A 56,981-nucleotide genomic window follows, 5' to 3' on the forward strand; every position below is an offset into this window, starting at 1 on the left:
ATTGCAAAAACGGTTTTTGCCAAATCAATGCCAATCGTCGTAATCTTCATGTTGGGCGCCCTCCTCGATTAAGTGGTAGCTTCGACACTTCCACTTTGGCACACCGATGCCGTTTCGGGTGGGGGCGTCCATTCCATTAGTTCGGCGCCCGTCCCCGCCCGGACCAGGTAGCACCGGTAGCAGGATCGCGATATTTCGCAGGCAGTGGACCGTGCGCGACCCTTGGTCTGCCGCGTCGGCTCCCGAAGATATCCCGCTCGGTATATCCGAACTCCGCGACCTTCGCACGTATATCGGCAAGCACCGTGTCGAACTCCTGCTGCCGCATAGCGGCCGCCTGACTCTTGAGTTCGTCAAGTTGTGCTTTCAGTTCCTTGTACGTTGCCACGGACTTCCCCCATATGGACACCTCGCGGTCATGATAGTGACTTTCTCACGGCATTGATCCGAATCGGGACGGCTGATCGACGAGTCTGGCATTGGGTCCGTGGCCGCGAATTCGCAAATCACGAGCAATATTCGGCGGCCGTTTCACGACGAGCGTTCATACTCTTTTGCAAGGAGAGGCTGACGCCCGGCCAGTTCGGTCTAGCGCTTTTTACGAGGGTCGGCGGACACGACGGACCCTTGAAGCGGCGCATTATGCAGTTTTGAACACCGCGCACACCTGGTCGACCACGCGAGCAATGAACAGGACAAGGCGGCGCTGGCGGCGCATTGCGTTATCCTGAAGCGTCCGCTCAAAGGGAACGCGCATGAAGCTTTCGAAATACCTGTTACTGATGGCAGTGTCGCTGTCCGCTGCCGCCTGCGCACAAACCTCGCAGACGTTTCACTTCGGCGAAGGCCAGGACACGCCGCAACATGGACGTACCAGTTCTCCTGCGCCACTGCCCGCAGGCCGGACTACAGAGCCGCTACCCCAGGGCGAGCCGCATCCGCACATGAAGCCGACGTCCGAGTCCCAATCAAAGGCAAAATCGAAGTCAAAGCACCGGCAGCACCATCGGCACCATCCAACCCACCCGTCATCACTTCAGAATCCGTACTCACATCCTTGAGCTGCTCAGCATACAAATCGCGCGTCAGCCATCCAGCAAGTGACTGAACTATCTGGCACTCGCCGGCTGCCGGGCAATTAATTAGGTATATGAATTGATATGGCAGTTACTTGGTGACGTACCACAGAGCGCTTGTTCCGGGGGAGGCTGCTTGTGGCCTGGGGGCCGGCGTCTGGCTGACGTCTGTCTTCTGTGCCGCTCGCGGTGCGGTAGCAGGCAAAGCCTGAGGCGTCCCCACGGTGTCCTGCAACGCAGGCAAAGTCGCAGAAGTTGCTTTGCCTGTGGACGAAGTTGCGACGTACCAGAGGGCGTCCGTCGATACGCCGGATGCCTCGCGCGTCGCATCGGGCTTCGAAGCCGCGACCGCCCCGGCTACCGGTGTTGCCGTGGCCGGCGTCTGCGCAGTCGCCGTTCTACCTGCTGCGCCAACCGCTGTTTGTTGTGCCATCGCTTCAGCTGAGCCGATCTGGAAGATCAACCTGCGCTCCGGCGACGAAATGACCGCATAGGGCGGTTGCGCTTCCCAACGCAGCACGACGCGACCGCGTGGCGTATCCGCGAAGATCGCCGGCACGCGTTTCAAATCGCCAAACTGGACGTAGACTTTTGCCCCGTCGTCGAACACCTGCACGGGTTTAGCCGCGTCCGCTCCCGTTATGGCCCAACTGAAGTTATAGGAGCCGGCTGTAGCCGAAGAATTGGCAGACGCCGCGGATGCCGAAGCGGGCGCGGCGGGTGCCCCATGCGTGGCGCTCATCTTGACCTGATTGACCTGCAGGGTTGCGAACGGGTTATAGGTCCCTGGCGGGATATACGACGGCGGCAGGATGGGCATGGGCGAGTCCGGCGAACTGGCGATGGATTGCGCGGTGGCGTACACCTTTCGGGCATAGGCGAGCCGCTTCTCGGGTGATGATGCGTTATAGGCACCGATCGCGCTCCACGTAGGGCCGTACTGCCGGATATTCTCCGAAAGTATCCATGCGCCGACATAGGCATTCGTACACGGATCGAACAGGCTCTGCTCCGAAATGCCTTCGCGAGCGAGCCGCGGCAGCCACGAACTGTTGATCTGCATGAGGCCGATATCGACCGTGCCATCGTTGTTACGGTTAATAACGTGGGTTTGCGTACCCGATTCGACCTGCGCAATGGCACGCATGAGACCCACGTTCACATGCTGAAACGACGCCGCATCGTCTATGCAGTCGGCATAGGAAATGGCAGGTATCGCAGACAACATCGCGATCTGTATCAGACGTAAGCGCAGATATTGGTTGTGTAAGGCAGATTTTTGACGCTGCATGATTTTATTGGTCGACGCCCATCCGGCAGTCCGCGATAATCGCGGCATGCGACCCATCGAAAAGCCAAGGTCTCGTGACATCTTCAATAGTTGACGCTCGCATGCGATTCCCGGACACGGATTTTATCGAAGAACGAAGGCACTGAACCACTCAGAGCAATAGAGATTGTTAAATGGTGGAGCATGATCCATGCATATCCCGCGTTCAGGCTGGATTATCTGCAAGCGCATTGCTGAGCCGGCTGATCACATTAATCGAAACCCGTAGATACAATGTTGCCGTCCTTTCCGTTCCGGTATTCCCCATGACAAAGCGGCGGCCGCAGAAGCCCCGGCGATCGATGACTCGCGAGATGCTATTGCCCATCGCGCCATCGCTGGCGCGGCGCAGATCAATAGAACATCACATGGCTTGCCATCAGATCGCAAGCGCAAATGGCAGCCCAACGGGTTTTGCGCAGCTGTTCGAGGCAATCTATTGCGCATATTTCGTGCACTTCGCGACCAAAGGCCGCCGCGAACTCGAAACGTTCCGGGAAGCCGAAAGGGAGCTGGGCGAATGCTACGCGCGAGCGAAGGCAGAAGGCAGATCGCGTTTCCGGTCCCGCTTATACCAATGCGGGTAGCTATCCATGCAGGTGGATTATTTATAACGTCCAATCCACCTGAAATAGCCGGATGCCGACGACAAGACGCAAAATGGACACGTCGATATCCTGGTTCGCACGGGCCGGTTAGACTCGAACCAAATGCGTCATGCATCAATCGGATGCGCCCATGACGTAACTGTTAAAAATCACCATTACATACAGTCATGTGGCAGTCGTTTTGGTATTATCTCCGCGCTATCGGGCAGGATTTTTAGCTCTTTACCTTATTTACCGGCTGACAGACTTTTCGGTCAAATTTTCCTGTCTCGCCGACTAAAATACGCGGTTCCGGCTATTGGGTTTTGCTGCGACCGGGCACGTGATTCAAGCATGAACGAGGTAACGCATGACTTCCCGGGCACTGGACAAGGCGCTGAACGCCGGCTACGCGCAAGCCGATCGTCTCGCCAAGCCCGACAGGCCAGTTGGCGAGGACTGGCTGCCGTTGCGGCGACCCAGTCCAGCCGAAGCGATCAGCGCGCAGACCATTGCAAGCGCAAGTGTGCAACCGAAGAAGATGGAAAAAGCATGGACATGACCGACCTGGCTGACGCGATCCGTGGCGGCCTGATCCAGCAGGACCGCCTGATCAAGACGGATATTCCCGCGTTACCGGACAATGCGCTTGTGCCTCGCCGGGCGGTGACGTATTCCGGGCTGGGCCGGGACTTCCACGTCACGCTCGATATGGTATCCACGGCCAGCGACATCGAGCTCAAGAAGCTCATCGCGCAGCCGATGACGCTGTGGATTCAGCAGGCGGACAAGTCTTACCTTCCGGTCAATGGATTCATCCATACAGCGCGGCGGCTTGGCGGAGACGGTAGCCTGTCCAGTTACCAGTTGATTTATGCGTCATGGATGCACTTCCTGCGATTCCGCAGCGACATGCGGTACTGGCAGGATCAAACTCCGGACGCCATCATTACCGACGTCTTCAACCAGCATCCGCAGGCCCGGGGGCAATTCCAGTTTGCCCTCTCGAAGCCCTTGCCCCAACGCTCGTATTGCCGCCAAAGTGAGACAGACTGGAATTTTGTCCATCGGCTGATGGAGGAGGAAGGCCTGTTCGGCTTCTGGCGGCAGACCGAAGACGGTAAATCGCACACGCTGGTCGTCACCGACGACATTTACTCGCTCGACGAGGTGTCGCCGAATCCTGTGAAGTTTTACCGGGCAGGCACAGGCAGTGAAACGGATGCATTTACGCAATGGTCTGGTGCCCGTTCGCTTCAGAGTACGTCGTATGCGACGCGTACGTTCGACTACAAGGCGCCCTCCTCTGCCGTCAATCCCAAAGGCACATCGCTGCCGACGATGGCGGGTCAGGGTGGCTTGCCCGAACAGACCGAAGTCTATGAATATACCGGTGCGTATACGTACCTGAGCCAGGACCGCGGCGAGCATCTGTCGAAGATTCACCTCGAAGAGTGGGAGTCGCGCGCAAAGCGGTTCTTCGCAGTCGGCGGCGTTCGTGGAATCGATGCCGGACGCCGCTTCAAACTGAGCGGCCATCCGGAGCACGACCTCGATCAGGCCAGCCAGCGCGAATTCGCGGTTATCGAGGCGCGCCGCTACATCGAGAACAACCTGCCGGTGTCGGACCAGCAAGCGCGTTTTCCGCATAGCCTGCAGGGCGAACTGGCCCAGGCGAAAACCGGGAACACGGGGGAAGCCGTCAGTCATGCGGACGGTTCTGTCGGTTTCTATCTCGTCGAGGTCGAGGCCCAACGCGTGACAGTTCCGTACCGAAGCCCCTTCGAGCACAGGAAACCAGAGATGCATCTGGAGTCAGCCATAGTCGTGGGGCCGTCTGGCGAAGAGGTGTACACGGACGAACTGAACCGAGTAAAGGTGATGTTCATCTGGGACCGGCAGAACTCGGGCGATGCGGGAGCGTCGTGCTGGGTGAGAGTCGCGCAATCGGACACGGGCGGTGGTTACGGGAGCGTCCACGTTCCGCGCGTTGGCGAGGAAGTGCTGATCGGGTACGTCGGTGGAGACTGCGACAGGCCTACCGTTCTCCATCGCGTCTACAACGGAAGTGTCCAGCCGCAATGGCACAGCAACGGCATCCTGTCGGGTTACCGGTCGAAGGAGTACTCGGGCTCCGGCTATAACGAGTTGGTGCTGGACGATGCAACCGGACAGAATCGCGCAAGGTTGTTCAGCAGTACGGCGAATAGCCAGCTCCACCTGGGCTACCTGATCGACCAGAGCGGCAACACGCGCGGTTCATATCTGGGCGCCGGATTTGCGCTGACGACGGATTCCTACGGTGCGGTGAGCGCCGCGCAAGGAATGTACGTCACGACGCACCCTAAGCAGGCGAACAGCCAGCAGATGGACGTGCGCGAAGCGCTGCAGCAGCTCATCAGCTCCGAAGGTACGTTTGAGGCGCTGTCGCAGGCAAGCGAGCAGCATCAGGCGGAAAGTCTCGGTCCCGGTCACGATGCGCTGAAGAGCTTCACCGACGCGACGCAGAGCAGCGTACAGGGCTCACAGTCGGGCGGCAACACTGCGGGCGGCGGCACCGGCAACGCAAACGCGCTCAAGGAGCCTGTGATACTGATTGCCAGCCCGTCCGGCATCGCCCTCTCGACGCAGCAGTCGGTACACATCGCGAGCGACCGGCAGACCAATCTCGTGAGCGGACAGAGCACGTTTATCGCGAGCGGCAAGTCGCTTGTGGCGAGCGTGGCGGAGAAGATCAGCCTGTTCGTGCAGAACGCAGGGATGAAGCTGTTTGCAGCGAAGGGCAAAGTCGAAGTACAGGCGCACTCTGACAACATCGAACTTACTGCCCAGAAAACGGTAAAGGTCCTGTCGGCGACCGAGAATATTGAGGCCGCCGCCGCGAAAGAGATACTGCTGACGTCGGGCGGCGCCTATATTCGGATCAAGGACGGCAACATTGAGATTCACGCCCCCGGCAAGATCGATATCAAAGGCGTTCAGCATAACTTCAGCGGCCCGACTTCGCAATCATGGCCAATGCCGCAGTTGCCCACTGGCGACTTGAAACTTCCCGGGAAATTCGTCTTTTCTCAATAAATGTCGGGCGTCCTTCTGCGCCGCAAGTTTGAACTTGGCCTTACTCATGATCCTCAGTTATCCCATACAGTCGATGGACGCGGAAATTGGTGACGCCGCGCGCGATAAGAAATATGCCGACACATGGTTTCCCGATCCTGCCTACGGCTCCGGCGCGTACCCACTGAGCGCGCATTTGCGCTGGCATGGCGGCGTGCATCTGCGTTATGGCGCTGAACCCATTCGTGCCATAGCGGATGGCAAGGTAGTCTTTGTCCGCACGCCCGCTGTGAAGAACGCCAACAGCAACGATCCGCTAAACTATGGCAGCGGACACGATTGGACCGATAACGGCTGCGTTGTCATCGAGCACACTGCGGAAACGGGCAAAAATACGCATGTCACATTCTGGTCGGTGTCAATGCACCTGAAAACTGTGAAGGTCCAATTCGGAAAGGAAGTCGACCGTAAGGACGTACTCGGAACGGGTGGTGAAATCGCGGGCGTACCGGCAATTCATTTCGAAATTTTCACGAGTCAAGACGGTGTCGACGCACTGATCAAGCGAGCGGATCAGCCCTATAAGGTTTTTTCTTCTGCAGACAATTCAGGCGATCCCGATTTGTGGGGCGACATGCACTTTATTGTGCCGACCGGCGCGGCAGTGTTCGACCATTCGCCGGAGCAATCAAGGCTGGACTATGAGAAGTGGAAACAGCGCAAGCAAAAGCATGATCAGGCCGAGCACAAACGCATTCAAGCTCTTGTAGCCGCCGCGCACCACACTCACACGCATCCAGACCCGGCTGCGCTGCATGCGCAACCTTTTCAAGACCCGGCACCAGCGCAGTCCACGCCGAGGCAGATTGGCACAACAGACAAGACGCTATGCGTGCGAATCGCCTTCCTGAACGGCACCTATTCGACAGCCAGTTTCACCGAGGGCGGCAGCGCGGTCGGCGAGGCGACCGAACGCGACGCGCAATACGAATACGAAATGAGCGCGCTAAGCAAACTGATCGCTCCTGCTTCCCAAAGCGCGGCCTACGAATTAGTACGATATGGCAGAGTCGTCGGCGAAGACGCGCTCGATCCAGCCGACGCTGCAAACTGGAAATATATCGCCTGGGACACAGACAAAAAGGGCTATGTCAATTTAAACGTTGCGGGGGTAGTCAAGCTCTCGGATGCGGACTTCCCCGCATTTTTAGGTTGGCAACGCGTCCCGCAGGGTGCCAAGGGTACCGCCTCAACCTCGGATGGCCGTTGCGACGCAAAAGCCGTGCTCGACCTGTTACGCACTCAAGACAGCGCCGAAATCACCGACGACGCGGCGCGCGCGAAGCTCAACGATGCTGCGGTGCGAAACAAGCTGCGCCGCCTCGTCTGCGAGTTTCAAACGGAGTGGGAAGACGCGTCCTTCGACCAGACGTATGATTTCCTGCTCAAGGACGGCACGTGGGGCGACAACTCTCCTCGTGCCGCCATGACCCGAGACCAATACGCGCAATTCAAGGCACATGCGCTTGCGCTGCAATGGTGGAGCACCGCCGCGCTCGGTTTGCCTTCGAAGCTGTGGCATTTTCATCCAATCGAGTTCATCACCTGGATGCGAAAATGTGGTTGGATCGACAAGCGCACGCTCGCTCGCATCTATCCGAGGACGCCGGAGGCGACGCGCGAGCGCTATCGCACAGCGCTCAATCAGGTAATGCAGAAGTACGTCTTCACGACGCCACTGCGCCAGGCACACTTCCTCGGACAAGGTGCAGTCGAATCAGGCAGCCTTATGAGTATGCAGGAGGCCAGTATGTTGAACGGCCGAAAGAATCCCAAATCTGAAGTCTCAGAGGCGCAACTCGGGCATTGGTACGGACGCGATGCCGGCGAATCCGACAGCTTTTTCAGTAGCGATAAGGTTAACAGTCTCGGTACGGTCTACGCTGGCTCATATAGCTGGATGCTCGGTAATGTTGGAGACGTCGACGCGCAGAAGTATCGCGGCCGTGGATTCAAGCAACTTACAGGCCGCTCGAATTACGCCGAATACTGGGTCTATCGAGGCTGGCTGAAAAAAACCGATTTCGACGCAAGTTGGTGGACGGATCACGCATACAAGCAGCACCAGCCTGAACAAATGACCAAGCGTCCCGCGCCGATCGAAGACCCAGACCGCGTGATATCGAGCCCATTCAACTGCATAGACAGTGGTGGCTTCTTTGTCGCTTACATTCGTTCCGACATCAAGGAAGCGATCGACAAGGGTTCGCCCAAAATCCCGGTCTCACACGCGCAAGTCGATGCTTTGAAGAATAATTCACTGATTGTTAGCAAGGCCATCAATGGCAAGGGACTTGCCGCCGATGCTCGCTATAGCGACACACTCGCCGCCCTGAAGGTGCTGAATTGAAAATCCCGGGATTCGCTGTTGCCGCACTGACGGCCGCCACGCTCAATGTACACGCGCAGGACCTCGACTCCGTTCGCTATGTCGCGTCTACTGGCACGATTGTTCTCATCGATTCGCAGCATGCTGAAAAACAATGCCGGATCGAGCCAAAAATGAATGACGCCGCGCCGTTGTTTAACTGGAACAAGACAGTCGTAATCCTTGGAAGCGTTGAATATGTGCCGGTCGACTCGCTCGTCGCATGCGCCGGCGGCGTTACAGCGGTAAGACGCATTCCGGCGAAGGTCGGTGCCGTGGCAGACGTCAATACGGCCAAGAATCTCTACCTTGCGCTTGATGTCGTGAGCACGACTCCCGAAACCTATACAGCGACTGTCGCCCATCTGGGTAGCACGCGCCCAGTTGCCGATTTTCCCGGGATGTATGGCGTGGCAAAAGGGAAATCGAGAGTCGAAAAGGAGTCGTTTAGCTATGACGAGTCCTCGCTTGGGCGTATCTCACCCGATGGCCGCTACGTGAGTGCGGACGGTAGCATGTTGTGCGGCGACGACTCCTATCCAGGCGTTTGGGATTTGGAGCGCAAGCAGAAGGTCATTCGCGAAGACGGATGCGAATCGCTCTTTAAAGCTCATTAAAACAAATGCTGGCTGCGAGCGGGGACAGCCCCCGCGCGAACTTAAACTATGCAACGTTTTCTGATACTCAACGGTGACAAGACCACTGCGAACGGAACGGTCATAGCCGCGCCGATGACGATCCAGTTCGTGGCCCGCGATGTCGCCCACGAGGGAGACGACGTGCAATGCCCCGCGTGCAACACGACGGGCAAGATCAGGTGCGATGGTCCGCGTCAGGTAATGACTGCACCCGATGGGCGGCACGCCGCGTTGAGCGACGATCTTTGCATCTGCAAGTGCGAGCCGCCGCCGAAGCTCGTTGCTTCGCAACGGTCGATGTCGGTCGATGCCTGACAACCGGGAGCGCGCGCGGTCAGTACGACACCTGTTGATGATCGCATTCCAAGGATTCGCGCCTATCTAGCGGCCGAAGGTTTCACGCTGCTGGATGAGAAATGGTGCGGCATGTTCAGCCAGTATCAGTTCCGACGCACGAACCACCACGTTTCCTCCCAGCTCGGGGCAAGTCTTCTCCGTCGCCTTCGCGGAGTGCGCGGCGCATTCCGGCCGCGGTTGATCATACGGAATTCCGGGCCAGTCGGAGCACGACATGGCCTGTCAGGCGCCAATGCTCTCCTCAAATTCGAATAGCGCTCCCTCGTGAGCCTCGAGCATGGTGCGGACATCGGGCAGCGCACGGCGAACCATCGGGCGCGCAGATCTCGGGAGATTCGAGCAGGCGAGCTCGATATCGCCGCTTCTGTGCTCGCCGAGCATCGCGAGCATCACGCACGCCTGCTGGATATCTTTCTGCGACTTGACCAGCATGTTGGTGCGCAAGCGTGAAACGAGGATCTTGTGGATCGCGAAGCGTGCGGGGTCCGGCACACGAACCGGCACCGCGCCGTGCCTTGAAAGCAGCGTGCCCATGTGGGACTGGCCGAGCAGGTAGGCGAGATAAGGCATGCCGCTCGCATGCGCACCGAGCTCTGGAACAGCGACGGTCGGAAATGTGTTGTCCTTCGAAGGCACAAGCAGATCGACGTGAAAACGCGTCCGCCCCGCCTGCTTGTACGACGTGGACGGATCGCCCCTGTTGAACCCCGGCACCGGCACGAAGTCGATTCCGGTTTCTTTCAGGATTTCGAGCAGGCCACCCGACGGCACACCCTGTAGCGCGAGCTGGCGGGCGCGCGCGATATCGATGTCCTCGGTCTCGTAGGCAAGCGCCTTGATGCCAAGGCTATTGAGCAGAACCGCGTACGCGTGAGAGCCCACGAGCACCGCGCCGGCCTCGAAAAGTCCGTAATTGTGGAGGACCGCCATGGTCGCGTAGGTCTTGTTGTCGGCAATCTGGAAGCCGAGCTTCGCGAGCTCCCGAATGCGGCTGATGAGGTCTTTGGACTGCTCGATCTGTGCCATCACCGCAGCGACGCGCTCCTCGGCCGCCGGATCGCCCTTGGGTCCGCCAAGACTCTCCTGCTGCCGCTTGCCCTCCGCGTTCATGAACTGCCGATAGTAGTAGACAGCGTTCCCGCGATGGTGCTCGGTGATCGTGCCCGGCGCACCCACGAGAACCCGCCCCTGGCTGGCGGCCGCCTGCTCGACGTTCGCGTACTGGGAGCAAAATGCCTGATCGTGTCGCTGGTAAAGAGGAAGTCCGTGCATGCCAAAGAATTGCAGTAATTTGTTGGATTTTACTGCAAAAGGTACGTTCGTGATTGCAGTAATTTTATAAGAATTACTGCAATCAACCTAGAATCCCTCAGGCCACCAATCCCTCGCCTGTCCGATACCCCAGGCGAACGGTACAAGGTTACCCGGCGGTACCGGGCGCATCGGTTAGGATCTGTTCGGGCCATGCCCGGTCCGCGACCTCATTGTCGGACTTCTCACCCCGCACCGGCTGACGAATCGCCGACGTCTCGAATTCATGTTCCGGCGCATCGCTGGGCCAACGTCTGTGGCCCCGTCCGCGTGCTTTAGCACGCCGAGGGCCACCCGATGCCTGTGCGCGGGCATCGGGTCTCACCAGATGCAGGACTTCGAAGCCTGTTAGCCGATTGATGAAGAGAATGACGCAAACTTACGTTTTTCAAATTCCGGTTGCGGCAGTCGATCGCGCACGTCCATGCAGAACGTCGAGCCACGACTCTGGCTTTCTATCAATCACCTTTTCCCGGTTTCCGACATGAGCTCGCCGCACGTCTTGCATGTATAAGAGGCGTATCCGTGCGAGTCCCTGCCGTTGTTCACCAGTCCGGTCGTGCGAATCGAGTCCCACTGAGAAGAGTACGGTTCATCGTCATCGCACGCCACCTCTTCGCCGTCGTGTCCGTTGACGCACACGAAGTATCTACGTATCAACGTCGTCATCGCTGCCCTCCTGCGGCTTACGGTTACTGCGAAGCGGCGCTCCAGCCGCGCGAGCTGGCCGTACAGGCCCATTCGTGCAGGTTCGCGTTCCTGAAGAGTCGTGTCCTGCACCATCCACTCCGTATTGCGCTGTCCATTCATCCCGCGACTGACGTGAGCGCTAGCGAATCGCCGTCCACGAGATGGCCAGGCTGGAATCCCGTCAATTGTTTGACAATTTTCAATGCCCTGACGATCGAGGCCTGCAGAAAAAAGACGCCGCGCAAGTGACGCGCTGCATTGCCCGGCGCCAGCTTTTCGATGGCCCTTGCATGACCGTCTCCGTCAAGGACCGGCACACGCAGCGCGGCGCCGCAGCCTGGGTGACAAAGCGGCACGCCAACGTGGTCGGCGCGTCCACGGTCCGGAACGGAGGGATGCATCTCTCCAAAGCGCGAAGATGTCCGGCGCAGTGTAGATGCCATGGTGCGCCGCGCAACGATGCTGGAGATAATCATCCAATACTGGATCAGCATTGCGGTTCGGGCCGGCTCAACCGCGTGTTCCCATTAGAGCGAAGCGCACCAGCCTGGCCGCCTGCGACCGCAGTTCCACCCGCGGAGCAGGACACGACGGGCAGCGCAAGTCGCGCAACGGCGCGTCGGATAACAGCGTCGACTTTGGGAGTCCTGGCCTACGGGACAGGCCTTAAAATATGCGACTCCAGCATTCCGCTACAGGGAAGTATGGTCGGTCCACACCGGTTTCACAACATGCAGTGAGTTCTTCTTCCCTGTTCCGCTAAACGCACGCGCACGTGCCGGGCTTTGGCCTGTCGCGCGCCCGTAGAAACGTCCGCGTAGGTTAGCGACGAGTCATTCGCCCGCTCGCCGACGCGAAACTGTTGAAATGCCGGATCCCAGGACGCAGTGTGATTCTGGACTTCGGGAATCCCCGCGGCGCAGAAATGTTCTTTGGCAGTCGGTCAGTCTGGTGACGCAGCTGTTGTGACAGCGCACACGCCTCACACGTCGAATGCATGCAGTGCCCGCAGGCAGCTTCGGGCAGATGCAGGCCGGAGCTGATCGCGACGGCTCAGGCATCACACCGCCCAGTCACGCGCCACGGTATCAACGTTTCAGTGCAGCCGAGCGAGGTTACGAAGGTGCGAATCGCCGTCCCGCGTAACGCGAGGCCGTATGGTCCCCTCAAGTGTCTCCAGGGCAACCAGCTGGCGTTCAGGCAGGGTGTGGCCACGCTTCTGGCCACGGCGGCGGCGGTCGCAGGCTCGGTACCCAGTTTCCGGGTGACGCTACGCATCATCCAGATGCCGATACCGAGACGGACAAGCGGGTTCGTGCCCAGTTCGACGCAGTACCAATCCCGAAAAGTCCGGCAACCCTGTATCGATTAAACGAGCACGCGCAAGTCAGGTTTCATGGTGCGATGGATGTCTGGCCCTGACGCCCGGGCACGCGAACAGCGCAGTACCTGACTCGGTTATCGGCGGCATCATTTATTTCTTCATACAAATTATGCGTTTTCGCCGCGAGAATTTTTTTACAACGGAGGTCGCTGGAGATCAGTCAGCATTGTCCGATTCAGCCGCGCCCAGTCATGGTGCGCGGGAAATTACACGGCTATCCTGGTCGACGGCAACGACGCTTACGCCGCAGGCCAGATTCCGCGCGTTCGCGACTGTGCCAGTCTCGTCCCCTCCCTGGTAGCGAGCGTTCGCACGACGCCAGTTGCCGACATTTTTTGGAATCCATAACATCGGCAAAGGTCCAGGCACGAAGGCCCCCGCAGGGTGACCTGCGCCTGGCGTCGTTATCCGACCACCCGCGCCTCAAGCCCGCTGCGTACCGCCAGATCGAAACGCTCAGGGCGAATATGGAACACCGTCGCCTCGCACGCGCGCCCGTCAGCAAGTCGGGAGGTCCGGCGCAGCACGAGCAGCGGCGCACGCGGGGACACTTCCAGATACGCGGCGATATCGCTCGCCGCGGCAACCGCCGTGATGGTCATGTCGGCATCGACGATATGCCAGCCCGGCAGCCGTTCGAGCATCTCGTACGACGGGAGAGCTTGCGCCTCCTCGCGCGAAATGACACTTGCTTCGGGCAGCAGGCAGGTCTGCGCGAGCGCGACAGGCGCGCCATCGACGCGGTGCAGGCGTTCAAGATACACACAATCCGTGACATCGGCGGCGAAGGTCTCGCGCAGGCCGGGCGGTACCGCACACGCTTGCATGCGCAGCAGTTCCATGCTGGCCCGCGCGCCCTGCGCCGCCAGCGAGTCGTAAAAGCCGCGCAACACGTCGAGCCGGTGCTGCAGACGCCGGGGCTTCACGAACGTGCCCTTGCCCTGCTTGCGCTCCACGATGTGCGTCTCCACCAGACGGCCGAGCGCCAGCCGGACCGTCACCCGACTCACGTCAAAGCGATCGCCCAGTTCGGCTTCCGACGGCAACTTGCCCGACGGCTCATAGATGCCCTGCCCGATTTCCTGCTCAAGCGTCGTCGCAATCTGCTCATAGAGCGACGTCACGTCTTCCCGCACCAACATGGTTAAGGTCCCTCGCTGCACTCGCGCCTCGCCTTGAGCGAGATTCGCGATATCGATATGAAAATCAATTGGATGGTCCAACTTGTATTAATACGTATTATGCCATCCTGACCCGCCGACGATAGCAGCATCGGCTCGAATAACGAACGCAGGAAAGCATGAAGTGACAGACAAGATCCTCGACGCGCCGCCGCTCGAGCGCCCACCACATGATGGAGCGGCCCTCCATCGGCGCGAAACCGTACCTGCGGCTGCTCATAGCCACGCTGGCCCGCGCAGCGGCTCCGCGCTCCTGCGTGCCCGCCTCGGCTTCGCGGCAGCGTGGCTCGTCTTCATCGCGCTCGCCTGGCTCATGCCCACACCCACCGGACTCGACGCGAACGGCCAGGCAACCCTCGCCGTGGTCGCGTGGGTCGCGATCGTCTGGGTGACCGAGGCCATTCCCGTCGGCGTGAGCGGCATTTTGATACCGATGCTGCTTGTGCTTTCACATGCGAGTCCGGGTTTTCCGAAGGCCGCAAGCGGCTTTGCAGCGCCCGTGGTGTTCCTCTGCCTCGCGGCATTCCTCTTTTCGGCGATCATGCAGGCGAGTGGCCTCGACCGCCGCATTGCGCTGGCGCTGCTCGAGCGCCTGAAGGTGCGCACCGCCAACGGCGTGATCTGGGCAATGTTCGCCGTCAACTTCGTGATGTCGATGGTCGTGCCGGCCGCGAATGCGCGCTCGGCAGCACTGCTGCCGGTCACCAACGGTATCGTCCAGCTGTTCGGCGATTCGCCGCGCGAGCGTGCCGCGAAAAAGGCCATCGTGATCCAGTCGCTTGTCTACGGGGCGATGATCAGCGGCATGTGCATTCTCACGGCGCATCTGCCGAACATGGTCGTGTCAGGCCTGCTCGAAAAGCAGCTCGGCATCCACATTTCATACTTCACGTGGTTCAAGCTCCAGTGGCCGTATCTGGGCATGTTCGCGATCACGCAGTGCTGGGTCCAGTACTATTTCCGCTCTCGTGCCGTGCAGATTCCCGGCGGACGCGCCGCCATCGCGACAATGCGTCGCGCACTCCCGCCTGCCTCGCGCAATGACTGGCTGGTGCTGGTCCTGTTCGCGGGCGTGGCGGTCCTGTGGGCAACGGAGCCGCTGCATCACCTGTCGTCGGAGATCGTCGCGCTGATCGCGCTTGCCGTCCTGTTTGCGCCAGGCGTGCTGCGTTTCGGCTGGGCGGAAGTCGAGCAGCGCACGATCTGGGGCACACTGTTTCTGCTCGCAGGCGCGCTCTCGCTGTCCTCTGCGATCAGTTCGTCGGGGCTCGCCCAATGGGCCGCCGACCACATCTATCTCGTCGCGCACGGTCATGGCTGGTGGCTCGCCATTGGCATCGTCATGGCCGGCACGCACATCATCCGTATCGGCATGCTATCCAACGTCGCTGCTGTCACCATGATCGCGCCGATCGCGCTTGCGCTCGCTCCGCGCCTTGGTCTGCATCCGGTCGCGTTCACGATGCTCGTCAGCGACACCGACAGCTTCGCCTACCTGCTGCCCACGCAGATCACGGCGGGCGTCATTGCCTACAGCAGCGGCGCGTTCACCACCGCCGATTACGCCCGCGTCGGCGTGATCTCGGTGCTGATTGCGATCCTGTACGGGCTATGCGTGATCGCACCGTGGTATGCGTTCATGGGCGTGCCCGTGTGGGACGCGTCCGCGGCATGGCCATTTGCGCATTGATACTTGCGCGCACTCGCATGGTCACGTGCGCGCGATCCCTTACCCGTCTTGTCGACACCCACCCCAGATGAGCGAATCGAACGAAACCGGTCTGCACGCCCGCGCGCGTGCCCTGCGCGAGCGCCTTGGTGATCATGTCGCTCCGGCCGGCCTCTATGAGCAACTGAAACAGCGTCCCTTCGCCGGCAGCGTGCGTTGCAGCGTTTCGCGACTCGAAGCGGGCAGCTGGGCCGAAGTCGTGCTCGACTACGAAGTCGGCTCGTCAGGCATAGCCGATGGCGGGTGGCTGAAGGCCACGTTCAAGTTCTACTCGGACTGGGCGCTCTTCCAGACAAGCGACCCCACCGCGGCGAACTACATCAGCGCCGAGTATCATGCGGCGCCGCTCGTGCCGGGCCAGAGTCCCGCCACGGTGCAGGCGCTCAATATACGTTTCGACCAGAAAGGGCACGAGCGGCCGTACCAGAAGGCCGTGATCGTCGATGTCGTCGACGGGTATCTGAACGCAGGCGACCGCATCGTGATCCGTCTTGGTGATCGCCGCCGTGGTCCCGGCACGCGCATCCAGACCTTTTCTGAAGACGATTTCCGCTTCCGGCTCTACGTCGATCCGCTGGGCACGTCGCGCTTCGTTGCAGTGCCTGGCGACATTGCCATCGACATCCATCCGGGCGATCCAACGGACGTACTACTCATCGGGCCGCGCTTCGTGCGTCCTGGCGAGGCTGCGCCGTTTCGCCTTGCGTTGCAGGACCGTTGGGGCAACGCATGTCGCGAGCTGGGCGCGAACGCGAAGGCACGGCCGGTAGTCGTCAATTCGATCGCCAGTTTGATCGCCAACGTGATCGCCCGCAACGCAGAAGGCACAACGGTCTATCAGCGCGAGCATGCATTCCCCACGCAGGGATTCGCGACGCTCGCGCTCGACGACCTGCCAACGGACCGGGGCACGCTGTACATCGTCGCAGACGTGCCCGCGCGGCCGGAAATCCGCGCAGCCGTTGCCTGGCTCACGGTCGACGCCACACTGCCCGCCCCGCGTGCACTCTACGCCGACCTTCACGTCCATGCGCACGACACGGTCGGCACCAACAGTCCCGCATACAACGCGCAGTACGCGCGCGATATTGGTGGGATCGATATCCTCGGTTATACAGCGAACGACTTCCAGATCACGGATGCGAACTGGCAACTGGGCGTCGAGGCCGTCGATCAGTTTAACGAACCCGGCCGCTTCGTCGTCTATCCCGTGCAGGAGTGGTGTGGCAGTTCGACGGCGGGTGGCGACCACAACGTCGTATTTCTCGGCGACGAACGTCCCGGCTTTCCGTACAATGCGCGCGGCGAGCACAACCGCACACTCGTGTGGAACGAGGACATGAAAGGCAACGCGGTCGAACTCGGCCGCTGGCCCGTCGAGGAACTGTGGGACGCCTACGCCGACGACGCCAAACATCATCTCGTCATGCCGCACGTCGGCGGGCGGCGCTACATTCCGGACTGGCACCATCCGGAGCTCGAACGGCTCGTCGAAATCGCTTCGACGTGGGGTCACTTCGGCTGGCTCTACCAGGACGTCATCGCGCGGGGCTACCAGCTTGGCGTGGCTGCGAGCGGCGACGAACACCGCGGACGTCCCGGCGGCGGCGCGCCGGGCGTGCAGGTCTTCGGCGTACATGGTGGTCTGACGGGCGTGCTCGCCGATGCACTCGACCGGCATACGGTCGGCCAGGCCTTACGCTCACGCCGCACGTGGGCGACAACAGGCGAACACAGCGCGCTGCTCGTGCGCAGCGGCGATCACTGGCAAGGCGACGCGTTCACGCAGCGCGGTCCGGCCACGCTCGATTACCGCCTGCTCGGACGCGCCGGCTGGGAATACGTCGCCGCCTACGATCACAGCGGCCTGATATGGGAGCGCAACCTGCATGAGGAACTCGGCTATGCAGAGCGTCTGATCCGCGTGCGCTGGGGCGGCGCACGCATTCGGGACCGGTATCGCTGGGCGGCGTGGCGTGGCCGCATCCGCATTCTCAACGGCACAATTCACAACTTCGGCTGGCATGGCTTCGAACACGTCGAGGAATCCGCGTGGCGCACAGGCGCAACGGACATCGAATTCAGCAGCGACACGTACGGCGACGCGGACAGCATCGAGATCGACGTGAGCAATCTTGCCGCGGCGACCATCGTGATCGAAGGCACCATCGACGGGTTTGTTAAGGTCGGCGATCCGCTCGCAGGCAATCCATTCGCGCATGCGCCCACGTTTCGCTTCGAAGTTAGCGGCGCGGATCTGCTTGCGCGGGGCAAGGCAACACATGCGCTCGGCGGCACGGAATTGTTCGTCGCGGTCGAGCGACTGACCGACAGGCCGTTGCCGGTCGATCTGGCGGGCAGTGTCGAGGTTGCCGCGCAGAACGCGCCGTTTGGTTTTCGTCCGGTGTACTTCTTCGGGCGGCAGCGTGATGACAGCAAGGTGTGGTCGTCGGCGCAGTTCATTACTTTTGAATAAGTTCGCCGCAGGCGCAGGTGAACAGCGCCCGAAGTGACCAGGCCCGGTTTGAATCCGTCATCTAGTCACGAATCAGGAACCGGTCGCGGTTCCTGACATCCTTTATCCAGTTTGGCGCGCGCCCTCGGCCAGACCAGGTAGCGCCACTTGCCGGATCACGGTATTTCGCAGGCAGCGCATCGCCTGAACGTCTCGGCCTGCCACGGCGACGTCCAAAGATGTCCCGAGGTGTATATCCGAAATAGCCCACCTTTGTACGGATATCGGCAAGGACGGCGTCGAACTCCTCCTGACGGACTGCTGCTGCCTGATTCTCCAGCTCGGCGATCTGCGCCTTCAGTTCCCTGTACGTTGCCACGAAGCGTCTCCCGCATATGGAAATCACTGGGTCATGATAGTGACTTTCGTATGTCGCTGATCCGAACCGGGACGATGGTCGCCGGGCATTGCGTCAGGCTGGCGTCTGCGGATTTTCCGGCAGATAGCAGAGCCTCGCGACCATAACGACAATGGCGAACGCTCGGGCGTTGTGAATCACGATGGAGAGGAACAAAGCCGGTGCCCGGCTACCGCTGTATGCAGATTCATGGAAAGCCAGATGCCTCACGCGCCGCCTCAGGCAAGCGTGGTGAATGCCATGGATGATCGCGCAACAAGCCGGTATTCATCGCACCGCGGCGGCCAGGAAAGGAAATCCGGGGTAGAAGGTCCCCTCTCATCGGACGGTTAGTGGCAGTCCCTTTGAACCGATACGGGCCCCGTCTGAATTCCGCGCGAATTCCGGCAGTTGGGGTTGCAGCGCCGGTCTGGTAGAGACCGGCTTTTGGGTCAATGGAGTTTGGACGCCTGGCGACGGCGTGCCGTTGCAAGGAGCGGATTCTCGTCGATCCCGGCGTCGCGCTTTGGCGCACCGCCCTGCTGGTATGCGCCAAGCGTCAAAAAGGTCATCAAGTCGGATTACGTGCTGTATCTCGATTACCGGGCGCTGCTGACCCGTACTTCCGAATTGAGTGGTTTTTCACTTGCTCCGTGACGTTACCGGGCCGCGTCGTACGCTCTGGTAGGTCAGTCCCATGCTGCCCGTCGATTTTTGCCGCCGACAGGCGTTCGTGGCTCGTAGCCGCAATTGACGGTTAGTTGCGTCGAGTGCTCTTGATTCCCGGTGCTGTTTGCCCGGAAGTCCCACCTGAACAGGAAGCTTCGCCGCGCGGCACACAGCCTTGCGCGGGCGCCCCGTTTCGATGAGTTCGTCCGCTGCGCAGCGTCGGGCAAACTCATGGGAGTGGTGGAGGACCGCCGGAACCATCACACTGGGCGGCCGCTTTCGTCTGGACCCGCCACCGAACTCGTTGACCCGATCATGCAAATTAAATCGGTGGTCGCTCTTGATCCCCGGGTGACGATCTCAATATGACGTGTCAAATCCAGATCAACCGCCTGTCGGACATGCCCAACAAGAAGAACTCTCGATCCACGCGTCGGCCAGTTGCCAGAACGCACGCAAAGTCGCTCTTTCTCCCGATGCCCCGCCACGAAGCCTCGGATCTCGCACTGCGTGCACGGATCGCGCTTGAGCGTCTGCGCAATGGTGAGGCGGACCGCTCCCTCATCAATCTCGTCTCGCAGGTGGCTATCATCACGAGCTACATTGCCCGGGCGGGACATGGACAGATCGATATCGCGGAGGTCGAGTGCGTTGAGCGTGGCCTCGGAGAGGTACTTGGCGAGGCCGATCACACCGGAGTGTGGCAAGTGCCCGAATCGTTGATCGTGGGACTCACCACCGTGATTAACGAGTACGACCGCCAGCTCTGTGCGACCCGGATGGAGATCGTTGTCCGTGCTAGCGATCACCTTGGAAAACTTGTTGCTCTGGCTGCGAGAGACACGCACACCAACGACAGTCAACTCCAGATTGCACGGTAACTTCACGTCGGATCGCGTGCCGGATTCACGGATCCGTTAGCGCAACGCGCGTTGAAGCTTGCCGGAAAGCGATACGTATGCGCGTGAGAAGGTCTCGCGCATACGTCATACGGTTGGTTCCCGCCAGCCCGATGGTAACCAGCCACCATAGATGGAGACCAAACCCCAGCGCGTGCGTAGCAGAAGGTTTGTGGATCGCGAGCAGCACACCCTGCAATTACCTGCGAAAGCGCGCAAGCGCTCACAACAGACAATTCAGTCACGCTCAACGCAACGAAGACGCGTGTATCCCGCGCTACACTGCGTCCACATCCCTGCTTAGTCCTGCGCGCGATAAATGTGCGGCTGACAACCACGTCCCCAAAGAAAAAACCACATGGAAATTCGCGTCGCTTACGAACATAGCCTGGCGTCCGCGCCGGAAGAATACATCGTTCAGGTGCCCTCGCAGCTCGTGACCGATATTCCCGCGAACGTGCCGCGCGCGCTGTTGCCGGAGTTCATCACCGGCCTGATTGTCGAACGCTCCCCAAGCATCGGAAAGATTCGCAATCTCTGGATTCTTTAACACACCGCATCTTCGCAGTGACGTCTGCCTGACGAAAGGCGTTGTTGTGCGGCTTCGTGAAAACTCAGAAAAGACGCTGTTGCCTGATATCGCGCGCTGGAGGCAGTGATCGTTTCTGGCGTCGTGCGCCGGCACGTCGACGAATAACACGCCGCACGTGAGCGATGAGTTCGAAACGCTCATCCGCAAAGCTGAGCGTGAGCCTGAACCGCGTCAGCCCATCCGGTCCGATACCGGGTTGCACCCGCAGCGAAGCACGCACGCCGAGCCGATGGGCACGGTCCACGAGCTGTGCACGGCTCATACCCGGCCACGCGAGCGAAATCAGCCGACTGACCACCGAAGGAATCGACTCCGGCGGACAGTCAGCCGGTAACGCGAGAGATACAAGCTCGAAACGGTGGGCCATTGGGTTAAAGGCGCACGGCTCTGTGTCCGTGCTTCCTCATGTACATACGTAGCGTCGCCATGACGCAAGGCGACGCCCAAAGGGACCTGAGTGATCAGTCGTAGCGGGCCGCCGCCAATGCAGTGTATCCAGCATCCCGCTCCGCCAGCTACGACTGGATCGCCCGTTGCCCCTTACGCTGCTGCGGCTTCAGGCATCGCGGCAGTCTCAACTGCGGCCGGTGCCTTTTCGGCTGCAACCTTGCGCAGTGCCGAAGCCTTTTTCGCAGGTGCCGCAGCCTTGCGTCCACGCACACCCTTTGCGGGAACAGCCGCTGCCCGACCAGCCTTTTTCGTGGCGACCGTCGTCTTCGCTGCCTTTTTAGCCACGACACGTTTCGCTGCAACCTTCTTCGCAGGAGCCGCCTTCTTCGCGGGAGCCGCCTTGACGCCGGCGACCTTTGCCGTTGCACCGGCTTCGATCAGGAATTTCGAACGATCCTTGACATCGCGAATCCAGAGCGGTGCAAGTCCTCGGCCCGACCAGGTCGCGCCCGTTTTCGGATCCGCGTATTTCGGCGCAACGTGATGCACGGCCGCATGCGGGGATTTTGCTGCTGCCTTTGCCGCCGGCTTGCGACCGCGTCGTTTAGCGACGAAGCCTTCAATATCAGCAACAGTCAGTCCGTGCTTTTGCATCAGCTCGCGGATTTTGGTCAGACCCACCGACGACTGCTTTTCGGCAATCGCTACTGCCTGCTTCTGGAGTTTTGCAATTTTCAAGTTGATTGCGTCCAAGGTAACCATGTCTATTCCTCCCTGTGGGGTTTACCGTCCATGCGATCCTGGAACTTCCCTGGCTTATTTCCCAGGCACTTCGAAGTTCGGTCTGCCCGTCAGAATTGACGCCATCGTCGCGGTCGTGATTATGACTTCATCAGTACGCTCGTGCAAATTGATCGCACGGTGCGCAGTGATTTAAATTGTCACTGGAGATTAAAATTGAGCTGCGTCCGGTGTTGCCTGCGGGTACTACAACGCTCCTTTTCCGTTCGAATGCTACCTTGCAGCAAAACACTCAATTCTCAATTGGCCAGACATGTACCCACGCATCGTCGATCCTGTGAACGAAGTTCCTCTTCGTTCCTCAGGATGAATCGTTCACGCTACAAAAGATGACGTAAGGTGCGCAAGCAAACCTGGCGTCGCTTGCGGATTGATTTATACTGGGTTCACACCGGTCGCCAGTCGCGACACCTTCCGTGTGCCGCTCCCAGCAAAACGATTAAAAGTGCTTCGCACCCGCAGCACGGGTAGCGTTGGGTCGCGTGGTATCCTGGCGGCACGCGATTTGCAATTACCTGCTCAACAACAGATTGTTGCGCGGAGAACACACCGAATGGATGAAAGAAAACGCGAAAGCATCGTTGCCTATCTACGGCGGCGGATGGCTGAATTTGGAATCAAGCCGGAAGACATCGCCACGTCAATTGCGGCAGATCAGGAGCGTTTGCGGGCAGTGCGTTTCCGCGACGCCTCTGGCAATTCATGGGACGGCAAAGGCGCCCCGCCACAATGGGTGGTTCAGGCGACCAGCGCCGGACAGACTCTTGAGCATTTTGCAATTGATTTGGCATCGACCCAGGAACCAGGCAAACGCGCCGGTGCCGACTGGCGCAACGACCCGTTTGCCGGCACCAGACTGGCGAAAATCAAAACAGAGGGCGTTGGCGCCTGAGAGCTGAACCGGAACCAGCTAGAATCCAGCGTCAGAAATCACCTCGTTGCCCCATCGGTTCGGACGTTTACGCGATTTCATACCTGGGCAGATGAGGGACGCAAATACTGTTACAGGGTGAAAGGCCGCGCCCCATTTCTTGACGCAAAAAGTTGGAATTCCGGAGTCCGTCCACGTTAAGGCCAACGATTGAATCATGAAAACATCAGGAAAACCTTGCACATCATGTCCCTGGCGTCGCGCCGCGGGTGCAGGAGATATTCCAAACTTCGATCTCGCTCTGGCAGAGAAGCTGGCCGATACGTGCCCTGATGACCGCGGCTTGGGGCCCGACTTTGGAGCCAGCATGTTTGCGTGCCATCAATCCAGGGAAGGAGAGGAGTTCGCGTGCGCGGGATGGCTGGCGAAAGTCGGACACCACCATCCCGCAGTGCGCCTGGCAGTGGTCTCTGGTCGACTTGATTCGGCGGCACTGGAGCCTGACGTAGACTGGCCAGAACTACATGACAGCTATCGGGAAGTGCTGGACAAGCTGCGTGCAACGTCGAATTCTGGAGACGAGGCCAAAGAAGATGAGTCTGCAGTGAAAATCGGGTGATCCAGCTGCCTGCCCCGGTGATGAACATCATCGAGCCCACTGTGCGACTGGGCTCCAGTAAGTCGGCCACGCTCACGTATCACCCAGGATAGCCCGAATTCCCGGATCATATGGCGCTTTCAGTACCTCCGCGACGATCGCCGAGCCAGCTCCGGGATGGGCAGGATTAAACAGATAGTTGTACGAATGAGGCAGGATGGCGCTTGGCACCTTGAGGAGCAGTTCCTGCCCGGCCGCCAGCCATTCGCTACCGGCGGCCTGCGTCCAGTCCGCGTTCTCACGCCAGTCATCCGGGATAACGTTCGCCGTGAGTTCCGCGATCGCGGCGCCCTCCGCAATTTCCACGCGAAGCAGTTGATAGTTATCAGGCAACGCCTGCGGGGACCCGAATTCGTGGTGCACCATGGTCTCGAGCAGCGCAAGCGCGGGATTTTCCGCCAGATAGACAACGGGTTGCCCCCGGTAGTGCCACCGGCCAGACGCCCTCAACCCGCCGATGCCGCGAAGGTCCGCGTAATTACTGATCCTCCAGAATTCCATCAGGCGAAGTATCCCTCGTCGATCTGCACCAGTGCATCCTCGACAAGCCGTGCACCGTGTTCAGTTGAGGCCATCTCGAGCGGCGTTTTCCCGGCGAATCGCTCTTTGCTGCCGCGAAGCCAGTTCATGGCTTTTTTCGGATTTCCAAAGACCGTCTCCGCCTGCGCAACGATCCTTGCAAGGCGGATGGCCTTGTCCGACTCGTCAGTCGAGAGCCGCTCACCATTCTGGCGACGATGTGAGAGCGTTCGACGCGGAATGATGAAGAGCAGCTCTTCAGCCTTGAGGCCGTGCTCGCCCAGGCGGTCGAGCACCTCCACTCCGACGCGCTCGGTCGCGAGCGCAGCAAGGTCATTGCCGGACCGGATGTGCGCCTGGAGCAGGTTTCCGAGCAGCGAAAACTCGGTATGCCGCGGGTTGCCCCGTCCAGTGGGACGATATTCAATGGTAGCCATGGACCCTCCAGGCAAAATGCCCAATCAATACGGGCATTTTGCCACATATTGAGCTTATCTGCTGTGGCAGCCCGCGGTGCACCGATCGCGCGACCACCGATACTTATGGCAAATCCGCTCCCCGGCAATCCATCCCGATCTGTGGGAGCGTCACAACTTGCTTCCGCGCATGGCCGCACGGTGAGGAGCGGCCATGAAGCGCTCGATGCGGAATTGCCTGCTCGCGGCTGGCCGGCCGGGGCCCTGACCGAGGTAATCGTCCCGCAACCGGGCTGCGGTGAACTGCGTCTGCTTAAACCCGCGCTTGAAGCCGTCGCGACGCGGCCGGTCTTCGTACTGCAGCCACCGCATCGGCTGCAGCCGGCAGCGCTCCTGGTGGGGCGTGGGCGCTGAAAACATCCGCGTGCTCAAAGCGGCCACGACCGCGGACTGCCTGTGGGCAGCGGAACAGGTCCTTCGCGCCGGAACCGCCGGCGCGCTGCTGTTCTGGCAGCAGTTACGCCCGGAGGCGCTGCGCCGCCTGCATCTCGCCGCGCAGCACGCGGACACGTTGCTATTTCTCTTTCGCCCAACCGCGGCGGCGAACTCGACGTCACCCGTTCCGTCGCGTATCTCGATCGACGCGGCGTCCGACGGCGTGAACGTCTCATTCATCAAACGCCGCGGACCGCATCGCGACAAGCCCGTATTCGTTGCGCTCTCCCCTTCGCCTGTTCTTCTCAATCGTCATGCACCACTGGATCGGCGTTCATCTGCCACGCCTGCCCATCGAGAGCTCCTGCCCACGCCGGTACACGCCGGTGTCTGACAATGGTTTAATGGTTTCGTCGTTCTGGAAAAGGGCCGCGTGCTCGATGCGGACGCAGCAGCGCGGGCACAGGGAGTCGTCGATGGCATGCGCCGCGGCGGCGTGCTGACGCTCGCACCGAACGCGAACCTCAGGCAGCGTGAACTCACGCGTGAAGAACAGACCGAACTCGATCTCCTTGCGCAAGGAACGTGCCTTCTCTTTCAAGCAACTGGGAGACTACGCGTCAGCGTTGAGGAATTCCACGCCATTCTCCAGGCGAACGCCAAGACACACTCACCCGCCGGCACCTTGTGGACGACGAGACCACGCTTGGCCAGTACATCGCCGCGGCGCACGATTACGAAATCGTAGGTCAGTCTGTCCATGATGATGGCGGCTTGCTCTACTGGCGTGCGCAGTTGAACTTCTACACTTGACAATTGCGCCAGGCCGATGCAGAGCGCGTCACGCCTCCAAGGGGCCGCGCCAGAGCACCCTGGAATCAATTGAGGAAACTGCCTCCGGCACGCCCTCAACTGCGCACCGGGTCCAAAATATGCGCTGTTTCCATCAAGCGACAGCGCGCAAAACCGGGAGTGGTGTGATGACTCAGGAACGGAGAGCGAAGATCGAGGCGGTGGCGGGCAGGCTCATTCAGGAAGTGATGACGACCGGCCTCACATGGGATGAGGCAGTCGCTGTATTTGGCCTTGCCGCGAAGGCCACAGCACAAGCTGCGGTACGTCTCGGGGCAGGCACGCCCGCGGATTGCCTTACGGTGGCGCGCATTCGGTTCGAGGACGCCTTCGCGCAGGACGTGCGGGTCGTCGTTACGGAACCCGCCACCCAGTAGCGCCCACCTCGACCACGCTCAAGTCAGGGTTTCGTATCGGCAAACTGGACTCGCAACTCGCGGATGCGATCGAGATCCTGGGCCACATCGCTATATAGCCGCGCCACCACGGCGTTCACATCAGCGGGCAAATTCCTTTCAAGCGCACTGTGAAACCGCTTCACCGCGGCATCTTCGCCCTTTTCGCAATCTGCAAGGATGGCGTCGTCGGTGCGGGTGCCAACCGCGGATTTCACATTGAGCCAGCCGCGATGCAACGCGCCCACAACGCTGCCGCCGTTTTCCGGCTTGCCGCCAAGCTTCACGACGAGTTCCTGCAACTCGCGCGCGCCACGCGAGCAGTGCACGGCACTTTCGAGCAGCACTTCGTTCACGCTTGCGTGCTGTGCACCGTCGGCTGCTTTCGTGAATTCGTGCTCGCCGTCCTTTGAAGTTTCGATCAGCTCGTTCAGCATGGCAATGACACTGCTCGTCATGGGTTCGCTCCCGTCGAATACACGCGTGAGAATTTCATGTCTTCGCATACGCCATGCCCGAACCGTCCTGCCAGGGGTACGATCGCGACCGGCACGACGTATGAGAGGTTCACCGCATCGTGCCCCGCGCCGCTGCACATCTCAAGCCAGGAATAGCCGGCGGAGGTCGCCGCCTCGCGCACGCGCGCAACACACTCAGCGTCGAAGACCACCGGTTCATACTCGGCGACCGGCTGCACCTGCAAGCTCGTGCCGCATAGCGCGGTGCGCTGAAGCCATATCGCTTCGAGTTCGGCTACGAGCCGTTGCAGCGCCGGCCGCGATGGGTGGCGAACGTCGAGACTAAACCTGACGAGCCGGGGTATCGTGCTCGGCGAATCCGGCTGGCAGGCCACATGCCCTGCGGTCACGCGGGCATCGGCATCGAACTCATGGCCGTGCTCGATAATCGCGGCGATCATCGCGGCCGCTGCGCCCATCGCATCCTTGCACACGCTCATCGGCGTCGTGCCCGCGTGCGATTTGAAGCCGGTCACCGTCACATCGAGTTCGTACATGCCCTGCACGCCCGTCACGACGCCGATTGGCACGCCGGCATTCTCCAGCACCGGACCTTGCTCGATACGCCTGTTCCGCGCCTTCCGGGAAGTTCATCTTCCGTGAGCCGATGACCCCGGCAATGCAGCGGTTCACTCCCCCCGTTAGTTCAGCCAGACCTTCATCGGTCCGCTTTCGCGGTTATGCCAGGCGAAGTATGGAAAGGCGATCAGGGTGGCATCGTTGCGCGGCGTTGCATCGGGAGCTTCAGCGAGGGGCCGGTAAAGCTCTCCCGTCCAGTCCGGATTGATCACGCCATTGTGTGCCGCGCCCTCGAGCACAACGACTCCCCCGAGCTGCTCTTCTCGCCCACTCCGCTGCGAGCCATTGCGGGTCGACATACAGCTCGTCGAGATCGACTCCCGGCATGTCGGCGCGTTCGACGCAGTACAACAGCGGCCCGCGGCTCAACGCAATCCGGCCGCGATTGTCGGGCACCTTCGTGCTCGAACGGCACGTCCGGCATGACGCCGAATGCATTCCGGCGGCTGCATTTGCGGGTTCATGTCAACAGCCTGAGACGCGTAGATGGCCGGGATACCTGCGCCAGACAGGTTCGATGTGACGTCGGCACCCTGGCCATTCCATCTCGCACCATTCGTCCTTAGCGAATCCCGCGCTTGATGAGCGGAATGAGCGAGTCGATCGTCGCAGGTGTCTGCACACCGGCGCCGGTGTTGATGGTCAGTCCCGCGAAGTGATACGCTGCCGAGAGCACGCACTGCGTAACCGGCAGAAAGCCCTGCAGATAAAGCTGCTGATCGAGCGTCGCGGTGATGAATTTGCTCTGCAGCCCGGAAATCGTGGCAGGCGCCAGATCGATGCCGCCCACGATGATTTGCCCCGGCTTCTTGCCGGCCTGCTGGAGCGCCTGCGGAATGAACCCGGTCACGCCGCCGTGCTGGGTGCCGATGGCCTTCAGATCAGGGTGCGCCTGGATAAAGGCGACCAGGATCGGCACGGCGAGCGAGGAATCGGAATCCACCTGAGGGGAGATATTGAGCCGGGTCACCTTCACACCGGCCTTTTCCAGCGTCTCGGCAAGGCCGCGGTCGGACTGGCTGCGCACACTCTCGTTAAAGACGCCATATTCGAGCGCCTCGTCGCCCTTCTTGAGCCCGGCGCTCAGCATGGCCTGAGCGGTAATCTGGCCGCCAACGTAGAGTTCGACGCCAGCGTAGCCGAAGCCCTTCGCGTCGTAGAGCTTCTGGTTATCGGGCAGCGGCGTATTGCCCACGGTCACGATGATGCCCTGGTCGACCGCCTGCTTGATCAGTGGGGCGAAGGCCGGATCGCCCGGGTGGCCCATGATGCCGATACACGTCGGCTTTGCCGCCATCGCCTGGCGGAACTGCGCAAGCATCGTCTCCGGGCTCCAGGCCGAGAACTGCTCGATCACCTTGATGCCGAAGGCGTGTCCCGCATCGGCAGCCCCCGTCTGACGTGGCAATGTCGCGCCGTCGCCGGGGTTTCCGCCCATCTGCATATACATCGTCATACCGGCGCCGAGTTGCCCTGACGTGGTCGGATCGGTCGCGCCGGCGTTCATCGAAAGGCCGAACGCAAGCACGCCCGCCCCCAGGAGGAATCCCGTCATGATCTTGTTCATCTCTCTCTCCTATCTCCTGATTTAACGGCTTTATCACCTCCCAAGCCTGAATCTTTCGCGCAACGCGCGCAGCCTGGCGGGATTCTCGACCAACAGATGCAGGACCACGGCGACGATGAACACCACCCCTTCGATCGCCTGTACCCAGAAGCCGGCGATGCCTGTCGCAACGATTCCGGCCTCCAGCATGCCAATCACGAAGGTGCCGAAGAAAGTCCCCACGATCGTCGCCGTGCCGCCGAACACCGACGTTCCGCCGATGAACACGCCGGCCAGCGCCGGCAGCAGGTAGCCTTGCCCCTGGGTCGAGAAATAGTTCAGGTTCTCGAGCGTGAGCAGAACCGTGGCGAAACCGGCCAGTACACCCATCAGCGTGAACAGCTTCACCGTCTCACGCAGCACATTGATGCCCACGACCTTCGCTACGTTGCGGTTGTCTCCGATGAACAGCACGTGCTCGCCAAAACGGTGGCGATTGAGGATGAACCACATGAATATTGCGAGCCCGAGCGCCCAGAGCGCTTGCATCGGGAGCACGCCGAACAACGTGCCCGTGAAGACTGCATAGGCTGAACCGCTGGCGAGCTGCTGTAGCGCATAGGAGAGCCCGCCGGAAAGAATCGAAGCAACACCTGCCCAGAGGAACTGCGTGCCGATCGTCACGATGATCGAGGGCATCCCGACCACCGCGACCAGCACCCCATTCACCACGCCGACCAGCGCGCCGCCTGCCAACGCCGCAACAATGGCTAGCCAGGCGGAACCGGTGGTGTTCACGCACCAGGCGAACAGAAAACCCGAGAATGCCATCACCGAAGGGAAGGACAGATCGATCTCCCCCGCCGCAATCACCAGCGTCAGCCCGATCGCCAGCACCACGAGTGGCGGCACAGTGGTCAGGAAGGAGAAGTAGATTGGCCAGCCCAAAAAAACGCGCGGTGCCGTTGCCATGAACAGGCCGACCACCAGCGCGAATACGACCAGGCTCGGCAAGCCCTCCATGCGGGCAAATCCCGGCAGACGCAAACCCACCGGGCGCACCGGCCGTTTTTCCTTGATCGGATCGCTCACGTCTTTGTCCCCGCAACCGGCGCCGGTCCGTGCCCGCTCTGCTGCAGCGAAATCAGATACCGCGTTAGATCCTCGAGGCTCATCTCGCCTGACTTGATATCCGCGACGATGCGGCCGCGATCGAGCACGACCAGCCGATCGGCTAGCTCGTGCACATGGGCGAGGTTATGTTCGATGTAAATGCAGGCGCGCCCGGACTCCTTAATGGAGCGCACGAAGTCGAGAACCTTGCGCACCTCGCTGATGGCAAGTGCCACCGTGGGTTCATCGAGAATGATCAGATCGCTGTCGAAATACATCGCCCGTCCGATCGCGATGCCCTGGCGCTCGCCACCGGAGAGTTTCGCAATCAACGAATCCGCGTCGATCCCCACGCCGCGAAAACCGAGCTGTTGCTTGAGAATATCGTTGGCAATGCGCCGTTCTTCGGCGACATTGATGAAGCCGAGCCGATTGGTGATCTGCCGGCCGACAAAAAAATTACGCCACAGCGGTTGCTTCTCGCCGAGCGATTTCTCCTGATACACCGTCTCGAAGCGCAACCGGTGTGCCTCGCGCACGGAAAAGCGGCTCCAGTCGACCTCTTCGTCGCGAATGAACAGCTTGCCCGTGCTCGGCCGCACGACACCGGTCAGCACCTTGATGAGCGTCGATTTACCCGCACCGTTATCGCCGATCAGGCCGACGATCTCGTTGCGGCCAATGGCGAGGTCGATGCCGGAAAGCGCGCGTATCTTGCCGTAGGACAGGCTGATGCCCTGCGCGCGCACGATATGCCGCCAGTCGCTCGCAGCGGGCGCGGCATCGCTCGCCGTCACGCTGCGCTCCGGCTCGAATGAACCACAGAGATGTTGTGTACGACGATAGCCATAAAACTTTCCCCTTTGCTTATCGCTCGCCGCCTCAACTTACCTGGAAAAGTCTCTGGAATATAGTAAGACTAACAGTCAAAGTCTAGTTCAAGAATCGCCTCGCGAGACCGCTTGTCTCATCGGGAAATTACTAGTCCTGGGCATCCGAATAACGGAATGTAAGGGACTTGGGCACGTCCACGATTGATAGCAAACTTCGCGCGCGTGACCTGACACGGTGGCCGGTGCAGGAGGCACGACAGCACCGTTCGCTACCACGGCATCGAGGTCGACAACGTGCTTGAGATGGTCAACAATCACCGGGCCCGCCACTGCCAGCTTCGACCGCCACGAATGAATCCACCTGAATTCACACTTCGCGCAGCGACGCCCGCCGACGAGCCATTTCTGTTCGCTTTGCGCAGGGCAACGATGACCGAGCACCTGGAACGTGCTGGCGAATCCACCGACGAGCACGCACATTGGGAGCGTCTTCGCTATCGCTACGACGACGCTTATGTCATCTGTTGCGGGTCGGAAAAACTCGGACTCTTCAAGTTCTTTCGCGACCTCGATGAATGGACCATCGTACAAATCCAGATCCTGCCCGAACATCAGGGTCGCGGTATCGCGGCCCATCTGCTCGGTGAATTTCTAAGCCACGCAGACGACGCTCGCGTCCCTGTCAAACTCAGTGTTCTGAAGGGCAATCGGGCCATAAGCCTCTACCAGCGCTTTGGGTTTCACGTGGTCGACGCGACTGACACGTCGTTGCTGATGAGGCGGCGGTAACGCCGCCGCTACGTGAAATTGCGCGTATGCAGCGCCGCAAGCTGCTTCGCCTGAGCCGGCTCGAAGCCAAGGCGCACCAGCCTCGTGTAGCGGCCATCGGCCATTTCGCGCATCAAGGTTTGAACCTGCGCGTAGCCTCGCGCCACGGCCGCCGGCGTCAACTCGCCCGCGGCGATCAGGATCAGCGCGTCGAATACCTCTTCATTGAGACCCGCAGTGCCCTCCAGTGCGTCATGCCGTTGCTCGACCGCGTGGGCCAGACGCGAACGCAGGCGCGGCTCGCTGTTGAGCCGGTAAAGCAGATGGGACATGCCCAGGGCGACATGGCGGGCCTCGTCACTGAGCGCCGGCGTCGAAACCCAGCGACTCAATATCGATAAGCGGGCTCGGCGATTCGGCCTTGGTGGTCATAGAAAGCCTCTTCCGTTACCGCACGGTCGAGCAACGCGTAGCCACTGGCGCGGCCGGGCAGCCACGACCTGAGACCCTCCAGTTCGAGCAACGGACGCACCCGCGCGTCGTTCCAGTCCATCGAGAGCAGCAGGTCGCCAAAGCGCTGCGCCGCTTCCTGCGGCACGCCGGGGCTAACCGTCATGTTGCAGTGATCGAATGCGCCCGTCGTGGCGACGATGCGCGACGCGCCCGCCGGCAGCGTCCCTTCGTCGGCAAACGCCCGGAAGTTGCCTGCGATCATCCACGTGGCGTCGATTTCGCCGCGCACGAGGGCGCTTGCCGCATCGCGTTCGCCGCCGATATGGTCGCCGTGCTTGCCGCCCAGCACATCGAAGCGGCGCGCGTGGTAGTCCTGGCCCGCGACGAGGCCGCCCTCGTGGCGCAGATGATCCAGCGGAATCAGCGTGGCCTGAGGCGAGTCGATCGCACCGAAGCCGATCGTGCCGCCGCGCAGGTCGGCGAGTGTCTGGACGCGACTGTCACGGCGAACCACGAGCACCGAATGCAGGTCGCGGTCCGTGTCGCGCATGGCGAGCGGCAGCACGGTCTCGCCGCGCGCCTGGGCGATGCGGCTCGCGCGTATCCAGGCAAGCGGGGAATTCCACGCGAACGCAATACCGCCTGCGAACTGGGCCTCGACCTGCGTTTCATAGTTCGAGTAAAGCAGATAGTCGATCGCGACTCCGCGTTCGGCAAACCATGCCTTGAAGCCCTCCCAGATCGTGACGACCTTGGGCGCATACGCAACGGCGCCGAGCATCAGGGGGGCATTTCGTGCGCTTGAGGACATGATGGGTGTCTCCTCATCAGGCGAGCGGCAGGCCGCACAGCACGCGGCCAACGAAGTCGTAAAGGACGTCCGAGGTCGGTCCCATGATGGAGGCGGCGCGCGCGTCGCGGAACAGACGCTCGATGCCCACCTCTTTGCGAAAGGCCGCGCCGCCGCAAATACGCATCGCCGTATCGGTCACGGCGAGCGCGGCTTCCGCGGCCACCGCCTTCACTTCGAGTACGCGCAGCATCGCGTCGGGCCGGCCCGACGCCAGCGCGGCGAGCGTATCGTCGCGCAGCGCGCGCGCCTGATCGACGCGCAGCTGCGCGCGGGCGAGATAGGCGCGGATGGTCGGCAGGTCGGCAAGGGCACTGCCACTCTCCGCGAAGCGGCTGCCGGTCACGTGAGGAATGGCGCGCGCCAGCGCGCCATCGGCGATGCCGATCGATGTCGACGCAACGAGGTTTGCAAACGCCGGCAATGCTTCGCCATTCATGATGTCGCCGCCGCCCCCGTCAGGGCCGAGCATCGCACTGGCCGGCACACGCAATCCTTCGGCCTGGATCGGCGCGGACGCGTTGCCGCGCAAGCCGAGGCCGTCGAAGGGCTGCGGACAGTGCAGCCCTTGCGCACGGCTGTCCACGAGCCACAGCGTACTGGCGCCATCCGCGGCCAGCGCCGGTCGCGACGACCAGACGTAGGAGTCGGCTTCGACGGCGGACGTCACCATGCTCTTGCTGCCGTTGAGCACGAAATCGTCGCCATCGGGATGCGCGGTGCCGACCGGCGCCCAGAAATGGCTGCGCGAGCCGGTCTCGGACCATGCCAGCGTGGTGAGGTGCCCGTCTTGCGCAATGGCGCGCCTCACTTCGATGGGGCCGTATTTTTCGATGAGGATGGCGCCGGCGTAGTGCATGGTGACGACCATCGCGGTGGACGGGCAGTCCCGCGCGATGCGCTCGACCACCTGACACGCCTGCGCGACGCCCTGCCCCATGCCGCCGACCTCTTCGGCGCTGACGAGTCCGAGCAGACGTGCCTCGCCTAGTGCGTCGAGGGCCGCGCGAGGAAAGCGCGCGAGCTGATCCGTTTGGGGAGCTTCGGGGGCAATAGCGGTGCGAACGAGCGGTTCCAGCACGTCGATCAAGGACATCGGAGTCTCCCGGACAGAGTTGGCGGAGACGGTCGTCCGGGTCTGTGCTGACGCCGCGCACGTGTTGCGCAGCCGAAAATGGAGGACGCGCGTGCGCCGCTCCGGTGCATCTGTCGCATGCAGACCTGCAACAACGACTCTCGCACTTGAAGGAGCCCGCAGCGCATCGGCAGTGCCGCAGGCCGGCACATTATTGCATCCGCCGATTTTCTCTGGACGCTGGGTGTCCTCGCTCGTCCGCAAGGCCTGGGCGCGCGCTGCGCCCAGGCCTCAGACAGCTCAATGCATATCGCCAACGACAACGCGTGCCGACAACGCGTTCGTATCGCGCGACGACGACGCGGCGCGAATCTCGTAGCTTCCGCCATGCACCTGCCACGCGTGCGTCGTGACGTTCCACGTCGCGAGGCGCCGTGCCGGGATGACGACGGTCACCTGCTGCGACTGCCCGGGCCGCAAGGCGACCTTCGTCCATCCCACCAGGCGCTGCGGCGGCTCGCCGAGTCCCGGCGGCAGCGTCGCGTACACCTGGGCGACTTCGGCGCCGGCACGCGAGCCCGTGTTGGCAACGGTGAACGTCGCGATCACACTGCCGCCCTGATCGGTACGCGTCCGGAGCCCCGAGTACGAGTAAGTCGTATAGGAAAGGCCATAGCCAAACGGGAAGAGCGGATCGATGTTTTTCGCATCGAACCAGCGGTACCCCATCAGGAGTCCTTCGCTATAGACGACGTTCAGGTTGTTCGGGTCGATAGTCGGCTGCGGCAGATCGGCTTCCTGGCGCGGGAACGTGATCGGCAGCTTGGCGGACGGGTTTACGTCGCCGAACAGGATGTCCGCGATCGCCTGACCGCCTTGCACACCGGGATACCACGCTTCCACTACACCGTGAACGCTGCCGAGCCACGGCATCGTGACGGGGCTGCCATTCTCCAGCACGACGATGATCCGCTTGGCCTTCGCAGCCACCGCGTTGATCAGCGCATTCTGGTCGTAAAGCTGATTGCTCGCGTCCGCCTTGTTGTCCGGCAAGGACAGGTTCGCCAGATCCGTGCCCTCGCTTTCCCACTGCGTGGCGAACACGATCGCGACATCGGCGCTGGCGGCTGCGCTAGCCGCGGCGGAGGCGTTCGTGCCGTCGAAATACGTCACCGTGGCCTGAGGCGCCTTGGCCTTGATCGCGTTGTACGGCGAGGACTTGTACCAGGTCGCGCAACTCGAAAGCAGCGGATTGCCGGACTGGCATCCCGACACCGCATTGCCATCTGCCGCGGGCACGCCTCCCGACCCGCCTCCGGACATCACACCGACATCGGCATGGCCGCCGATCACGACGATCGAGTGCAGGCCGCCAGCGGCGAGCGGAAGGACCGGCTGGTTACTGCCGGATGCCGATCCATTCTTCAGTAGAACGATCGACTCGTGCGCGACCGCGAGAGCGTCACGGTTGCCTGCCGTCTGGTCGACCGAGCCGCCGGGGGTGGGCGGGTTGTCCATGACGCCGAGGGCGATCATGGTGCGCAGCTTGCGAAAGACCATGTCGTTGAGACGGGCGACCGGAACGGTACCGGCCTGGACCGCGGCCTTGAGCGCGCTGCTGAAATAAGACTGAATGCCAAAGCCCGCGCCGGCCGTGCCGAGATCGCCGGGCTGCTCTTCGTCGAGACCGGCCATCGCGGACGCGACAGTGCTATGGTTGGCCGTCCAGTCCGACTGAACCTTGCCCTTGAATCCCCACTCTTTCTTCAGGATGGTCGTGAGGAGTTCCGGATTCTGGCAGGCATACACACCATTGACCAGGTTGTACGAGCACATCACGTTGCCGGGATGCCCCTCGCGCACGGCGATCTCGAAGGCGAGCAGCTCCGTTTCCCGCATCGTCCTTTCGTCGACCACGGAATTGCTCGTCATCCGGTTGGTTTCCTGGTCATTCATCGCGTAGTGCTTCACCGTTGCGATCACGTCCTGAGACTGCGTCCCCATGGTGCGCGCCGCACTCATCGTGCCGGTCAGGACGGGGTCTTCGCCCATGTACTCGAACGTGCGGCCGTCGCGCGGTTCTCGCGCCAGATTGACCCCGCCACCCAGCCCTTCCGCGTAGCCGAGCACGCGCAGTTCACGGGCAATACGCGAGCCGTAGGCCCCCGCGAGCGCCACATCCCAGCTCGAGGCGAGCCCGATCGGTGCGGGAAAGGCCGTGGCATGCGCGTTCTGCACATTCACGCCGCCAGCCGAATCCGCGGTGGCCAACGGGGGAATGCCCAGGCGACTGATACCGGGGATATAACCGGCGCCCTGCACCCACGATGGAAACGGGCCACCCAGACCGACGGTGGGAATGCCCGTGCCGTGCACCAGCTGGATCTTTTCGTCGAGCGTCAATTGCGATACCAGCACTGCCGCGCGCCTGTCGGCCTGGTCGCCCTTCGCTTTCCAGTCAAAGGCCGGCTGCTGTGACGCACCCGAAGCCTGGGAAAAGAACTGCGCCACCATCGAAAATGGGCTGTTGCCCCATGTATTGCCGGTGGCAGCTTGATCCGCGTACGCCACAGAGCCGGCACACAATACGCCGGCGACGGCAATCGTTATTTTCTTCGCATTCCTCACGGTGTCTCTCCTGTTGTGCCGATTGCATGAGCGATGACCCGCAGGATTGCGGGACCGTAATCGGACTACATTTTTCTTCTAGTTTTATGTTGAATTGCCCTACGTAGCGAGATGACGATAGCACCGGAGAAACGTTGGCGCTTATCGTGCCGTCGCAGAACTTAACTTTGCGTCGCAGTATCAGGGTTTGCCTTAACCCTGCTCCGTTTGCCATTCCGTCGTTACCTTACAGGCAGTTTTCGAGCCTTCGCACTCGCTCACAGCGCCCGCGCAGTGGTTCATGCGGATTCGATATCTGGCCCCATCGGGCCGTTTGAGGATTGCAGCAAGGATGCTAAAGTCACCAGCTACCAGCGGTTAGCCGAGGCGACGTTTCTCCGTTCCATGGTGTCCCCCATGACGACCGATCAAAAGACCGTTTCAAACGTCCTTGCCCAACTCTCGCTCAAGTCCGCCGTCGAGCACGGCATGTCACCGCACGATTTCACGCGCCTCACCGGCATCACCGAGGCGGAACTCGCCCATCCGGACGGGCGCATCCCCGCACACAAGCACATTGCCATGCTCAATCTGCTGGAGCCTGGCTACAAGGCTTCGGAGCGGCTCGAAATCTTTTCCAGTTATTCGTTTCGCGCCCCCATCAGCACCTTATTGGCCATCGTCACGAACAGCCCGACGTTGACGAAGGCCTTTGACCAGTTTCTGCGCTACCGGGTGTTGATCGGAAATGTCGATACCGTGAAGGTAAAGCGGGCAGGCCAGACATTCGAATTCGAATACGTTCTGGACGGCGCGGGCAGAAGTTCATCGAGCGCTTTCTATAATTTTCTGCTGCTCATTCGACTCGCCGAACAGTACAACGACGACGAGCCCTATCCCACCCAGATCGAGTTGACCGGAGAGGCGTTTGCGCCCGTCTCCCAGCTCTCGCACCTGTGTGGCGCGACGGTGAAATTCAGGCAGAGCCGCAACCGCATGCTGATGAAAACCGGAGCGGCAGACCTGCCGTATTGCAGGTACAACGAGATCACCGAAAACATTCTCTGCGGGCAGGCCGATGCCGATATCAGACGCTTCGTTGTGGGCCATTCGTTTTCTTCGAGAATCGAAGATTTCGTGACGAAGATGATTCGTGAGGCGCATGCCGGTCTGCCATTTGCGAACCCCATGGAAGAAGTCTGCGGCCGCCTTGGCATTTCACGCTCGACGCTGCACCGGCGCCTGCAGATTGAAGGGACGAACTTCCAGGCTATCCTGTCTCATGCGCGCCTCGAGGAGGCACGGCGGTTGCTGCCGTTGGCCGATTATTCGGTTGCCGCGGTGAGCGATCTTCTCGGCTTTTCTTCTCCCTGCGCGTTCTCGCGTTTCTTTCTCGAGAACAGCGGCAAGTCTCCTTCGCGCTACAAGTTCGAAAACTGCAGGCTCTAGTGAGCCTTCTGGGCAAACCGCGCCTGCGCTGTACACGATCGAATATTCGGGACCAGACAGAAAGCGAACACGCGCGTCGAAATCACGATGAGTTCGATGAACAGAGCGCACTACGCAATACACGTGGATGCTCAGATCGAGGCCGCATGAGCGCTCGACGCGCCGTCACGAAGGCGCAGGTCAGTGCGCCGGTCCGAAGAAGGCCTGCGCACCTTCCGATGGCGTCAGTCCGGCGGCGAAATAGCCTTCGAGGCGCTCGGCCTTGGCGTCGTCGAGCAAAAACGGCGGACGCACGAGCCCTTGCGCAATGGCGTGGTCGTACCACCGGCTCATCCACTCGCGCAGCTTCGTTTCATAGGGTGACGGCAATTCGTCTGGCGCGATCTCTTCCATGCGCAATCTCCGCTCGCGGCCTGACTGCCGCTATATGCTTGTCGCGACACGTGCTGCGCCCATCGAAGGACGCAGGATATCGGGTGGAAACACCTGCCATCCACGGTCGGGATGGCGGAAGAAAAACAGCGCGCGCGGTCCGTCCGCTGTCTGCGCCTCGATGAACACGCTCGCGATCCGCCCGGACGGCGCACGATGCACCGTCACGACCCGCACTGTCTGCCTGCTGGTGGGGTTCAGCCACTTCACGACTGCTGCCCCTAACGACTGCCGCACCGCCATCGCCGCCCCCCACGCTTTAGGTGAAATCATCGTAGACAGCCGTTAAACCGGCCGCCATCGGGACGGGTAGATAGTTCCCTCGGGATTGTCCGGTTCGTTTGTCAGGATTTCCTTCTCGCCGCGCACGACCGCGCGTTACTCGCCCACCAGCCCATGCCGGATCGCATAGCGGATCACCTCCGCGTTATTGCCCAGCCCGAGTTTTTGCATCAGCCGCATCTTGTGGGTGCTGATCGTCTTGGCGCTGAGCGCGCACGCATCGGCGATATCGTTGATGCTCTTGCCCGACGCGAGCATCTGCAACACCTGGAACTCGCGGTCCGAGAGCACTTCGTGCGGGGGCACATCGCCCGAATGCTTCTCGAACACCATGGCGTCGACGAGTTTCGGGTCGATAAAGCGCCCGCCGTCCGCGAGCTTGCGAATCGCGGCCAGCAGCACTTCCGGATCGCTGTCCTTCGTCACGTAGCCTGTCGCGCCGGCCCGCAGCGCGCGCGACGCGACCTGGGCTTCGTTGTGGATGCTGAGCACGAGCACCGGCAACGCAGGTTCCTCGGCGCGCACGCGGCGGATGAGATCGACGCCGCTGATGCCCGGCATCGTCATGTCCAGCAGCAGCAGGTCGACTTCGCAGGTCCGCAGCTTTTCGATCACCTCCGAGCCCTGCCCGGCCTCCGCCGTCACGACCATGTCGGCAGTCGTCGCGAGGATCTGCTTGAGTCCGCCACGCACGATGGCATGGTCATCGGCGATGAGTATTCTGATCATGGGGGTCTTCGAGCGGAACGTGGATCGAAATCGTGGTGCCAGACGCAATGCCGATGGTCAGGTCTTTGCAGGGCTGACTGTCGATGCTCAACGTACCACCAATCAGCCTCGCGCGCTCTGTCATGCCAAGCAGACCGTATGCGTACCTTGCATACGCGGCGGCCACGTCGAAGCCGCGGCCGTCGTCGCGCACACGCAAGTCGAGCGAGCCGGGCCCGGTGCTGAGCGTGAGCTCGACGCGCTGCGCCGCCGCGTGGCGCGCGACGTTCGTCAGCGCCGCCTCGACGATCCGGAAGAGCGCCGTGGCCTGCATGTCCGACAAGGCCGGCTCGCCGCTTGCCATGTGCAGTTCGCACGGGATGGCGTTGTGCCGGCTCCATTGACTGGTGAGCCATTCGAGCGCCGAAACGAGGCCGAAGTTGAGCGCCGCGGGCCGCAGGTGGCTTGCCACGTTGCGGACCATCCAGATCGTGCCTTCGACCAGTTCGCGCATGTCGTCGGCCCGGCCGACGGCCTCGGGATCGTCGGTGAGCCGCATCCGCAGAAGCGAGACGTCCATTTTCAGCGCCGTCAGCAACTGGCCGAGTTCGTCCTGAATCTCCAGCGCGCTGCGCTTGCGCTCGTCTTCGCGCATGCCCTCCAGATAAGCCGACAGGGCCCGCTGCTGCTCGCGCGAGCGCACGAGTTCGTCTTCCACGCGCTTGCGGCCGGAAATGTCGTGCAGGCCGACGTAAATGGCCGGTGCGCCATCGTAGTTCGACAGCCGTGCCGTCGCCATGGCCCAGAACTGCGTCCCGTCCGGCCGACGCAGATTCACCTCCGCGTCGCTGAAGCTGCCTTGGGCCGCGAGACAGCGCACGAGTCTTTCGCGCTCCAGCGGATCGACGTAGAAGTCGACGATATTGACGTTCGCGCGCGCCGCTTCATCAAGGCGCAGCAGTTCGCGAAACCGTGCGTTGGCATAGAGCAGTTGGCCGTCGGGCATCGAGGTGATGCCCATGGCCACCGGGCCCGATTCGACGATCGCGCGAAAGCGCGTTTCGCACGCGTTGAGCCCGCGCTGCTGCATGGCGAGTTGCCGGTGGGCCGACCGCAACGCGATGTGCGTGCGGACCCTGGCCACCAGCTCCTCGACGAGCACGGGCTTGCGCACATGGTCGGCTGCGCCGGCGCTGAGGCCATCGGCGAGATTTCGATGATGGCCTGCCGGCATCATGAGCACCACGGGAATATCGCGCGTGCGCGCATCCGACTTCAGGCTGCGGCAGGTGGCGAGGGCGCCCACACTGGCGGCCTCTGAATCGAGCAGAATCAGTTCGGGCTGGGAAACGTACGAACGCTCCAGCACCTCGAGGCCGCTGTTCGCGGCGAGCACCTCGAAGCCCTCCCATACGAGGTGGTCGGCGATCAAGCGGGTCTCGTTCGGCGTACCGCCCGCGACCAGTATCGTGCAGGGGTTCGTTGTCGTGGCCTGCGAGTCAGTCATCTTGCCCACGGTTGCTCCGGCCCTGGTTACTTTGTTTTGTCCTCGTCGCCAAAGCCATGGCCCTTCGGCAACCCTTTATCACGTATGCAGGTAATACGGATTGCGCGCCCCGTTAGCCCGTTAGCCCTCTATGTTCCAGGTACCTTACGTAGCGAACGACTGCCTCGCGGAAATTTCCGCACGGTCGATCAGTTCGTCGAGAGTGCGTGCGAGTTCGCCAAGCGCCGATAACGCATACAGATCGAGCTTGTCCGCATGGTTGCGGCGCAAGTCTTTCATGCTTTCCTGCAAGCGCCGTATCGTGCCCGCGCGGCTGTCCGGCAGCGGCCAGCAGTGCATCAAATAAGCCAGCGGCATGAGATTGCGGGATTCGCACCACGTATCGAACAGGCGCATGCAGATCGAGTTCACGTCCTGCACGCGCGCCTTACGGTCGCCCCACTCGGAAATCATCGCGCGTCGCCTCTGCCAAGCTTCGAATTTTGCTGACGTCATGATGAGCCCGCCAATGATCGCGTGCAGTCGTCTTCGACTGCAAACGGTAAAGGGGAACCCTGAATCTTGTGTCGGGAAATCCTGAATGGCGGACTTCGAGGCGCAATCGCACCCTTGAATGTCTGCCGGGAATTTCCGTCCTGGCCCGAAGTAAAGCGGATTGTCGGCGAGATTACGTCGCGTTATGCTGCGCGCGACTGACCGTTCGGTTCCACACAATGCCGCGCATGGCATACGCTGATTTCGTATGAACAGAAGACAGATGATCGCGCAATGCGTCGGTATAGGCGCGAGCCTGATAACGATGCGGGCGACCATGGCGTTGCCGGTCAGCCGTGGGCCAGCAAGCGTCGTATTCCTGAATCCGGGCGAAAGCGTGGAACACGATACGGGCCAGCACTGGCAACTCGTCTCGCGCTTCATGGCCGCGACTGCAAAACGCTTTGGCATGCAGCTGGAAGTGCTCTACGCGGAGCGCGATCATCTGCTGATGCTTCGCCAGGCCGAATCCGTAGCGGCACGTACAGCGGCGCCCGACTATGTGGTGATCGTCAACGAAAAGATGGCCGCGCCGCAGATGCTGCAAACGCTGGCACGCTCGAGCGCCAAAGTGCTGTTGATCCACAACGATCTGACCGAAGCCCAGCGTGCCCAGACCGGCAACGAGCGCGAACGGATCGCGAACTGGATCGGCACCGTCACCGCCGATGCCGGGCGCGGCAGCTTTCGCCTCATGGATTGCCTGATCCGTTCGAACGGCAGCGGCCCCGCCCGCGTGATCGGCATTACCGGCGACCCTGCCACGCCGGTCTCTGCCGAGCGCGCCGCCGGGGTGCAGGCCGCGCTGGCGCGCCGGCCGCAGGACCGCATCGATCAGCTCGTCTATGGGGACTGGAGTTTTTCCGACGGCCGCGACAAGGCGCGCGTGCTGCTCTCGCGCTACCCGGATGCCAATATCCTTTGGGCTGCCAACGATTCGATGACGCTTGGTGCATTGAGTGCAGTGCAGGAGCGGCATCTGTCCACCATCGTCGGCGGGCTCGGTGCGCTGCCCGAAGCCGTGGCTTCGGTCATTCGCGGCGACCTGGCCGCGATCGTTGCAGGCGACCAGTTCATCGGCGCATGCGCGCTGGTCCTCATTCACGACTACCACTACGGCGCGGACTTTGCGCAAGTGGGCGGACCGCGCCAGCGGCTCGACTATCTGAAGGTGCTCGACAGCAGCGACGCCAGGCGTTACGCCGAGATTGCCTTTCAAGGCCGCACGTCTCCCGACTTCAGCCGTTTCTCGCGCGTGCAAAGCCGGCGTGTGGGCGCCTACACGTTCGATCTCGACACCCTGCTCGATTCCGCTTCAAAGGCCGCGTAATGCTGCAAACCCTGTTGCGTGCCCGCTTCCCACGCAGCCTGCATGCGCAGCTCATGCTCTCGCTGCTGGTGCTCTGTACGCTGGTGGCGGGCACGTCGGCGTTCTTCCTGCTCGAGCATGCGCGCGAAGGCCGGATCGCGGAACTCGACGAACGTGCGAACCGCATTGCCGATCTCCTCAGCCAGTCGCTCGCGCAGCCGCTCTGGAATGTCGATCGCGACGCGATCACACGGCAACTGAATGTGCTCAAACCGAATCCGGAGGTGGTGAGCTTCACCGTGACCGCGACCAACTATGGCGTGCTGGCCGATGCGAGCAATGCGCCGATGCCCGACCCGCAGGCGCGCGTGGTTCGCGTGCGGCCGATAGAATTCACGCCACCCGGCAATGCGCCGCCAGAAAAGATCGGCGAGGTCCGCGTGGTCCTGACGCGGGCCGCCGCCGACCGGGGTTTCGAGGCCGCGCGCGCAGCGGTGCTGGGAACGCTCGCGCTCGTGCTCGCCGTGGTGTACGTCACGACCTTTCTGCTCCTCAAACACCTCGTGCGCGAGCCCATCCGGCGCCTGGAAGAAATGGTCGACCGCATCGCGTCAGGCGATCTGGACAGCCGCTGCGCCATCGAATCCAGTGTCGAGCTGGGCCGGCTGGCCGCGCGTGTCAACGTGATGGCGGAGCGGCTGCGCGACTCGACGGCATCGCTCAGGGAGAGCGAGCGCAAGTACCGGAGCATCATCGAGAATTCACTCGAAGGATTCTTCGTGCTCGATCGCAATGGCAAACTGTGCGACGCCAATCCCGCGATGGCCCAGTTGCTCGGCTACCGCGACGTTCAAGGCATGATCACGGCGCCACGCGACGACGCGGGCGCAGTTCATGCCAAGCCCCAGCCGTTTTCCAGCGGGAAAACCGCCCAACTCTTCGCGATGCTGCAATTGACCGGCAAGATCGCGGGCCTGGAAATCGAGCTGACTCGCGCCGACGGCACCGCGGTCTGGTGTCAGCTCAATGCCCGCGGCATACGCTACGACGGCGCGGGCCCCCAATGCCTCGAAGGACAGTTGACCGATATCTCGGGCCGCAAGCAGGCGATGGAGATCCTCACGCGCCATCGCGATCAGCTCGAGGAAGAAGTGCGCGAGCGCACGCGAACCGAGCAGCTGCTTCGCCATTCGCGCGAACAGTTGCGCCAGCTTTCGTCCCACCAGGAGTCGATCCGCGAAGAGGAGCGGCGGCAGATCGCCATGACGATCCACGACGAACTGGGCCAGTTGCTCACCGCGATCAAGATCAATGTCTCCTTGCTCAAGCTTGCGCTGAGCCAGGGCGCCGAGTGGCAACAAAAGGTGGGCGACATCGGCGGGCTGGCTGAACGCACCATCGACATCGTGCGCAACGTCGCGAGTCACCTGCGACCGGCCGCGCTGAATTTCGGGCTCCTGTCGGCACTCGAATGGCTCGTTCAGGACTTCACCCGACACAACGCAACGGTCTGCACGTTCCTGCTCGAAGGCCGCGAACCTTCATTGAGCGACGACCGCGCGACGGCGGTGTTCCGCATCGTCCAGGAGGCGCTCACCAATGTCAGCCGCCACGCGCAGGCCTCGCATGCCGAGGTCGTCCTGCGTTGCATCCATAACCACTTCGAACTCGAGGTCCATGACGACGGCAACGGGTTCGACGTGGCGAAGGCGATCCGTGGGGATTCGTATGGACTGCAAGGCATGCAGGAGCGCGCACGGATGATCGGCGCGCAGTTTCATATCGAAAGCCGGGACGGGCCGGGATCGACGGTTCGCATCGTGTTCAACGAGACGACGGAAAACGTCAGTCGAGCGCTGCCCGCCGATAGCGAACTCCGCTAGTCATGCCTCGTCTGCCTGGCGCTTTTCGCTAGATGCGAAATCCTGATGGTCGTTTCCCTGATTTGCCAACCTGGCCTCATGTCCCGGCGCCCGGCGTCGGCTGTGCCAGCCGCCACGCGAGATTGGCGCGTGCCGCGGCCTCGCAATGCGAATGAAAGTAATCGGTCAGGTAGATGCGCGGGCGCGCGAGCAGCGTCTCCAGCATCCGCCGCTCGTGCATGGCGTAGGCGTGGTCGTCCAGGTCCGGGCGTTCGGCTCTCAGGCGCATGCCGTTGTCCTGAAACTGGCGGCGCGGTGCGCCCAGTGACGCGAGATCGATGTCGCACGCGAAGCGCGCATCCAGTTCATCCGGCGCGCGGGTATGCCGGGTCGCGAGAATCGCTTCGCAAATGCGCTCGCAAGCCGCGATGCGATCGTCTGCGCAGCGCCGCAGCCACTGCGCGCTGCGCTCCTCATTGTCCTGAGCGCCCGGAACATAGATCACGTCGTGGCACCACAGCGCAAGCTCCACGAGATTGCCATGCGCAATCGCCTCGCGCGCCCGGTCGAAATCGCGCAGGCAGCGGTGCACGTGGCGCAGCGTGTGGTAGTGCCGCCCCGCCTCGCCATAACGGCGCGCGAGATCGGCATAGACGGCCTCGGCGCGCGCGCCCCCGCTGCGCGACCATAATTCGACGAAGCGTCCCTGCGTGCGGTTCACCCCTGCTCCTTTGCGCGCAGCGCAATGCTCGGAGAATATTCCTCACGAATGTCGATGGTCGCAGATACAGCAGGTAAGGCACGAGGTCCTCGAAACTGCGCATCACGGGCTCATTATGCGCCGCATGCCCTGCGGGAACAGCCCCGATATTCACCTGGCATCACGTTGGCAACATCGATGCAAACGTATACTCCCTGCCAGTATTCGCCTATACTGCCCCACAGTATCTTCAATCGATGCCGTCATGCCCCATTCCCCCGAAGAAAAGAAGCGCGTGCTCACGCGCGTGCGCAAGGTTCGCGGCCAGCTGGACGCGCTCGAGCGCGCGCTGGAGGAAGGCGCCGATTGCGCGCCGGTGCTCCAGCAACTGGCGGCGATTCGCGGCGCGATCAACGGCGTGATGGCCGGTGTGCTCGAAAGCCACCTGCGCGAAGAATTTACCCACCTTGCGGGATCAGCGGAGTCCCCGGGATCGATCGACGATGTCGTGACCCTCGTTCGAACCTATTTACGCTAGCTCACCGCGGGATTTTTCCCGCGCCGATTCGGCCGACCTTCTTTTTTTACAGGACTACTATGAAATCGCGTGCTGCAGTTGCGTTTGGGCCGGGCAAGCCCCTCGAGATCGTCGAGATCGACGTCGAACCGCCCCGCAAGGGCGAGGTGCTGGTCAAGATCACGCATACCGGCGTTTGTCATACCGATGCCTTCACGCTCTCCGGCGACGACCCGGAAGGCCTCTTCCCCGTCGTGCTCGGCCACGAGGGCGCCGGGATCGTCGTGGAAGTGGGTGAGGGCGTCACCAGCGTGAAGCCCGGCGATCACGTCATCCCGCTCTACACCGCCGAATGCGGCGAGTGTCTGTTCTGCAAGAGCGGCAAGACCAATCTGTGCGTGTCCGTGCGCGCGACCCAGGGCAAGGGCGTGATGCCCGATGGCACAAGCCGTTTCAGCTACAACGGCCAGCCGCTCTATCACTACATGGGCTGCTCCACGTTCAGCGAGTACACCGTGGTGGCCGAAGTCTCTCTCGCCAAAATCAACTCGCAAGCCAATCCCGAGCAGGTGTGCCTGCTGGGCTGCGGCGTGACCACGGGTCTGGGCGCGGTGAAGAACACCGCCAAGGTGCAGGAAGGCGATAGCGTCGCCGTGTTCGGCCTGGGCGGCATCGGACTTGCTGTGATCCAGGGCGCGAAGCTCGCCAAGGCCGGCCGCATCATCGCCATCGACACCAATCCGGGCAAGTTCGATCTGGCGCGCGCCTTTGGCGCCACCGACTGCGTAAACCCCAAGGATCACGAGAAGCCCATCCAGCAGGTGATCGTCGACATGACGGGCTGGGGCGTGGATCACAGCTTCGAATGTATCGGCAACGTCAACGTGATGCGTGCGGCGCTCGAATGCGCGCATCGTGGCTGGGGCCAGTCGGTCGTCATCGGCGTGGCTGGCGCGGGTCAGGAAATCTCCACGCGCCCGTTCCAGCTCGTGACCGGCCGCCGCTGGCTCGGCACGGCCTTCGGCGGCGTGAAAGGACGCTCGCAACTGCCGGGCATGGTCGAAGACGCGATGGCGGGCAAGATCCAGCTCGCGCCGTTCGTCACCCACACGAAGCCGCTCTCGGGCATCAACGAAGCGTTCGACTTGATGCACGAGGGCAAATCGATCCGGACCGTCGTGCACTACTGACACGCAAGGAAGGAGGCAGACCATGGCCTCGGCCATTCACCCCACGGTTGACCGCGGCATCCAGAAAGGCGCCGAAAGCTTCGCGGGCGGCACGCTGCGCTGCCCGTCGAAAGACGCGGGCTGGGACGGCCCCGGCTTCGCAGCCTTCGTGTCCTCGATCATCGAGAGCGGCACACCGCCTTCGGCCATGGCCAACGTGCGCCAGACGCTGCGCGACAAGGGCCTCGAGCCGTACGGTTGTCTGAGCCCCGCGCTCATGGACATTCTCTCCACTCAGGCTGCGAAAGCCAAAGGCACTTACCGGGAGGCCTGAAACGCTTATGGAGCGCATTGAACGACACGTCAGCCACGGCGGCAGCCAGGAGGTCTGGAAGCACGCCTCGTCCACCGTTGGCGGCGACATGAAGTTTGGCATCTATCTGCCCGAGGCTGCCATGCGCGGGCAGAAATGTCCCGTGTTGTACTGGCTTTCGGGCCTGACCTGCACGGAACAGAATTTCATCACCAAGGCGGGCGTGCAACGCTACGCGGCGGAGCACAGGATCATCGTCGTCGCGCCGGACACCAGTCCGCGTGGCAGCGATGTGCCCGATTCGCCCGACTACGATCTCGGCCAGGGCGCGGGCTTCTACGTGAACGCCACGCGGGAACCGTGGGCGAAGCATTTCCGCATGTACGACTACGTGGTCTCCGAATTGCCCGCCCTCGTCGAGGCGGGTTTTGCGGCGAGCGAGGCGCGCTCGATCAGCGGGCATTCGATGGGCGGGCACGGCGCGCTGGTGGTTGCACTGCGCAATCCGGGCCGCTATCGCAGCGTATCCGCATTCTCGCCGATCGTCGCGCCGAGCCAGGTGCCGTGGGGCGAAAAAGCGCTCACCGCCTACCTCGGCGATGACCGCGAGGCGTGGAACCAGTATGACGCCGTGGCGTTGGTCGGCAGCGCGCGCGAACGCTTGCCGCTACTCGTCGAACAAGGCGGCGGCGACGAATTCCTCAATGCGCAGCTACGGCCGGAATTGCTGCAGGCTGCCTGCGCAAAGGCGGGACAACCGTTGACGCTCAACGTTCGTGAAGGCTACGACCATAGCTATTACTTCATCGCCAGCTTTATCGGCGAGCATATGGCCTTTCACGCCAAAGCGCTGGCTTGAAACGCGTTGCGCGCCCGTTCGCTGGTTTCGGCGGACGGGCGCGCTTTCCTATGACTTGCAACTCGGGTTTCGCTGCTCGCAATCCGCCCAACAGCCTGCACGCCATGCGCTCGGGCGCCACTCCGCTCCTCGCGCTATGGTGTCTGCTGGTATAAGCGTCCCTTTCGACTATCGGCGGCCCAATCAAAGGCTCAGCAGCCCGCGATACAAGCCGTAGCCTGCCACGATCGCGGCAACGAGCACGGCCGCGAATACGAATTTCTCCAGATGCGTAAATACGTTCTCCCCGGCCTCGCGCCGCGCCTTGGCGAACAAGACGACGCTCGGCGCATAAAGCAGCGACGAAAGGAGAAGGTATTTCACGCCGCCCGCATAAAGCAGCCAGACAGCGTAGAGCACGGAAACCGCAGCAATCACCAAATCCCTGCGGCGTTCCGGTCGCGACAACTCGTAAGTCTCGCCGCGAATGGCAAGCAGCAGCGCGTACGTCGCCGACCAGAAGTAAGGCACGAGAATCATCGAGGTGGCGAGATAGATGAGCGAGAGATACGTGCCCTTCGACACCAGCGTGATGAGCAGAAACAGCTGCACCATGCCGTTGGTCAGCCATAACGCGTTGGCCGGCACCTGTCTCGCGTTTTCCTTGCGCAGGAACGCGGGCATCGTGCGGTCGCGCGCGGCCGAAAACAGAATCTCCGCACACAGCATGACCCACGAAAGCAGCGCGCCGGCCAACGAAATGGCAAGCCCCACGCTCACCAGCACCACGCCCCAATGTCCGATAACGTGTTCAAGCACGCCTGCCATCGAGGGATTCTTCAGCCCCGCGAGTTGACGCTGCGTCATGATGCCGAGCGCCAGCACATTGACGAGCACCAGCACGAGAAGCACGACGAAAAATCCGATCACCGTGGCCTTGCCGACGCTCTTGCGATCCGCGGCACGTGCCGAGAAAACGGTCGCCCCCTCGATGCCGACGAACACCCAGACCGTGACGAGCATCATGTTTCGGACCTGATCCAGCACACCGCCCAGCGCCGGATTCGAGCGCGCCCAGATATCGGCCGAGAAGACATCCAGCCGAAACGCGAGGAGGCAGATCAGAATGAACAGGACGAGTGGAACGATCTTCGCAATCGTCGTGAACTGATTGATGAAACTCGCTTCCTTGATGCCCCGCAGCACCAGAAAATGCACGCTCCACAGCAGCACCGAGGAGCAGGCGATTGCGGGTAACGTATTGCCTTCGCCGAATACAGGGAAGAAATACCCGAGCGTACTGAATAACAGCACGTAGTACCCGACGTTGCCGAGCCACGCGCTGATCCAGTAGCCCCAGGCCGAGGCGAAGCCCATGTAATTGCCGAATCCGGCCTTGGCGTATGCGTAGACGCCGCCATCGAGATTCGGCTTGCGGTTGGCGAGTGTCTGAAATACGAGCGCGAGGGCCAGCATGCCGAAGGCCGTAATGACCCAGCCAATCAGTACGGCGCCCACACCCGCGGAAGCGGCCATATTCTGCGGCAACGAAAAGATGCCGCCGCCGATCATCGAGCCCACGACGAGGGCAACGAGCGCACCCAGTCGCAGCCCGTTTGTCTCCCTGTGTTCCCCAGCGGCATCGAACCCGTGGGTGGCGTCGCTCATATCCGCTCCGTCTTCGCAGTGTCAGGTCGGCGTATCCGGCTCCATTGCGAAATCAATGTTGGCAGGTATGCAGGCAAATGCAAGGAAAACGCGGTGCATTCGGAATGCGACAGGAAACGACAGGAAACGTCGGGCAATGCACGGCGCATCGCCGGCATTGCGATATGATCGCGCTTTACTGTGCCGGGATTCCCTACATGCAAGTGCTGGTCGACGCTGACGCCTGCCCCGCCGTCATCAAGGACATGTTGTTTCGTGCCGCGCGGCGTGCCGAAGTCCTGGTGACGCTGGTGGCAAACCAATATCTGCGCACACCGCCGCCGCCCTTTATCAAGTCGATTCAGGTGCCGGCGGGTTTCGACGCGGCTGACGCCCGTATCGTCGAACTGGTCGAGGCCGGCGACCTCGTGATTACCGCCGACATACCGCTTGCCGCCGCAGTGCTCGAAAAGAACGCGCAAGCGCTCGATCCGCGCGGCAACTGGTTTACGCGCGAAAACATTCAGGAACGGCTGACGATGCGCGACGTGATGGATCAACTGCGCAATGCAGGCATCGAAACGGGCGGTCCGGCGCCGTTCAGCGCGCGTGACAGCAAGGTGTTCGCCGGCCAGCTCGATCGATTTCTCGCGCGGCATAGCCCGCCGCCGCGCAAGACTGAGTGAGCGCAGAAGGCGCGAGACGTTTGGGATCGTCGTGGTCCCGCACACGCGAATCGCGCGCGATTAGAGCCGAAATATTTCCTGCGCGCCGCTAACCCCTGCAAAGCGCAGGGTTTTTGTCAGGTGATTTGACGCCAAAAATGAGGCGGCGCGACCGCGAACCCCGCTGCCTCCCGAAACAAGCCGATCCCCCGCCCGCCCCAGCCCAGCCGGACTTTGCCGCGGATCGCCCCTGCCAGGCTCGATGCGTATTGGGCAGACACGATAGTTCGTCGTCCTCAACGCTGTGCGTTTCGCTCTTGCCATTGGGCGGCGTCTTTCCTATGATCATCAAACGCGAATCACTCTCATTCTCATCGAAGCGTCACGCGCCGCGTAAACGGTTGCGCGTTGCGCCTCGTTAGCCTTCTCGCCGTCTTGGTCCTTCGATGAGGTAACCCGACATGGTCCTTTCCGCTCCAGGTGAAAGTTCAATCATGAGTACAACTAATGTCAAACCAGGTCCAACCTCGCCCGTGCTCGACTTCGTGGCGATCGGCCTCGGGCCGTTCAATCTGAGTCTCGCCTGCCTCGCCGATCCGATCCGCGATCTGCGCGGCCTCTTCCTCGAACGCAACGAGGACTTCGACTGGCACCCGGGCATGCTGATCGACGACACGACGCTGCAAAACCCATTTCTCGCCGATCTCGTCAGCCTCGCGGATCCCAAAAGCAAGTTCAGCTTCCTCAACTACTGCAAGCAGGAAGGCAAGCTCTATGCGTATTACATTCGCGAGCGCTTTTATCTAAGCCGCGCCGAATATAACCGCTACTGCAAATGGGCTATCAGCCAACTGTCGAGCATCGCGTTCGGCTCGAGCGTGGAACACGTTGAATACGACACGCAGCAAGGCCATTACCTGGTGCGCGGGCGGCACGTGCGCACCGGCCAGCCGTTCATGCATCGCGCCGCGCGCCTCGTGATCGGCGTGGGTTCCGTGCCGCAATTGCCGCCGTGCTGCGCCGAGCTGCGCGAGCGCTGCATCCATAGCGCGCATTACGTGGCGTGCAAAGCCGAGCTGCAGCAAAAGCGCTCGATTGCCGTGATCGGCAGCGGCCAGAGTGCAGCCGAGATTTTCTACGACCTGCTCAAGGAAAGCGACGAGCACGACTACACGCTCACGTGGATCACGCGTTCGCCGCGTTTCTTCCAGATGGAAAATACGAAGCTCACGCTGGAAATGATCTCGCCCGACTATATCGACTACTTCTACAACCTGCCGGATGGCGTGCGCGAAAACATCATTGCCAAGCAGGACAGTCTCTACAAAGGCGTGAACGCCTCGCTCATCAACCAGATTTATGACCTGCTCGACGACCGCCGCAGCCGCGGCTGCAACAGCGCGCGACTCATCACCAATTCCGAGTTGAGCGCCTGTCGTCACGACCGTATCGAAGACCGCTTTCACCTGCGCTTCGTGCAACGCGACGAGGGCGTGCAATACACCCACGTGACGGACGGCGCGATCTTCGCGACCGGCTATGGGCAGAACGTGCCCGGCTTCATCGAGGGCATTCGCGCACGCATCCGCTGGGACGACAAGGGGCGCTACAGGCTCTCGCGCAACTATGCAATCGACGTAAGCGGGCGCGAGATCTTCGTGCAGAACGCAGGGCTCTACAGCCACGGCCTGACCAACCCCGACCTCGGCATGAGCTGCTATCGCAACTCCTGCATTCTGCGCGAGCTGACCGGTGTGGAGCACTACAAGATCGAGCGGCGCATCGCGCTGCAGGACTTCTCGGTGCCGGACACGGAAGCGTTCGTGAAGATGCCGCTGGAGGCGCAATGAAGCTGCGCAGCACGATCATCCTGATGACGACCTTCGCCGTCGTCAGCGATGCGATCCTGATCCCCTTCTACCCGCAGTTCTTCGCCGCGCGCTATGGCGTGACGAGTCCCGTGCATGCGGGCGCTTACGTGGCGTTCATCTCCATTGTCGTGATGCTCACGCTGCCGCTCTGGGCGCGCATTGCGAAGCGCCTCGACGCCATGCATCTGCTCGTTTATACGCAGTGCGCCGCGGGCGTGCTTTCGGTCGCGAGCTATTTCGCGGCGACGGTGCCGCTCTTCTGGGTACTCTCGCTCGCGATGTTCATGTGCAAAAGCAGCTACCTGCTGATGTACCCGTACATGATGCGCCTCGAAGCGAAAGAATCGCATGCGCATACCATCGGCGTGCTTTCGGTGGTGGTGCACTTCGGCGCGATTGCGGGCGCGGTGGCGGGCGGCTTCGTCATGCAGGTCTGGGACGCGCATCACTGCATCTTCGCGATGGCCGCCGGCGACTTCGTGCAGATGGCGATCTGCCTTGCCCTGATCCGCACCCACCGCATTGCGCGGCGCTGCCGGTTTGCGGATTCTGCCGACGAAGCACCGGTCAAGGCGGGCCTGGGTGCGCGCATGCCGATCCTGCGTCTCGCACTGCTCATGCTCGCGTTCGACTTCTGCGTGTATCTCATCCGGCCGTTCATGGCGTCGTACTGGCAAGCCGTCACTCATGCGCCCGGCGAACTGGTTCCGGGGCTCGTGTTCGCCATTCCCGGCATGGTCGCGCTCGTCGCGCTGCGCCTGAACAAGCGCCTCGCCACCCAGGGCAAGCGCGTGCCCGATCACATGCTCGCGAACCTGCTGCTGTGCACCGCCGGCATGCTGCTGCAAGGCGTGGAGGCGCCGCTGTGGATCGTCGTGGGCCGCGTGATGTTCGGCTGGGCGCTGTTCCAGATCGTCGTGAAGCTCGACGTGACGATGTTCGCACTGAGCACGCCCGCCTCGTATGCCGCCGACTACAGCGTCATCAACTTCTTCCAGAACCTCGGCGTGCTGCTGGCTTCGTTCGCGGCCGGCGCGATCGTCGACGAAGCCGGCTTGCGTGCGCCGTTCTTCGTGGCGTCCGTGGGCCTCGTTTTCACGGCGCTCGCGAGCGTGTGGCTGCTCGCCCGGCCGCGCGCCCAGGACTCGGCCCTTTCCAACCCGATTGCCGAAACAGGAGTCACCGCCCGTGCGAACTGAAATCGCTGCCGACGAAATCGCGCTGTGTCATGTCCCGGCTGCACGCATGGCCATGCCCGAGGCCTTTCACATCCGCCCGCTCGACGCGCAACGCGACGCGCCCACGCTGCACCGCTGGTTCATCGAAGAACGCGCCGCGTTCTGGAACATGCGCGACAAGAGCGTGACGGAGGTGGCCGCGTTCTATCAGGCTATCGAGGACTCGGGGCACGCGCGCGCCTGGCTCGGTTCGCAGGATGGCGTACCCGCCTTCCTGTTCGAAACCTACGACCCGGCTCACGAAGAGATCGGCGAGCACTACGACGTGTGCGAGGGCGACCTCGGCATGCATCTGTTCGTCGGCCCCGCGGCCCGGCGCATATCGGGCTACACGCGCCACGTATTCGAAACGCTCATGGCGTTCCTGTTCGAGCGCCTTGGCGCGCAGCGCATCGTCGTCGAGCCGGATGCGCGCAACGCACGCATCCACGCCCTGAATCGCGCGATGGGCTTCGTGTATACGAAGGACGTCGCGTTTCGCGAGAAGACCGCCTCGCTCGCTTTCTGCACGCGATCCGCTTTTTACGCCGCCATTACGCAGGATCACTAAATTCCATAAGGACATCGCAACATGAATCACGTCGCAACCCAGGCTTCCATGCAACATGTGCTCCTCACGCCCCATGAGGCTACCGCCCACCTCATACCCGAGGTGTGGCAGCACGCGAACCGCATGTTGGTGCGCAAGGCCATTGCCGAGTACGCGCACGAGCTGATCGTCGAGCCACAGCGTGTGGGCGATGCGCCCGGCGAGCACTACGCGCGCTATGCGCTCGAATCCGACGACGGTACCCGCGTCTACACCTTCGACGCGCGCCTGCTCGCACTGCGCCACTGGAGCATTCGCCCCGAGACCATCGTGTGCTCGCAGGACGGCGCGCCGCAACCGCTCGACGCCCTCGCCTTCATCCTCGACGTGAAAGCGCGGCTTGGCATCAAGGAGGAGATGCTGCCCATCTACCTCGATGAAATCAGCAGCACGCTGTATGGCGCAGCCTATAAAGCGGTGAAAGATGGCCCGGACACAGCCGAACTCCTCGATGCCGATTTCCAGTCGATCGAAACCGCGATGAGCGAGGGCCATCCAGGCTTCGTCGCCAACAACGGCAGGCTCGGCTTCGACGCGGGCGACTATCGCGCGTTCGCGCCCGAGGCAGGCTCGCCGATTCAAATCGTCTGGCTCGCCGTGCACAAGGAGAACGCCGCGTTCCACAGCTCAGCCGACCTCGACTACGAACAGCTCATGGCAGAAGAACTGGGCGTGGAGACCATCGCGCGCTTTCGCTCGATCGTCGAAGCGCGCGGCGTGGACTTCGCCGACTATCGGTTGATGCCGGCGCACCCGTGGCAGTGGTTCAACAAACTCTCGATCGCGTTTGCAAGTTATGTCGCGACCAACCGCATCGTTTGCCTTGGCTTCGGCGCGGACCGTTATCAGGCCCAGCAATCGATCCGCACGTTCTTCAATCTCTCGGACCGTTCGAAACGCTATGTGAAGACGTCGCTCTCGATTCTCAACATGGGCTTCATGCGCGGACTCTCGCCGTACTACATGTCGGGCACGCCCGCCATCAACGACTTCATCAAAGGCCTCGTGGCGAGCGACGCGTATCTGCAAGGCAAAGGGCTCACCATCCTGCGCGAAGTCGCGTCCATCGGCTTTCGCAATCGCTATTACGAAGCGGCCGTCCAGGTGGACAGCCCCTACAAGAAGATGTTTTCGGCGCTCTGGCGCGAGAATCCGCTCAGTCTCGCGGGAGACGGCCAGCGGCTCATGACCATGGCCGCGCTGCTGCATACGGACCGCCATGGCGCAGCGCTGCTGCCGGCGCTGATCGAGGCTTCGGGGCTCACGGCGCAAGCCTGGCTCGAGCGCTACATGGAGGCATATCTCGCGCCCCTCGTCCATTGCTTCTACGCACACGATCTCGTGTTCATGCCGCACGGCGAAAATCTCATCCTCGTGCTTGAAAACCATGTGCCCGTGCGCGCGATCATGAAGGACATTGCGGAAGAATCCGCCATCCTCAACAAGGATGCGCAGCTTCCGGAAAACGTCAAGCGCCTCGCCGTGGACGTGCCCGAGCGCGTCAAGCTGCTCGCGATCTTCATCGACGTGTTCGATGGCTTCTTCCGCTACATGAATCAGGTACTCGTCGAGCACGGCTGCTGCACGGAAGACGTCTTCTGGGACACGGTGGCGCGCTGCGTTGCACGCTATCAGGACGAGCACCCGCAACTCGCGCGAAAATACGCCGAATACGACCTCTTCGCGCCCGAGTTCCTGCACTCGTGCCTGAACCGTCTGCAACTCGGCAACAACCTGCAGATGGTCAATCTCGCCGATCCCGCGGGCAATCTGAAGATGGCGGGCAATCTGCAGAACCCGCTGGCGGGCAGGCGCGGCGCGGCGCGAGACGCCGCGCAAGCGAATGGCATGAACGCCGAAGCGGTCGCGGCATAGCATGGCGGCAAACCGCGCGCTCGACGACATGCTGCAGCTCGCCGCGCGGCTCGTACCGGGGTTGCGGGGCGTGGTAGCCGCGCGCCCCGCGCAAGGCATCGTGCATACGCGCCCGGCGCCGCCTGGCGGGGACGCCAATCGCGCTGCGCTCGATGCGCTCGTTGCCTTCTGGTCGCGCACCTACCCTGAAGCGGGCCGCCCGTACTGGTCGTCGCGCTGCTGGGGCATCCTGATCTGGCAACCGCTCTACTTGAGCGTGATCGGAGTGCATGCGGCAGGCGTGTCGCTCTCGCTTGCGGACATCGCGCAACCCATTGCCGAGGGCTGGACCCGCGAGGTCCGCATACGCGATCACGAACCGGCGCAGGGCGACACGCACGCATCGATCACGCACGCCGCACGCGAAATCGTCTCGTGCTGCGAGCAGATGCACGACGAGTTGATGCCGGTGATTCGCCTGAATCCGGCAGCAGCGCGTGCCACGCAAGCCGACGTAGTGCTCGCCGCACTACTAGCGGCACGCAAGGCGCGTCCCGAATGGAGCGACGCACAGGTCGAGGCGCATGGCCAGCAGTGGCTCGCAGCGCTCGGCCTGCAAGGCTGCTCAGGCTATTTCCCGTTTTCGCGCACGGACGGCGCAAACGCACTCGCGCTGGAGCGGCGCACCTGCTGTTACCACTATCGCCGCCGCGACGGCGAACTCTGCAGCACCTGCCCGCGGCTCGCAAAGCATGAACGCATCGTGCGCCTGAACGCGCAACACGAAACAGGATGAAACCGACCGATGAACGATATCAGTGACCTCGCGCATCTCGCGCTGCCGACCGATACGGAGGAGGTGCATGCGCAATTGCCCGCGAGCGCCTATTTCGACGAGACGCTGTTCGAGCGCGAGATGGCGCGTATCTTCGCTCACTCGGCGCTATACGTGGGCCACGAACAGTCGGTGCCCGAGCGCGGCGACTGGCGGCACCTGCCGCAGGACGAAGGCGGCCGCGTGCTGGTGCGCGGCGAACA

At 61.9% G+C, this 56,981-nt stretch carries 55 protein-coding genes and 1 pseudogene (1 of these 56 running past the window's edge); 29 read left to right on the forward strand and 27 right to left on the reverse strand.

Going from position 1 to position 56,981, the window contains the following annotated elements:
- Positions 1-136: 136 nt before the first annotated feature.
- Positions 137-388: an H-NS histone family protein gene (locus tag AB3X99_RS37425; RefSeq protein WP_368619836.1), complete on the reverse strand. Its 252-nt coding sequence runs from the start codon at positions 386-388 to the stop codon at positions 137-139.
- A gap of 779 nt (positions 389-1,167) precedes the next feature.
- The gene (locus AB3X99_RS37430; RefSeq protein WP_368619837.1) at positions 1,168-2,367 is read right to left on the reverse strand and encodes a transglycosylase SLT domain-containing protein; all 1,200 of its coding nucleotides are present in this window, start codon (positions 2,365-2,367) and stop codon (positions 1,168-1,170) included.
- A 996-nt stretch (positions 2,368-3,363) separates the two neighbouring features.
- On the opposite strand from AB3X99_RS37430, the gene AB3X99_RS37435 reads away from it, so the two are divergent.
- Genes AB3X99_RS37435 through AB3X99_RS37455 form a run of 5 tightly spaced genes read left to right on the forward strand, consistent with a single transcriptional unit; the run spans position 3,364 to position 9,431 of the window.
- Positions 3,364-3,555, forward strand: a complete 192-nt coding sequence (locus AB3X99_RS37435) for a hypothetical protein (RefSeq protein WP_368619838.1) — start codon at positions 3,364-3,366, stop codon at positions 3,553-3,555.
- Positions 3,546-6,071, forward strand: a complete 2,526-nt coding sequence (locus tag AB3X99_RS37440) for a type VI secretion system Vgr family protein (protein WP_368619839.1) — start codon at positions 3,546-3,548, stop codon at positions 6,069-6,071. Before AB3X99_RS37435 ends, AB3X99_RS37440 begins: the two co-directional genes overlap by 10 nt.
- Before the next feature lie 46 nt (positions 6,072-6,117).
- Entirely contained in the window at positions 6,118-8,460 is a 2,343-nt protein-coding gene (locus AB3X99_RS37445) for a hypothetical protein (protein ID WP_368619840.1), read from the forward strand.
- Positions 8,457-9,095 (forward strand): hypothetical protein, encoded by a 639-nt coding sequence (locus AB3X99_RS37450; RefSeq protein ID WP_368619841.1) that lies wholly within the window; start codon positions 8,457-8,459, stop codon positions 9,093-9,095. Before AB3X99_RS37445 ends, AB3X99_RS37450 begins: the two co-directional genes overlap by 4 nt.
- A gap of 48 nt (positions 9,096-9,143) precedes the next feature.
- Positions 9,144-9,431 (forward strand): PAAR domain-containing protein, encoded by a 288-nt coding sequence (locus tag AB3X99_RS37455; RefSeq protein WP_368619842.1) that lies wholly within the window; start codon positions 9,144-9,146, stop codon positions 9,429-9,431.
- Between the two features lie 264 nt (positions 9,432-9,695).
- Here the strand turns inward: AB3X99_RS37455 and AB3X99_RS37460 are convergent, their stop codons facing one another.
- The 3 genes from AB3X99_RS37460 to AB3X99_RS37470 form a co-directional block, all read right to left on the reverse strand.
- Complete coding sequence (locus tag AB3X99_RS37460) at positions 9,696-10,745, reverse strand: GSU2403 family nucleotidyltransferase fold protein (RefSeq protein WP_368619843.1); 1,050 nt, start codon at positions 10,743-10,745, stop codon at positions 9,696-9,698.
- An 845-nt stretch (positions 10,746-11,590) separates the two neighbouring features.
- Positions 11,591-11,968 carry a hypothetical protein gene (locus AB3X99_RS37465; RefSeq protein ID WP_368619844.1) on the reverse strand — a complete coding sequence of 126 codons (378 nt, stop codon included), beginning with the start codon at positions 11,966-11,968 and terminating at the stop codon, positions 11,591-11,593.
- A gap of 1,294 nt (positions 11,969-13,262) precedes the next feature.
- On the reverse strand, positions 13,263-14,021 hold the full coding sequence (locus AB3X99_RS37470) for a GntR family transcriptional regulator (protein WP_368619845.1): 759 nt from the start codon (positions 14,019-14,021) through the stop codon (positions 13,263-13,265).
- A 142-nt stretch (positions 14,022-14,163) separates the two neighbouring features.
- Between AB3X99_RS37470 and AB3X99_RS37475 the strand changes: the two genes are divergently transcribed.
- Together AB3X99_RS37475 and AB3X99_RS37480 are read left to right on the forward strand one after the other, a co-directional pair.
- On the forward strand, positions 14,164-15,729 hold the full coding sequence (locus tag AB3X99_RS37475) for a DASS family sodium-coupled anion symporter (protein ID WP_368619846.1): 1,566 nt from the start codon (positions 14,164-14,166) through the stop codon (positions 15,727-15,729).
- Positions 15,730-15,796: 67 nt separating this feature from the next.
- On the forward strand, positions 15,797-18,244 hold the full coding sequence (locus AB3X99_RS37480; protein WP_368619847.1) for a hypothetical protein: 2,448 nt from the start codon (positions 15,797-15,799) through the stop codon (positions 18,242-18,244).
- A 61-nt stretch (positions 18,245-18,305) separates the two neighbouring features.
- Here AB3X99_RS37480 and AB3X99_RS37485 read toward each other — a convergent pair whose 3' ends face one another.
- A complete protein-coding gene (locus AB3X99_RS37485) occupies positions 18,306-18,602 on the reverse strand; it encodes an H-NS histone family protein (RefSeq protein ID WP_368619848.1) in 297 nt (98 codons plus the stop codon).
- A 1,052-nt stretch (positions 18,603-19,654) separates the two neighbouring features.
- On the opposite strand from AB3X99_RS37485, the gene AB3X99_RS37490 reads away from it, so the two are divergent.
- Together AB3X99_RS37490 and AB3X99_RS37495 are read left to right on the forward strand one after the other, a co-directional pair.
- Positions 19,655-20,170, forward strand: coding sequence for a hypothetical protein (locus AB3X99_RS37490; protein ID WP_368619849.1), 516 nt, complete (start codon positions 19,655-19,657; stop codon positions 20,168-20,170).
- A 376-nt stretch (positions 20,171-20,546) separates the two neighbouring features.
- Positions 20,547-20,738 carry a hypothetical protein gene (locus tag AB3X99_RS37495; protein WP_368619850.1) on the forward strand — a complete coding sequence of 64 codons (192 nt, stop codon included), beginning with the start codon at positions 20,547-20,549 and terminating at the stop codon, positions 20,736-20,738.
- Positions 20,739-21,320: 582 nt separating this feature from the next.
- On the opposite strand, the gene AB3X99_RS37500 is transcribed toward AB3X99_RS37495, so the two are convergent.
- Positions 21,321-21,932, reverse strand: a complete 612-nt coding sequence (locus tag AB3X99_RS37500) for an H-NS histone family protein (protein WP_368619851.1) — start codon at positions 21,930-21,932, stop codon at positions 21,321-21,323.
- A gap of 484 nt (positions 21,933-22,416) precedes the next feature.
- On the opposite strand from AB3X99_RS37500, the gene AB3X99_RS37505 reads away from it, so the two are divergent.
- Together AB3X99_RS37505 and AB3X99_RS37510 are read left to right on the forward strand one after the other, a co-directional pair.
- Positions 22,417-22,863, forward strand: coding sequence for an H-NS family nucleoid-associated regulatory protein (locus AB3X99_RS37505; RefSeq protein ID WP_368619852.1), 447 nt, complete (start codon positions 22,417-22,419; stop codon positions 22,861-22,863).
- Between the two features lie 196 nt (positions 22,864-23,059).
- Positions 23,060-23,461 (forward strand): DUF6283 family protein, encoded by a 402-nt coding sequence (locus tag AB3X99_RS37510; RefSeq protein ID WP_368619853.1) that lies wholly within the window; start codon positions 23,060-23,062, stop codon positions 23,459-23,461.
- A gap of 72 nt (positions 23,462-23,533) precedes the next feature.
- Here the strand turns inward: AB3X99_RS37510 and AB3X99_RS37515 are convergent, their stop codons facing one another.
- Positions 23,534-24,004, reverse strand: coding sequence for an RES family NAD+ phosphorylase (locus AB3X99_RS37515; protein WP_368619886.1), 471 nt, complete (start codon positions 24,002-24,004; stop codon positions 23,534-23,536).
- A complete protein-coding gene (locus AB3X99_RS37520; protein ID WP_368619854.1) occupies positions 24,001-24,456 on the reverse strand; it encodes an antitoxin Xre/MbcA/ParS toxin-binding domain-containing protein in 456 nt (151 codons plus the stop codon). Before AB3X99_RS37520 ends, AB3X99_RS37515 begins: the two co-directional genes overlap by 4 nt.
- Before the next feature lie 382 nt (positions 24,457-24,838).
- Between AB3X99_RS37520 and AB3X99_RS37525 the strand changes: the two genes are divergently transcribed.
- The 3 genes from AB3X99_RS37525 to AB3X99_RS37535 all read left to right on the forward strand — a co-directional run bounded on the left by AB3X99_RS37525 (position 24,839) and on the right by AB3X99_RS37535 (position 26,099).
- Entirely contained in the window at positions 24,839-25,264 is a 426-nt protein-coding gene (locus AB3X99_RS37525) for a hypothetical protein (RefSeq protein ID WP_368619855.1), read from the forward strand.
- A gap of 39 nt (positions 25,265-25,303) precedes the next feature.
- Positions 25,304-25,618, forward strand: coding sequence for a hypothetical protein (locus tag AB3X99_RS37530; protein WP_368619856.1), 315 nt, complete (start codon positions 25,304-25,306; stop codon positions 25,616-25,618).
- 232 nt (positions 25,619-25,850) lie between these two features.
- Positions 25,851-26,099 (forward strand): hypothetical protein, encoded by a 249-nt coding sequence (locus tag AB3X99_RS37535; protein ID WP_368619857.1) that lies wholly within the window; start codon positions 25,851-25,853, stop codon positions 26,097-26,099.
- Between the two features lie 23 nt (positions 26,100-26,122).
- Here the strand turns inward: AB3X99_RS37535 and AB3X99_RS37540 are convergent, their stop codons facing one another.
- The 7 genes and pseudogenes from AB3X99_RS37540 to AB3X99_RS37570 all read right to left on the reverse strand — a co-directional run bounded on the left by AB3X99_RS37540 (position 26,123) and on the right by AB3X99_RS37570 (position 30,670).
- On the reverse strand, positions 26,123-26,575 hold the full coding sequence (locus AB3X99_RS37540; RefSeq protein WP_368619858.1) for a PA2169 family four-helix-bundle protein: 453 nt from the start codon (positions 26,573-26,575) through the stop codon (positions 26,123-26,125).
- Positions 26,572-27,165 carry a hypothetical protein gene (locus AB3X99_RS37545; RefSeq protein WP_368619859.1) on the reverse strand — a complete coding sequence of 198 codons (594 nt, stop codon included), beginning with the start codon at positions 27,163-27,165 and terminating at the stop codon, positions 26,572-26,574. The genes AB3X99_RS37540 and AB3X99_RS37545 overlap by 4 nt, the downstream gene beginning before the upstream one ends.
- A 111-nt stretch (positions 27,166-27,276) precedes the next feature.
- The gene (locus AB3X99_RS37550; RefSeq protein WP_368619860.1) at positions 27,277-27,513 is read right to left on the reverse strand and encodes a hypothetical protein; all 237 of its coding nucleotides are present in this window, start codon (positions 27,511-27,513) and stop codon (positions 27,277-27,279) included.
- Positions 27,514-27,562: 49 nt separating this feature from the next.
- A pseudogene (locus AB3X99_RS37555) lies at positions 27,563-27,652 on the reverse strand (hypothetical protein); the annotation flags it as partial.
- 124 nt (positions 27,653-27,776) lie between these two features.
- The gene (locus AB3X99_RS37560) at positions 27,777-28,781 is read right to left on the reverse strand and encodes a substrate-binding domain-containing protein (protein ID WP_069263872.1); all 1,005 of its coding nucleotides are present in this window, start codon (positions 28,779-28,781) and stop codon (positions 27,777-27,779) included.
- A gap of 33 nt (positions 28,782-28,814) precedes the next feature.
- A complete protein-coding gene (locus AB3X99_RS37565) occupies positions 28,815-29,852 on the reverse strand; it encodes an ABC transporter permease (protein ID WP_368619861.1) in 1,038 nt (345 codons plus the stop codon).
- Positions 29,849-30,670 (reverse strand): ATP-binding cassette domain-containing protein, encoded by an 822-nt coding sequence (locus AB3X99_RS37570; RefSeq protein ID WP_069263870.1) that lies wholly within the window; start codon positions 30,668-30,670, stop codon positions 29,849-29,851. Before AB3X99_RS37570 ends, AB3X99_RS37565 begins: the two co-directional genes overlap by 4 nt.
- Positions 30,671-31,009: 339 nt before the next feature.
- Between AB3X99_RS37570 and AB3X99_RS37575 the strand changes: the two genes are divergently transcribed.
- The gene (locus tag AB3X99_RS37575) at positions 31,010-31,495 is read left to right on the forward strand and encodes a GNAT family N-acetyltransferase (protein ID WP_368619887.1); all 486 of its coding nucleotides are present in this window, start codon (positions 31,010-31,012) and stop codon (positions 31,493-31,495) included.
- An 8-nt stretch (positions 31,496-31,503) separates the two neighbouring features.
- Here AB3X99_RS37575 and AB3X99_RS37580 read toward each other — a convergent pair whose 3' ends face one another.
- From AB3X99_RS37580 to AB3X99_RS37595, 4 genes are all read right to left on the reverse strand, one after another.
- Positions 31,504-31,806 carry a hypothetical protein gene (locus AB3X99_RS37580; protein WP_368619862.1) on the reverse strand — a complete coding sequence of 101 codons (303 nt, stop codon included), beginning with the start codon at positions 31,804-31,806 and terminating at the stop codon, positions 31,504-31,506.
- A 56-nt stretch (positions 31,807-31,862) separates the two neighbouring features.
- Positions 31,863-32,738: a phosphate/phosphite/phosphonate ABC transporter substrate-binding protein gene (locus tag AB3X99_RS37585; protein ID WP_368619863.1), complete on the reverse strand. Its 876-nt coding sequence runs from the start codon at positions 32,736-32,738 to the stop codon at positions 31,863-31,865.
- Positions 32,739-32,754: 16 nt separating this feature from the next.
- Entirely contained in the window at positions 32,755-33,873 is a 1,119-nt protein-coding gene (locus AB3X99_RS37590) for an acyl-CoA dehydrogenase family protein (protein WP_368619864.1), read from the reverse strand.
- A 279-nt stretch (positions 33,874-34,152) separates the two neighbouring features.
- Positions 34,153-36,366 carry a beta-glucosidase gene (locus AB3X99_RS37595; protein ID WP_368619888.1) on the reverse strand — a complete coding sequence of 738 codons (2,214 nt, stop codon included), beginning with the start codon at positions 36,364-36,366 and terminating at the stop codon, positions 34,153-34,155.
- Between the two features lie 387 nt (positions 36,367-36,753).
- On the opposite strand from AB3X99_RS37595, the gene AB3X99_RS37600 reads away from it, so the two are divergent.
- Complete coding sequence (locus AB3X99_RS37600; protein ID WP_368619865.1) at positions 36,754-37,908, forward strand: AraC family transcriptional regulator ligand-binding domain-containing protein; 1,155 nt, start codon at positions 36,754-36,756, stop codon at positions 37,906-37,908.
- A 180-nt stretch (positions 37,909-38,088) separates the two neighbouring features.
- Here the strand turns inward: AB3X99_RS37600 and AB3X99_RS37605 are convergent, their stop codons facing one another.
- From AB3X99_RS37605 to AB3X99_RS37625, 5 genes are all read right to left on the reverse strand, one after another.
- A complete protein-coding gene (locus AB3X99_RS37605) occupies positions 38,089-38,301 on the reverse strand; it encodes a hypothetical protein (RefSeq protein ID WP_028203895.1) in 213 nt (70 codons plus the stop codon).
- 30 nt (positions 38,302-38,331) lie between these two features.
- Entirely contained in the window at positions 38,332-38,613 is a 282-nt protein-coding gene (locus AB3X99_RS37610) for a hypothetical protein (RefSeq protein ID WP_368619866.1), read from the reverse strand.
- Positions 38,614-38,718: 105 nt separating this feature from the next.
- Complete coding sequence (locus tag AB3X99_RS37615) at positions 38,719-39,351, reverse strand: response regulator transcription factor (protein ID WP_069263858.1); 633 nt, start codon at positions 39,349-39,351, stop codon at positions 38,719-38,721.
- Positions 39,326-40,837: a histidine kinase gene (locus tag AB3X99_RS37620; protein WP_368605294.1), complete on the reverse strand. Its 1,512-nt coding sequence runs from the start codon at positions 40,835-40,837 to the stop codon at positions 39,326-39,328. The genes AB3X99_RS37615 and AB3X99_RS37620 overlap by 26 nt, the downstream gene beginning before the upstream one ends.
- Positions 40,838-40,981: 144 nt before the next feature.
- Positions 40,982-41,650 (reverse strand): hypothetical protein, encoded by a 669-nt coding sequence (locus tag AB3X99_RS37625; protein WP_368619867.1) that lies wholly within the window; start codon positions 41,648-41,650, stop codon positions 40,982-40,984.
- On the opposite strand from AB3X99_RS37625, the gene AB3X99_RS37630 reads away from it, so the two are divergent.
- Together AB3X99_RS37630 and AB3X99_RS37635 are read left to right on the forward strand one after the other, a co-directional pair.
- Complete coding sequence (locus AB3X99_RS37630; protein ID WP_368619868.1) at positions 41,649-42,701, forward strand: ABC transporter substrate-binding protein; 1,053 nt, start codon at positions 41,649-41,651, stop codon at positions 42,699-42,701. The genes AB3X99_RS37625 and AB3X99_RS37630 overlap by 2 nt on opposite strands.
- Positions 42,701-44,563, forward strand: coding sequence for a PAS domain S-box protein (locus AB3X99_RS37635; RefSeq protein ID WP_368619869.1), 1,863 nt, complete (start codon positions 42,701-42,703; stop codon positions 44,561-44,563). The genes AB3X99_RS37630 and AB3X99_RS37635 overlap by 1 nt, the downstream gene beginning before the upstream one ends.
- 76 nt (positions 44,564-44,639) lie before the next feature.
- Here AB3X99_RS37635 and AB3X99_RS37640 read toward each other — a convergent pair whose 3' ends face one another.
- The gene (locus tag AB3X99_RS37640; RefSeq protein ID WP_342947548.1) at positions 44,640-45,263 is read right to left on the reverse strand and encodes a hypothetical protein; all 624 of its coding nucleotides are present in this window, start codon (positions 45,261-45,263) and stop codon (positions 44,640-44,642) included.
- 244 nt (positions 45,264-45,507) lie between these two features.
- On the opposite strand from AB3X99_RS37640, the gene frmR reads away from it, so the two are divergent.
- The 4 genes from frmR to fghA are packed head-to-tail and all read left to right on the forward strand — an operon-like array spanning position 45,508 to position 48,100.
- Positions 45,508-45,780 (forward strand): formaldehyde-responsive transcriptional repressor FrmR, encoded by a 273-nt coding sequence (frmR, locus tag AB3X99_RS37645; protein WP_028203886.1) that lies wholly within the window; start codon positions 45,508-45,510, stop codon positions 45,778-45,780.
- Positions 45,781-45,839: 59 nt separating this feature from the next.
- The gene (locus AB3X99_RS37650) at positions 45,840-46,949 is read left to right on the forward strand and encodes an S-(hydroxymethyl)glutathione dehydrogenase/class III alcohol dehydrogenase (protein WP_342947549.1); all 1,110 of its coding nucleotides are present in this window, start codon (positions 45,840-45,842) and stop codon (positions 46,947-46,949) included.
- A gap of 22 nt (positions 46,950-46,971) precedes the next feature.
- Positions 46,972-47,262 carry a hypothetical protein gene (locus AB3X99_RS37655; RefSeq protein ID WP_342947550.1) on the forward strand — a complete coding sequence of 97 codons (291 nt, stop codon included), beginning with the start codon at positions 46,972-46,974 and terminating at the stop codon, positions 47,260-47,262.
- Positions 47,263-47,269: 7 nt separating this feature from the next.
- Positions 47,270-48,100, forward strand: coding sequence for an S-formylglutathione hydrolase (gene fghA / locus AB3X99_RS37660; protein ID WP_368619870.1), 831 nt, complete (start codon positions 47,270-47,272; stop codon positions 48,098-48,100).
- A gap of 183 nt (positions 48,101-48,283) precedes the next feature.
- On the opposite strand, the gene arcD is transcribed toward fghA, so the two are convergent.
- Complete coding sequence (arcD, locus tag AB3X99_RS37665; protein WP_342947552.1) at positions 48,284-49,747, reverse strand: arginine-ornithine antiporter; 1,464 nt, start codon at positions 49,745-49,747, stop codon at positions 48,284-48,286.
- A 197-nt stretch (positions 49,748-49,944) separates the two neighbouring features.
- Here arcD and AB3X99_RS37670 point away from each other — a divergent pair, with 197 nt between their 5' ends.
- The 7 genes from AB3X99_RS37670 to AB3X99_RS37700 form a co-directional block, all read left to right on the forward strand.
- On the forward strand, positions 49,945-50,412 hold the full coding sequence (locus tag AB3X99_RS37670) for a YaiI/YqxD family protein (protein WP_368619871.1): 468 nt from the start codon (positions 49,945-49,947) through the stop codon (positions 50,410-50,412).
- Positions 50,413-50,885: 473 nt separating this feature from the next.
- Positions 50,886-52,241 carry a lysine N(6)-hydroxylase/L-ornithine N(5)-oxygenase family protein gene (locus AB3X99_RS37675; protein WP_368619872.1) on the forward strand — a complete coding sequence of 452 codons (1,356 nt, stop codon included), beginning with the start codon at positions 50,886-50,888 and terminating at the stop codon, positions 52,239-52,241.
- The gene (locus tag AB3X99_RS37680) at positions 52,238-53,461 is read left to right on the forward strand and encodes an MFS transporter (protein ID WP_368619873.1); all 1,224 of its coding nucleotides are present in this window, start codon (positions 52,238-52,240) and stop codon (positions 53,459-53,461) included. Before AB3X99_RS37675 ends, AB3X99_RS37680 begins: the two co-directional genes overlap by 4 nt.
- The gene (locus AB3X99_RS37685) at positions 53,451-54,050 is read left to right on the forward strand and encodes a GNAT family N-acetyltransferase (protein ID WP_368619874.1); all 600 of its coding nucleotides are present in this window, start codon (positions 53,451-53,453) and stop codon (positions 54,048-54,050) included. The genes AB3X99_RS37680 and AB3X99_RS37685 overlap by 11 nt, the downstream gene beginning before the upstream one ends.
- Before the next feature lie 48 nt (positions 54,051-54,098).
- Positions 54,099-55,964 carry an IucA/IucC family siderophore biosynthesis protein gene (locus tag AB3X99_RS37690; protein ID WP_368619889.1) on the forward strand — a complete coding sequence of 622 codons (1,866 nt, stop codon included), beginning with the start codon at positions 54,099-54,101 and terminating at the stop codon, positions 55,962-55,964.
- A gap of 1 nt (position 55,965) precedes the next feature.
- Positions 55,966-56,739, forward strand: coding sequence for a siderophore ferric iron reductase (locus AB3X99_RS37695; protein WP_368619875.1), 774 nt, complete (start codon positions 55,966-55,968; stop codon positions 56,737-56,739).
- 9 nt (positions 56,740-56,748) lie between these two features.
- Positions 56,749-56,981, forward strand: the 5' end (the start) of a protein-coding gene (locus AB3X99_RS37700; protein WP_368619876.1) for an aromatic ring-hydroxylating dioxygenase subunit alpha. Its footprint extends 943 nt past the window's final position; the window shows 233 of its 1,176 coding nt (coding positions 1-233); its start codon is at positions 56,749-56,751; the stop codon falls past the right edge of the window.

It is taken from the genome of Paraburkholderia sp. BR10882 (genome assembly GCF_040948855.1).
Classification (GTDB): Bacteria; Pseudomonadota; Gammaproteobacteria; order Burkholderiales; family Burkholderiaceae; genus Paraburkholderia; species Paraburkholderia nodosa_A.

Coding starts and splice junctions, on each gene's coding strand:
- AB3X99_RS37630 (WP_368619868.1), top strand. CDS start 41,649: ATGGCGTTGCCGGTCAGCCGTGGGCCAGCAAGCGTCGTATTCCTGAAT.
- AB3X99_RS37625 (WP_368619867.1), bottom strand. CDS start 41,650: ATGGTCGCCCGCATCGTTATCAGGCTCGCGCCTATACCGACGCATTGC.
- AB3X99_RS37675 (WP_368619872.1), top strand. CDS start 50,886: ATGAGTACAACTAATGTCAAACCAGGTCCAACCTCGCCCGTGCTCGAC.
- AB3X99_RS37495 (WP_368619850.1), top strand. CDS start 20,547: ATGGAAATTCGCGTCGCTTACGAACATAGCCTGGCGTCCGCGCCGGAA.
- AB3X99_RS37595 (WP_368619888.1), bottom strand. CDS start 36,366: ATGGTGGCGCAGTTCTTTTCCCAGGCTTCGGGTGCGTCACAGCAGCCG.
- AB3X99_RS37680 (WP_368619873.1), top strand. CDS start 52,238: ATGAAGCTGCGCAGCACGATCATCCTGATGACGACCTTCGCCGTCGTC.
- AB3X99_RS37650 (WP_342947549.1), top strand. CDS start 45,840: ATGAAATCGCGTGCTGCAGTTGCGTTTGGGCCGGGCAAGCCCCTCGAG.
- AB3X99_RS37670 (WP_368619871.1), top strand. CDS start 49,945: ATGCAAGTGCTGGTCGACGCTGACGCCTGCCCCGCCGTCATCAAGGAC.
- AB3X99_RS37615 (WP_069263858.1), bottom strand. CDS start 39,351: ATGATCAGAATACTCATCGCCGATGACCATGCCATCGTGCGTGGCGGA.
- AB3X99_RS37580 (WP_368619862.1), bottom strand. CDS start 31,806: ATGTCCCATCTGCTTTACCGGCTCAACAGCGAGCCGCGCCTGCGTTCG.
- AB3X99_RS37620 (WP_368605294.1), bottom strand. CDS start 40,837: ATGACTGACTCGCAGGCCACGACAACGAACCCCTGCACGATACTGGTC.
- AB3X99_RS37520 (WP_368619854.1), bottom strand. CDS start 24,456: ATGGCTACCATTGAATATCGTCCCACTGGACGGGGCAACCCGCGGCAT.
- AB3X99_RS37540 (WP_368619858.1), bottom strand. CDS start 26,575: ATGACGAGCAGTGTCATTGCCATGCTGAACGAGCTGATCGAAACTTCA.
- AB3X99_RS37460 (WP_368619843.1), bottom strand. CDS start 10,745: ATGCACGGACTTCCTCTTTACCAGCGACACGATCAGGCATTTTGCTCC.
- AB3X99_RS37535 (WP_368619857.1), top strand. CDS start 25,851: ATGACTCAGGAACGGAGAGCGAAGATCGAGGCGGTGGCGGGCAGGCTC.
- AB3X99_RS37610 (WP_368619866.1), bottom strand. CDS start 38,613: ATGATTTCACCTAAAGCGTGGGGGGCGGCGATGGCGGTGCGGCAGTCG.
- AB3X99_RS37480 (WP_368619847.1), top strand. CDS start 15,797: ATGAGCGAATCGAACGAAACCGGTCTGCACGCCCGCGCGCGTGCCCTG.
- AB3X99_RS37440 (WP_368619839.1), top strand. CDS start 3,546: ATGGACATGACCGACCTGGCTGACGCGATCCGTGGCGGCCTGATCCAG.
- frmR (WP_028203886.1), top strand. CDS start 45,508: ATGCCCCATTCCCCCGAAGAAAAGAAGCGCGTGCTCACGCGCGTGCGC.
- AB3X99_RS37500 (WP_368619851.1), bottom strand. CDS start 21,932: ATGGTTACCTTGGACGCAATCAACTTGAAAATTGCAAAACTCCAGAAG.
- AB3X99_RS37590 (WP_368619864.1), bottom strand. CDS start 33,873: ATGTCCTTGATCGACGTGCTGGAACCGCTCGTTCGCACCGCTATTGCC.
- AB3X99_RS37465 (WP_368619844.1), bottom strand. CDS start 11,968: ATGCTGATCCAGTATTGGATGATTATCTCCAGCATCGTTGCGCGGCGC.
- fghA (WP_368619870.1), top strand. CDS start 47,270: ATGGAGCGCATTGAACGACACGTCAGCCACGGCGGCAGCCAGGAGGTC.
- arcD (WP_342947552.1), bottom strand. CDS start 49,747: ATGAGCGACGCCACCCACGGGTTCGATGCCGCTGGGGAACACAGGGAG.
- AB3X99_RS37575 (WP_368619887.1), top strand. CDS start 31,010: ATGGTCAACAATCACCGGGCCCGCCACTGCCAGCTTCGACCGCCACGA.
- AB3X99_RS37550 (WP_368619860.1), bottom strand. CDS start 27,513: ATGTCGACCCGCAATGGCTCGCAGCGGAGTGGGCGAGAAGAGCAGCTC.
- AB3X99_RS37695 (WP_368619875.1), top strand. CDS start 55,966: ATGGCGGCAAACCGCGCGCTCGACGACATGCTGCAGCTCGCCGCGCGG.
- AB3X99_RS37455 (WP_368619842.1), top strand. CDS start 9,144: ATGCAACGTTTTCTGATACTCAACGGTGACAAGACCACTGCGAACGGA.
- AB3X99_RS37585 (WP_368619863.1), bottom strand. CDS start 32,738: ATGTCCTCAAGCGCACGAAATGCCCCCCTGATGCTCGGCGCCGTTGCG.
- AB3X99_RS37635 (WP_368619869.1), top strand. CDS start 42,701: ATGCTGCAAACCCTGTTGCGTGCCCGCTTCCCACGCAGCCTGCATGCG.
- AB3X99_RS37435 (WP_368619838.1), top strand. CDS start 3,364: ATGACTTCCCGGGCACTGGACAAGGCGCTGAACGCCGGCTACGCGCAA.
- AB3X99_RS37655 (WP_342947550.1), top strand. CDS start 46,972: ATGGCCTCGGCCATTCACCCCACGGTTGACCGCGGCATCCAGAAAGGC.
- AB3X99_RS37445 (WP_368619840.1), top strand. CDS start 6,118: ATGATCCTCAGTTATCCCATACAGTCGATGGACGCGGAAATTGGTGAC.
- AB3X99_RS37560 (WP_069263872.1), bottom strand. CDS start 28,781: ATGAACAAGATCATGACGGGATTCCTCCTGGGGGCGGGCGTGCTTGCG.
- AB3X99_RS37510 (WP_368619853.1), top strand. CDS start 23,060: ATGAAAACATCAGGAAAACCTTGCACATCATGTCCCTGGCGTCGCGCC.
- AB3X99_RS37605 (WP_028203895.1), bottom strand. CDS start 38,301: ATGGAAGAGATCGCGCCAGACGAATTGCCGTCACCCTATGAAACGAAG.
- AB3X99_RS37690 (WP_368619889.1), top strand. CDS start 54,099: ATGCAACATGTGCTCCTCACGCCCCATGAGGCTACCGCCCACCTCATA.
- AB3X99_RS37490 (WP_368619849.1), top strand. CDS start 19,655: ATGACGTGTCAAATCCAGATCAACCGCCTGTCGGACATGCCCAACAAG.
- AB3X99_RS37430 (WP_368619837.1), bottom strand. CDS start 2,367: ATGCAGCGTCAAAAATCTGCCTTACACAACCAATATCTGCGCTTACGT.